The sequence below is a fragment of the Loigolactobacillus binensis genome (assembly GCF_005405165.1).
Lineage (GTDB): Bacteria > Bacillota > Bacilli > Lactobacillales > Lactobacillaceae > Loigolactobacillus > Loigolactobacillus binensis.
Genome location: NZ_BJDN01000024.1, coordinates 1 through 47,640 on the forward strand (window position 1 = coordinate 1; position 47,640 = coordinate 47,640).

The following is a 47,640-nucleotide window of genomic DNA, read 5'->3' on the forward strand; positions in this document are numbered from 1 at the left end:
TGCTTGTCAACAAAAAGTTTTAAAACTTTTCATCAGCGCCAAGGACGGTAACTGACAACAACAAATACTATATCAAGATTTCGCCGCAGCGTCAAGGAAGTTTTGCGATTAAAAGCTTTTTTTTGCAGATCACGAATGCTACTTAATTATTATTAGAAAATGTACGTAATAAAAAAACATAATCACCTTAAAAGGGTAATTATGCATTTACGTCCGTTCGCTTATTATTTCGTGATCTTTTCAACACCACGCATATATGGCACTAGCACTTTAGGAATTGTCACACTACCATCAGCATTTTGATAATTTTCTAGAATTGCGGCAACCGTGCGGCCAACTGCTAAACCTGACCCATTAAGCGTATGAAGCAATTGAACTTTACCGTCACTATTGCGATAACGAATTTGGGCACGTCGCGCCTGGAAATCTAAGCAATTTGAGCAACTAGAAATTTCTCGATAAGTCGCTTGTGCCGGAATCCAAACTTCTAGATCATAAGTTTTAGCGGCAGAAAAACCCATATCCCCAGTTGACAATGTGATCACATGGTAAGGCAATTCCAGCTTTTGTAAAATATTCTCCGCATTGGCCGTCATTTTTTCTAATTCGTTAAATGATTCTTCTGGTTTGACATATTTAACCATTTCTACTTTGTTGAATTGATGTAAACGAATCAAACCCCGAGTATCCCGGCCTGCACTACCTGCTTCCGAACGAAATGAAGGACTGAGTGCCGTAAAATAAATCGGTAATTGGGCTTCATCTAAAATTTCACCACGATAATAGTTAGTCAATGGCACTTCGGCCGTCGGAATCATAGTCATTTCTTTATCGTCAGTTACCGTAGAAAAAACATCCGCACGAAACTTAGGAAATTGGCCGGTACCAAACATTGACTCATCATTGACCATATACGGTGTGATCATTTCGGTATAGCCTTCTTTTTCGTGTTCATCAAGCATAAAATTATAAACTGCACGTTCAAGTTTGGCGCCTAATCCTTTATAGAAGAGAAAACGACTGCCAGCCACTTTAGCACCACGTTCAAAATCAAGAATATCTAGAGCTTCACCAAGCTCCCAATGCGGTTTAGGCGTAAAATCAAATTGCCGCGGTGTGCCAATTTTGCGTTCTTCACGGTTAGCTGCTTCATCTGGTCCGACTGGAATTGAGGCATCTGGTAAATTAGGTAGTCGAACTGCAATGTAGCGAACCTGTTCATTCAGGTCCGCTAATTTTTCATCAACTTGTTTGACCTGGGCACCAACGGTTCGCATTTCTGCGATCATTGCGGTCGCATCCGCTTTGTTGCGTTTTAAAGCCGCAATTTGTTTAGATACTTCATTACGTTTTTGCTTTAGACTTTCTGAAACAGCAATCTGTTCACGCCGCATCTCATCTAGCCTAACCAAACGATCAATTTCGGCTGGATCAACACCACGCGTTGCTAACCGCTGTTTTACTTCCTCCTGGTTCTGCCGAATCATTTTGACATCTAACATAACTAAATCCCCCATTATTTTGATTTTAAACCCGATAAAAAAAGCCGATCCATCCCTAAATTGGGACGAATCAGCTTCGCGGTACCACCCAAGTTTGGCCAGTTAGCCACCCTTAATTCGAGATAACGATCATTGACCGTGCAGGATTAACTGCCCACTATTGCGCTGGAAGCGGTCAGGACGGCTTTGCAGCTATCACCATCTCTCTAAAACTGACCTTAGGCGCATCATCGCGTTTAAATAATGTAGTTAGTGTACTCGAAAACGACTTAAAAGGCAACCGCTAAAAATATTGCGCCACATATTGCAATCGCGGATCATCATGATACAATATATGGTACTGTTTAATTTAAAAACGAAAACGAGGAGCCTATTATTATGATCGTACTTGCAGGAACAATCGGCGCAGGTAAAACTAGTTTAACTACTCTATTAGCCCAACACTTAAATTCAAAAGCTTTTTATGAATCAGTTGACGATAATCCCGTCCTGCCTTATTTTTACCAGGATCCAAAAAAGTACGCCTTCTTACTACAAATTTATTTTCTCAATAAACGAATGGCTCAGTTAAAGGCAGCTGATCGTGTTCCTAACAGTGTAATGGATCGTTCTATCTTTGAGGATTCATTATTATTTCATCTAAACGCTGATTTAGGTCGGGCAACTGAAACTGAGGTTGCAGTGTACGATTCATTATTGAACAATATGTTACAAGAATTGCCCCAACAAGACTACCACAAACGACCAGAGTTATTGATTCACATTAACATTTCATTTGCGACTATGTTAAACCGAATCAAAAAACGGAATCGTCCTTATGAACAGATTACCCAGGACGCCAGTCTATATGATTATTATCAAACTCTGAACCAGCGTTACAGTCAATGGTACGAGAACTACCATGAAAGTCCTAAAATTCAGATCGATGGTGATCAATTAGATTTTGTCACTGATGAGCTCGCCCGTAAGCGCGTGTTGGAATTAGTTGATCAAAAACTCAATACCTTACACCAAACAACTGCGGTAGCTGGTAATCAGCAATAGAAAACGTAAGGCCAAAATCAATTTTTGATTTTGGCCTTTTTATTACCGCTTCTTTGCATTTGTTTATCAGAATAGTAAAATAAGTAGTAAATACCTGTAAGGAGCCTTGCGATGCTGTTTGAAGAACTATTTTTAGAAAAAGCGGATCTACAAAAATTTCAAATGTTTCGCGTTCTGAAATCAATAGGCGCTAATTCAATGACCATCAATGATATTAGTGATCGTTTAAATCTTTCATACCAACAGACATACAATACTTTTCAGGATTTGATTCGGGATATACGTGTCTTGGATCCGCAACTTGCACTTGACCGTCACGACCTTTTATCTCAGCACACCTTTAGGACGTCATTAGAGCGGTACCGGTTATTCTTATTGGAACAATCTTTGGTTTTCCAATTTGTCGATTACTTATTGCAGGCATCATTGCCGACCGTTGGTGATTTTTGTGAACGTCATTTTGTTAGCAAATCAACCTTACTACGAAAATCAGCGCCGCTTAAACACTTGATGGCAAAATATAACTTACGCTTTTCCTATTCCAGTATGCAAATTATCGGTGATGAGGCTAATATTCGCTTCTTTCTTTTTATTGTGTATTGGATCGGCTTTCACGGTATTAAATGGCCTTTTCGTAATTTTACATCTGGGGCAGTGCAACAATCTTTTTTTACGGATAACCCACAAAATGATGCCATTATTAGATTACAACAAACTTTATTGTTAGGCATTATACGCTTGCGGATTGACCATCGGGCTTTGATGCACAATAATCCTATGATCACTAATTTAACGCAGCATAATCCTCGCTTTGAACAATTGACTTTTTCTAAAAAGTTGTTTCCCAATTTAACGGCAAAAAATCGACAATACGAAACACGGTTTTTCTTTTTTGCGCAACTTAGCTTGATTAGTTCAGCAATTGATAATAAACGGCGTATGCGTGAATTGCGCGCTTTTCTAGAGGCTGAAGACAGTGCAACTTGGCATTTCACCCAGAGTCTACTCAATCATATTGCCACTGTCTACCACGTTAAAATCACTTCGACTAATGAGCCAACACTGGTTTACAATATTGTCCGCGTATTAATAACGGCGACTATCTTGCAAACCAGCTATCCTAAAATGCTGGATTTTTATCATGAGGACCTATCTGGATTTAAACAAACCAAACTGTACCAAACTATTCATAGTTACTTTGAACAGCCAATTATTCAACAGAGCTACCCACAACTAATGGCTGACCGTCAACAAACAATTATACATCTTTGCTATTTGTTGCAACCCAGGTTACATCGTTTCGAAGATCAAAAAGTTGTCCAAATTTGGTTGATTGCTGAAAACAATGACCTACTAACTACTGAGTTACAGCGTCTGCTGGAACATCTACAAATTGCGCGGATCATTCAACCACCCGCTAAAATAACCGCTGCTGACTTAATTTTATCAACGATCGATACGGAGTCACCTTTAATGCAAGAATTGGCAACCTACGGCATACCAATGCTTCATTGGAACCTTGAAGCTAATGACAGTGACTTTTTCGACCTATATAGTAAAATTAGGCAATTATACGCCAAAAAAATGATCCCTTAACTGCACAATCTATTCTAATCAAAAAAGTGTTAGTAACCATAATTGGTCACTAACACTTTTTTACGATCAATCATCGTGGATCTTGGTTAGATCAACCTCATCCAATGGAATCACGTGGGTTTTATACCGAATTTTATAGTAACTAAATAAAATAATAAATAACGGAACACTCATATAACTGACACTTAATGCTTGCCAATCAAAAGTTTTCACGGCGTGTAGATCCTGACCAATAATCACCAGGATACCTAACACCATAGCTAAAATTGGTCCAAATGGAAATAGTTTAGCATGATATTTCAGTTCACTTAACTGATGACCCTGCGCAACAAAAGCCTTGCGGAAACGATAATGAGAAATTGCAATGCCTAACCAAGCAATAAAACCCGTTAATCCAGAAGCGGAAACTAAGAATAAATAAATCCGCGATCCCCAGATACTAGTCAAGAAGGTGAATAAACCAACCACCGTCGTCATCAATAAGGCAGCAACTGGCACACCACGACCATTTGTGCGGCCGAAGACTTTCGGTGCGATATGTTGTTTCGACATTGCCCATAACATACGGGTCGAGGCGTACATGCCAGAATTAGCTGCTGAAATAACAGAAGTCAAAATAACTGCGTTAACTACACTGGCAGCACTAGCTAAACCAACACGTCGGAAAACTAAAGTAAAGGGACTAATGGCTACGTCGCTGGCGCCAGCACCTAATAAGTCTTTACTGGTATAAGGTAAAATCGCCGCGATTACAAAAATAGCTAGAATGTAAAACAATAAGATCCGCCAAAAGACTTGTTTGATTGCCTTCGGAATACTTTTTTCTGGTGTTGCTGATTCACCAGCGGTAATACCGATCAATTCTGTTCCTTGAAATGAAAAGCCAGCAACAACGAAAACACTAAGAACTGCCGGAATACCGCCAACAAAGGGTGCTTTACCGATCGTAAAGTTATGTAATCCGATTGCTGGACCATTACCGCCCATGATACCAAAAATGGTTAGAAACCCAACGATCAAGAAAACGATCACAGTAACTACTTTGATGATCGACAACCAGTATTCAGTTTCACCAAAGGCACGTACCGATAAGGCATTGATGATGAAAATAATCAATAAGAAAAACGAACTGAAAATCCACCCGGGCACATTAGGTAACCAGAAATGCATGACGATTGCTGTTGTGGAAACATCTACCGCCAAGGTGATCGCCCAGTTAAACCAATAGTTCCACCCCATAGCAAACCCTAGTGCGGGATCAACAAACCGGCCGGCATAAGTGGCAAACGATCCGGAAACGGGGATATAAGTCGCCATTTCCCCTAAACTAGTCATCAAAAAGTAGACCATAATACCAATCCCGACATAGGCCAGTAAAGCCCCTCCTGGCCCCGCTGTTGAAATAGCAGAACCCGAAGCGACAAATAACCCAGTGCCAATACTGCCACCTAATGCGATCATCGACAAATGCCGCGTTTTCAGCTCACGCTTCACGCCGCCTTGTTCGTGATCAATATGTTGTTGCGCCATCTAAAAATTCCTCCTGTGATCAAGTCTAAATTTAGAGGTCGCGCCTGCTCCAAACACAAAAAACCGCCTTTTTGTGTAGCACCCACTGCTACACAAAAAGACGGTGTCTCTTTCTGTCAGTCGATAGCGCCCCGTGATGACTTGCATCACGACAGTACTTGACCTATTTAGCCAAGCCCCAACACCTAATTGAAAAAGCAATTAGACATTTCGGCAGATCACCCTTTTACTAGTGTTCAGTGACGCTTTTCGTCTTCCACTAGCTACTTTTGATCTCTGCAACCTCAATCTTTTGTTATAGTATACCGAATATTCAATTGTTTAACAAGGTGATAAATTATTTTTCCGCCTGATTGATGGACTGACTCATGCCATCATAGTTAAAATTCTGATTCCGAAAATCAGCGTTACTCAAAGGAAAATGTTGCTCCAAAGTGGCGAAAGGTTGAATGGCAACCTGCCCTTTTGTCAGTCGATAATCTAAAATATGGCCACCAATCGTCTTACGGTCATCACTTAGAAAGTGGACATGATATCCTGAAACTGCAACTCCTTGGAATAGCTCTGGCGCGTAGTAACCGATCAACGTTCCGTGGATATTATCTTGATTAAACTTAGGTTGCGTTTTGGTTGCCTCGGTCAAAGTAGGATAAGGCTTTTGTTGCTCCTCAACGACACGCGTATGCATATGAGCAAATTCACCTGTAATTTTAACGGCAAAAAAAACATTGCGGAAGGGATAGTGTTCAAGTAAATAACGCTCAACCTCAGCCTTATTTAGATTAGTCAATTCGATCTGTGCTACAGGATCATCAAAATGAACGGTTGCAAACGGAACTGATTGCTCCGCAGACAACTCATTAACCGCACCCGATTCAACCACTTGGTAGGCATGACCATCTAAAACGACTAATTCACCATTAAAATCCTGAACCGTCCCAATACCGTAATTACCATGCTGCAATAATTCACCCACAGTCATTGTCCCGGCAAACAACCCCGGCACCAACAAACTTAATGTGCCGTGTTGAAAAAGAACTGACTGCTTTTTTTGCTCTGCCATTAATTTAAGCATCCTTCCATTGTCTTAATAGAATTGATCGGGTAAAATCGTTTGCCCGAGTTTTTTGTTATCAGAATAATCGATCGGAATATCAACAACAACCGGACCTTCAGTTGCAAATGCTTGATCCAATACTTGCTCTAAATCGCCAGCCTGTTCGACCCGTAAGCCTGTAGCCCCATAGCTTTCAGCATATTTAACAAAATCAACCGGCCCAAAATCAGTGCCCGCGCTTTCACCATATTTCATTTCTTCTTGGAATTTGACCATATCGTAATTACCGTCGTTCCAGATTAGTTGCACAATGTTTAGGTGGAGACGAACCGCTGTTTCTAATTCTTGTCCAGTAAATAAAAAGCCACCATCACCGGAAACTGAAACAATTTGCGTATTTGGTCGTAATAATGCTGCCGAGATTGCCCATGGCAAGGCTACACCTAAGGTTTGCATGCCGTTTGAAAACAACAAATGCCGCGGTTCATAACTACGAAAATGGCGCGCCATCCAGATGTAAAAACTGCCCACGTCAACCGCAACTGTCATATCATCGGTGACTCGTTTTTGTAAAGCCGAAATCACGGACAACGGATGGGTCAGTTTAGTTGTTGGGGCAACAACTGGTGGTAGGTCACGCTGCTCAAATTGTTCATGTAAACCGGCTAAATAAGCGCGCGATTCAGTTTTAGTTACATAGCCGCGCATATAAGGCAACAAGAAATCTAAAGTCTGGGCAATATCACCGATCAGCTCAGTTTCCGGTTGGAAATTCTGATCAATTTCTGCCGTCATATCGTCGATCACAATGATCCGCGCATCATTTTCCGCGTTCCAATTACGGGGTTCATATTCAATCGGATCATAACCAATCGTCAATACTAAGTCGCTTTGTTTCAGTAACATATCGCCTGGTTGATTCCGGAATAAACCAACGCGGCCGAAAAAGTTCTTCTCCAAATCACGCGAAATAACACCAGCTGCCTGGAAAGTTTCCACTACCGGAATATCAGAAACAGTTAATAAATTACGTAAGGCTTGCGTAACTTCCGCCGAAGAAGCCCGCATACCAACTAAAATAACTGGTAATTTAGCTTCCTTAATCTTTCGTGCTAGAATCGTGATATCCGCAGGACTGGCCGGACCTAACTTAGGTGTCTGTAGTGGCATCACTGCCGGTCGTTGAATTTTAGAATCAGTCACATCTTGGGGTACACTAACAAAACTAGCCCCTTGTTTAGCTGATGATGCCGCCCGGTAAGCATTAGCAATCACTTCCGAAGCGTTTTCCGGTTCCTGGATTTCAGCACTGTACTTTGTGATCGGCGCCATCAACGCAGTATTGGCCATACTTTGATGTGTCAACCGCAGTAGATCGGCCCGTTGCACCTGGCCGGAAATTGCCAAAACGGGATCACCCTCTGCCGTAGCTGTAACCATTCCTGTAGCCAAATTACTGACCCCTGGGCCAGAAGTCGTCATAACGACCCCTGGCTTGCCAGTGATCCGTCCAATTCCAGAAGCCATGAAAGCAGCACCTTGTTCGTGGCGCGCAACGATCAATTCAGGTCGTTTGGGATTGTCAGCATGAGCTAACAATTCAAATAATCGATCAATTTTTGCACCGGGAATTCCGAAAACGTACTTGACGTCATGATTGATCAAACTTTCTAGTATGGCGTCAGCACCGTAGCGTTGTTTTTCCGTCATTAATAAAACCTCCAAAATAAAATGGGTTATTCGTTAGACAAGTAAGTCATTTTTTCAAAGTCGGTTCTTATCATAGCATATTCTTAGCTAAAATTCTTAGGAATACGTTTAAGTGAAATGGACTACAAGCACAGCAATCGAAGAAAACCACTGTTTATAATTTTTTATAAACCATAACCCATTAAAATTTTTGTGTTTTGTGAAATTACCTAAAAATTTACTAATTAACAAAAAAGATGTGTGCTTTCTGGATTCAACAGAAAACACACATCCCGTACCTTAATTCGTTTTAATGTTGGCCGCTAAGTTTCTTGGCTTCCTCGTCAATCGTTTCAAAGCCAGAAAGGCCTGTCTTAGCTTTAGGATGCTTAGCCCGGGCTTCTTCGGCTTTTTGAACCATTGCCTTTTTTTCAGCTTTAGAGAGTTTCTTTGCCATTGTTACCGCCTCTTTTAATATGAAGTAACGGGCCACTACTCGTTACTTCATATTATAACGCTTTTCTTGGTTCATAGTATGGCTTAATTTTACTAATTAATGTCGTTACGGATATTACGCAACAACTTCTTGATCAATAATTCGCGTTTCTCATCCGATTCATTCCAATTAACCAACGGAATTTCACTTCCACCTAGGGTATCTCTGATCAATTGATAAACTGTCTGCTGCTTTAGTGCCTGTTCCCATAACTGATCAGCCTGATGGAAGGCCTGGTTGATCACCGAAGTGCCTTGCTTGGCCACCGGTTGAAAATCTTTAAAAACGATATCGATCAAGCCAGAATCCGGATAAGTCTGGATCTGTCCTTCAGTTGCCAATACAATATCGTATAAATTAATTTTCTTAGGTGAACGGGCAATCGTAAACCCACCGTTATTACCCGAAACTGATTTGATCAGGCCGCCTACCACTAATTTACGCATAATTTTTCGCAAATAAGTTTGCGAGCCATTCAAACGGTGATGAATAACTTCAGACGAAATCGGAAATTCCGGATCTTGCGTTGCCAACAATGTAATAATACAAGCAGCCTGTTCAAAACCACGGGTTAATTGCATACCAGACACCTCTCTGTATATTAAGCCAAGTTTCTAATTGCTTTGTTATAGATATATCATATCACAAATATAACTAAGGTGCAAAAAGAAAAAGGACGCCTAAACCGTGTGTTAGCACCGCTTAAACGTCCTTCCCCTGCCAAGGGTGTAAATTAAGTATACCGCAAATTATAACGAACTTAAGCTTTTATTCAGCTAATATTAGACTGAAGCTAGCAAGCCCTTGTTGGCCATTTTGGATCTTAAATTTAAAATCAAATTTTTCAAACAAGGTCATCACTTGTTTCAGGCTTTCACCATCGAAGGAACTAACGTTGCCAGTGATTTTATGCACGTTATTTTTCCGAGCAATTTTTAACAAATAAGTTAAAGCCAACTGTGCTAACCCATGATTTTGGAAATCATAAAAGGCCAATTGACTTTCGGCACCTAACGTTTCTAACACTGTAATGTGAATTGCTTTAGCCCAAGCATCGTATTCAAACAACAGTTCATTTTGATAATCAGTTTTGGAGTGACCATACTTATCAACATTTTCATACGCGGTATAAACAAAAATCGAGCTACTTTTTTCATTGATTTGGGCTCGATCAAAATCGGTATAAACAATGTATGGTGTAACCGGCTGCGAATCTTTACGATAATCGACTACTTTATCCAAAATTGTTAATTTAGAATTAGCTTCGATCGCAGTTAAGCGCTCTTGATAAGCTTTCCCCATGATCTTTTCTTGCTCCTGTGACACGTCCATCATTTCTACCTCCAATATCTCTATCTCGGCTCATTATACCATAATCAGCGACTAGCCCAAGTTAATTTTTAGCTTAGTAGCAATATTTTCATGATATTTTCATTTTCAGTTAAGATTGTCGAAAATCAGCCAAAGTCATTTTATAGTAGATTTCGTCCACTGGCGTTTCATCACTAAATAAGTGTGGCCGTTCTAACTCATATTCAAAGTGAAAACCGGTTTTTTCGATCACTCGTTGTGATTGCTGATTATCCGCAAAATGCCCGACCCAAATTTCCTGCAAACGCAAATGGTTAAAACCAAAGGCGATAATTGCCTGTACGGCTTCTGGCATTAGGCCTTGACCCCAAAAAGTTTCATTCAACATAAAACTCAGTTCTCGACTATCATCTTTGGGAGCTGTCCCACTAGGCGCACGCCGATGTAAACCAATAGTACCAATTAATTTTTGGTTGGCCTTACACGCTACAGCAAAAACTTCATCACTTCGTAAAAACATGGCTAACACAGCTTCGCTTTCGGCCTTTGAATGATGGGGTTGCCAACCAGCCATTGCGCCTAGCTTGGGATTTTGCATTAGTTCATGTAAATTAGTTAAATCCGCCGCCGCAAAAGGGAGAATCACTAAACGTGTCGTTTCCAAACGCAAATTTTAGCGCTCCTTTATCTTTATTTTGCCACCTGCACAAATTTAGCAAAACCGCTACAATGGTCTTGAACAGCATTGTTTTATGAAAGGTAGGTTTTAATTTTGCAAATTACAACAATTCCGTTGACAGCACCCGCTTATTTACGCGGCTACCTCCGCCAACCCGATGATAATACACCACAAACCACGTTCCCAGCTGTGATCATTGTACCTGGCGGTGGCTATACACATATTCCTGAGGCCCAAGCCGAAACACTGGCACTGGCTTTTGTTGCACGCGGTTTCCAAGCATTTTATCTGCGTTATCATTTTAGCACGGAAGTCAGTCCATTGTTACCACAACCGATACTTGATTTGGCGGCAGCCATCAGTCAATTACGTCATAACGCCGCTAAATGGCATTTAGATCCCGATAAAATCACCGCTGCTGGTTTCTCAGTTGGTGGGCACGTCGTCAGTGTTTACAATGGTAGCTGGCAACAACCTTGGTTGCAACAAGTTGCCCCCGCCACAGACCTGAAACTTAATGCTGCTATTCTAGGTTACCCTGTCATTCGTTTAGATGCAGGTTGGCCACCGACAGCGGAAAAATTAGCCAGTTTAACCACACAACCAACGACATTGGCCGCAGATCAGCTAGTAAATACTGCCTGCGCGCCAACTTTTGTTTGGCACACTGCTGATGATCCGCTGGTACCAACGCAAAACAGCTTACTTTACCTTAGTGCCTTAGCCAAAAACAAAGTTGCTTACGAAGCCCATATTTTTCATCATGGCCCCCATGGTTTAGCCCTGGCTAATGCGCAAACTGCTTGGAAAGCCGATGCTGACCAACCGCACGTTGCTCGCTGGCTAGATCTAGCAGTCGAATGGCTTCATGAAACTTTGTAACGACAAACATACCACGTAATCACTAATGACCAGGCAAGCAAAAATGCCTACGGAACCTAAGCCGTAACATTAGGAAAAATAAACGGAGTTGTGACCTAGGCCCATTCAAGTCGCAACTCCGTTTTTATGCTTCCGAATAATCTAGACAAAGCGTGTTCCACAAGAATGGTTAACAGCCGTACCCACTAAAGTTTGCGGTACGAAAATTATCCACTATTACAAGATAGTAGCCAAATGGCTTATGCCACACTCGCTTTTTATAAATTAATTTTTTCTAAGCAAAAACTTAATTACTTGTACTTTTTTCGTTAACCACGTATACTTTTTAGTAAGGTTACCGTTACTTTTGTCACCTGTGAGAAAGAGGGAACGCTTATGAATTATCACTATTTTCAACCCCGTCCTGCTTTTAGTGATGACGCTGCCGACTACGTGTTACATTTTATCAATATAACGCGACCAGATTTAGCCAAATATCCTCAGATCGGTAAATTAGGTGATTGGATGCGTTACGGCGAAAATGACTACCGTATTTGGAGTCATATCAGTAAAACTGATTTGTCCGCGGTCATTAGTCAAACACTACAGTTAACTCCAGAACAATTTACGATCATTGACAGTGACGATTATACTGGATATTCGTATTTTTAAGTAACCGCTGCAGATCTTGCGGAATTGGTGCATTTATCCTAGTCGTCTTTTGGGTAAACGGATCTCTAAAGATCAGTTGCCAAGCATGAAGTGCTTGCCGCGAAATCCCGCTTTTCATTGGGCCACCATATAAGTCATCCCCAAGTAAAGGGTGCCCAACTGCCTGTAGGTGCACCCGAATTTGATGACGTCTTCCTGAGTGTAATTTGACCTGTAAAATAGTTGCATCAAGCGCTGGCAAATAAGCCTGCGTCCAAAATTCTGTTTGCGCAGGTCGACCTTTGAGATCGATCACTCCGGCAATCTGTGTTGGACAACGCCCTAGCGGCAATGTGATCAAGCCATGGGGACTGCTGATTCTCCCTGCAACCACGGCTAAATAAATTTTTGCTTGAACAACAGGTACCGGCGCCAGATCAACACGACTTTGAGCAAAAGCGTGTTTAGCCACTAATAAAACGCCACTGGTGGCATAATCTAGCCGGCTAAGCAAGTGCGGCACAATATTTTCACTGCCTTGTTGTAATAAATACCCTCGAACACGACTAACGATTGTGTCCACACCAGTTTGTGGTCCGGGGACAGAGGCCACATTGGCAGGCTTATTGATCACTAACCAATGGGCTGTTTCATACAAAATACTTAACGGTTGTAAACTTATAGCTGCTTGCGGAAGTCCTCTTTCTGCTGGTAGCTTTATTTTTATCACCGCGTTTACCGGTAATCGGTCGTTTAACCGCGCTGGTTGCTCAGCAACCCAGACTTTCCCCTGCCATTTTAATTGCCGGCATAAATGCTTACTTAAGCCTTGTTGCTGCAAAAAATGGGCTACTGTCACTTCCGCGCCACGATTCTGCCAGCTAAACTCCATGTTGTTCACCTGTATCCGCCAAAAGCTTGAGGAAAGCGGCCCCATATTGGCTTGCTTTGTGTTCACCCACCCCTTTGACGGTCAAAAACTCGCTTGTATTTTGGGGCAAACGTGTGCACATATCATGTAAAGTACGATCAGAGAAAATAACAAATGGTGGTACCTGTTGTGCTTGCGCCAATTGTGAACGTAATTGACGTAGTTGTTCAAACAAAGCTTCGTCTTCCGGCTGCAACGCTTGCATTGCCACTGCCGTTTTGCGTAAAACTTGCTGTTTCCCTCGTAAAACAGCGGCGCCACTGGTCGTCACCGTCAGAGTGGGATATTGGCCGCCTGTTGCTTGCAAATAGCCTTCTGCCGTCAAAAAATCAATCAATTCACCTACCGCTTTTTGCGTCTGCCCTTTTAACAGACCATACGTTGATAGTTTTGTAAAATTTAATTCTCGCACGCGTTGATTATTAGCGCCAGTCAGCACTTGTGTCACCAACGTTTTACCAAAATTCTCATGCATCCGATAAACACAAGACAATACTTTTTGGGCCGTGACCGTGATATCCGTAGCTTCACGCTGATCGAGACAATTACCACAACGTCCACAAGGTTCTGCCGTTTCACCAAAATACTGCAAAATAGCTTGCTGCAAACAACCTTGTGTGTTTGCGTATTGCATCAATGCTTGTAGCTTCAAATATTCTTGTTGTCGTGGCGCCTCTGCCATATCTGAGCGTTCAATAAAGAAACGCTGCAACTGCACATCCGAAGGTCGATATAACAAAATAGCCTCGCTGGGCAAACCATCCCGGCCGGCACGCCCCGCTTCTTGATAATAAGCTTCTAAACTACCAGGTGCCTGCGCATGAATGACAAAACGAACATTACTTTTATCAATCCCCATTCCAAAGGCGTTAGTTGCCACCATGACTAATTTGCGATCGTACAAAAAGTCTTCTTGATTTTGGCGCCGCACAGCTTCGGCCAAACCAGCATGATACAGCGTGACACTTAAATCATGCTGTTGAAATAAGCTTGTCAAACGTTCAACTTCCTTGCGGGTACTGGCATAGATAATTCCTGATTCATGAGCATTCAGCTTGAGATAATCCAGCATATACTGATCCCGGTCCTGACCCTTGACGACTTGTAGGGCCAAATTATCGCGCGCAAATCCAGTTTTCACTTCATTCGCGGCCGCAATTCCCAATCGTTGCCGAATGTCGGTAGCAACTCGCTCAGTGGCCGTTGCGGTCAGCGCCACCAGCACAGGTTTAGTACGTAATTCCTGTAACCGTGCAGTGACTTGCAAATAACTAGGTCGGAAATCATGACCCCATTGAGAAATACAATGGGCTTCATCAATGGCCACTAGATCAATTTGTAACTGATTTAAAGCGGCCATAAAAGCGGCCATTTCTAAACGTTCTGGTGATAAATATAATAACTTAACCTCCCCACGACCGGCCATTTCTAAACGCTGATTGATTTCTGTATACGTTAATGAGCTATTGATGAACGTCGCGGGAATTGCATTTTCATTCAAAGCATCAACTTGATCCTTCATCAAGGAGATCAATGGTGAGATCACTAAGGTTAACCCTGAAAACAACAGTGCTGGGATCTGATAGCACAGCGACTTCCCGCCACCAGTTGGCATTAATGCGAGCACATTTTCTCCAGCTAGTAATTTATCGATCACTATTTTTTGACCATGGCGAAAATGCGTATACCCAAATTTAGTTTTCAAGATCGTCGCTGCATCCATCACTTTCGCACTCCATTCTTATCTGTTCTTATCTATAAGTTTCGCTTTTTTGCGGCGATTACTTGGCCGAATTCCAAACACCTATTCTAACGAATAACTAACAACGACGCAACTACGGTTAAAATAAAGACGTGTGCCAAAAGTCGGTTAGGCCCCTTAAGCAGCGGCGCGTAACCAAAATCCATTAACCAGCACTCTGCGTACGATTTATTAAAACCAATAAAAAAGAGCGCGACTTAAATTATATAGGTCACGCTCCATTTGTTTACTTTTTCAAAAACTACCACCAAATAATCACACCCTCATCGATCCTGCAAAAGGTAACTTAGTTTAAATTAACGGTTAAAGTTTTAGTAGCGCCACGTTCCGGTGTAATACTGATCCTTAACGGTTGTGTTTGGCTACTCAAGCGATAAGTCAATTCAAAATCCTCATTTGCTTGTGCACCCACCGAATCAGCAAAGTCATCATCACGCTCAATTACTGCTAATTGAGTCTGCCCTTGATGAACATTTATTTCCGCAATATTCGCAAATTGCTGATTAGCGGTCGTCAAATTCTGCCATTCAATTTCTAACTCCAAGTGCTGGCTATCCTCTAGTTCACCTTTAAGCGCTATAAGCGCAAACTGTTCAAAGTGCCAAGTCTGCTTCAACAAAGCCTGCTTATCATCAGCATTGTGCGTTAAGGTCACACCACTTTGCACAGAGCTTGATAAAGCGGCGTGGCTTGAACTGACTTGACTACTTGACTGCTGACTGGATGAACTGCTAGCCGTTTCAGGTTCTGAATTAGATTGGCGGCAAGCGGTCAGTAAACCTGCGCTACTTAACAAAACAAGTATACGTAATAGTTTGATCATCAAAAGCACCCTTTCCGTTATCTGATTATAGTTAAGCATAACCAAGTACCGAAACCAGCGTCAATAAATAAACTTGAGCATTAAGCCGCCTTTCACTTAGGCCGCACCACAAGTATCGCTGATGAATTGAATTAACAGTATGAATTTGATCATAAACGAAGTATATAACATCATAATTACACTAGCACTTCAATTTTTGCTATGCCGATTGTTAATCATCAGAACACACAAAAACCGCGCCATATCTTATATACGCCGCAGCTTCTTATTTTAACTATTATGTTTAAATGCGCCAGCCCTTAAACCTTTTATGCGGCCTAATACAGCGCCGCAACCTGTTTTTGAATGTCTTCATGGGCCAAAAATTCATCGTAATGGGTGGCAAAACGTTCAACCACACCCTTAGCACTGACCTCAACGATATGGTCAGCGATCGTCTGAATAAATTCATAATCATGTGAAGTAAAGATCAATGCTCCGTTAAAATCAACTAAAGCGTCATTTAAAGCAGTGATCGATTCCAAATCTAAATGATTGGTTGGATCATCCAATAAAAGTACGTTAGCTTGGCTCAACATGATCTTAGCCAATAAACAACGCACCTTCTCGCCACCCGATAACATGGCCAACTTTTTCAATACTTCATCGCCGGAGAAAAGCATTCGGCCTAAGAAGCCACGTAAGAAGGTGTTATCACTTTCTTCTTTAGCAGCGAATTGGCGCAACCAATCAAGAATCGTCAAATCAGCAGCAAATTCAGTCGAACTATCCCGCGGTAAATAAGCGCGCGTCGTAGTGACACCCCAAGTAACACTACCCGTATCTGGCGTCAGTTCACCAGCCAGAATCTGCATCAACGTGGTGGTCGCCACATCGCTGCGACTGATCAACGCCGTTTTTTCACCTGGCTTCAAAGTAAACGTGATTTTATCAAGGATCTTAACCCCAGCGATTGTTTTACTAATATTATCCACCCGCAATAAATCACTGCCGATTTCTCGTGCAGCAACAAATTTAATAAACGGATATTGCCGACTGGAAGGCTTAATGTCCTCTAAGGTGATTTTATCCAATTGCTTCTTTCGTGAAGTCGCCTGCTTGGACTTTGAAGCGTTAGCACTGAAACGCGCAATAAACTCCTGCAACTCCTTGATCTGATCTTCCTTTTTAGCGTTGGCCTGACTTTTTAACTGTGCTGCCAACTGGCTAGATTGTAGCCAGAAATCATAGTTGCCGACAAAAAGCTGGATCTTACCAAAATCAACATCGCACATGTGGGTGCAAACGGTATTCAAAAAATGCCGATCATGGGAAACAACAATAACGGTATTCGGAAAATTTAGCAGGAAGTTTTCCAGCCATTGAATCGTTGGTGCATCAAGCCCGTTAGTAGGTTCGTCCAATAGTAAAATATCTGGCTTACCAAATAAGGCCTGGCCTAATAGAACCTTTACCTTTTGATTTTCCGTCAATTCACTCATTTTCTGTTGTTGCATGGTTTCATCAATACCTAATTCTTGCAACAATTGAGCCGCTTCTGCTTCAGCGTTCCACCCGTCCATCTCCGCAAACTCGCCTTCAAGCTCCGCGACCTTAATACCGTCCTCATCGTTAAAATCCGGTTTAGCGTACAGTGCGTCTTTGGCCTGCATCACCTGATAAAGTTTTTCGTGACCTTGGATCACGGTGTCTAATACCTTACACTCTTCAAACGCATAGTGATCCTGCTTTAAACTCGTCATCCGCTCATTTGGTGAAATAGTCACTTGCCCAGTCGTTGGCGGTAACTGACCAGAAAGGATCTTTAAAAAAGTCGATTTGCCGGCACCATTTGCGCCAATAATACCGTAACAGTTGCCGGGGGTAAATTTCAAATTAACGTCAGAATACAATTGCCGATCGGGGAAACGCAAACTAACATCACTTACAGTTATCATTTAATAGCCTCACTTATTCATAATAAATACTCACTTTAGCACAGAAATCACTTAACAACAATCAAAAAAGCGTGCCAACTGAATCAACTCAGTCAGCACGCTGCAAGATCATGCGCCCATCCGGCGATCGAGAATACGGGAAAGCCACGATAAAGCGTAACAAACAATAAAGTACAAGACCGCTAACGCTAGGAACATCGGCAAAACAAAATTCGTATTTTGCCCATAAATGATCTGGGCGTGATACATTAATTCTGGCAACATAATGATCGTCGCCAACGAAGTATCCTTGATCAGCGAAACAAACTGACTGACCAGCGGTGGAATCATTTTCTTGATCGCTTGCGGTAAAATAATGTGTTGCATGGCTTGCCGATAGGTCATGCCGTTACTGCGCGCCGCTTCCATTTGACCAGGATCGACCGCCTGGATCCCACTACGAATAATCTCTGCCACCATGGCCGATTCAAAAACGGTCATCGCTAGAATAGCGGCCATGATTGCATCTGGTTTGATGCCGATATTCGGCAATCCGAAAAACGTAAAGAATAAAATCAACAATAACGGTAGGTTACGGATAATATCAATTACGAAGCCAACCAATGCCGATAAATATTTGATTTTAACGTAACGCAACAAGCCTAACAAACCGCCAATAATAAAACTAAATACGATCGAAACCGCAGAAATTTCTACGGTGATCCATAGCCCTTCCAGGAGATAACGAATGTTGAGCCATGAATATGCTTGAATAAAATTAGCCATTAGTTATTCCCCCTTCTAAGCCCATTTCTTTTCCAGATAGCGCATAAAGTAACTTAGTGGTAACGTCAAAATCAAATACAACAGCCCAACCGCTAAATAAGTATTAGATGTGTCGAAAGTCGTTGAAGCAATCAAATTACCTTGATACATCAAATCAAACCCCGCCACAAAGGCTAAAACTGAAGAATTCTTCACTAAGTTAATAAATTGATTCCCCAGTGGTGGAATCGTAATTTTAATGGCTTGCGGAAAGACAATATGGGTCATCGCCTGTAGATAGGTCAAGCCGTTGGAACGAGCAGCTTCCATTTGACCAGGATCAACTGCTTCAATCCCAGCACGAACGGTTTCAGCAATAAAAGCTGACGTATAGATCGTCAAACCGATCGTACCGGCAGTAAAACCATTAACATTGGTGATAAACATGGGGATCACCACGTAGAAAAACATCGTAATAACCAGCAACGGAATATTCCGGAAAATTTCCACATAAACCCGGCCAACAATACGCTCCCACTTGTGTTCGCTAATTTCTAATAATGCAAAAATTGTACCAACAATTAAACTACCAATTAACGCCAAAATACTGGAACCAAGGGTGAATAAGAAACCTGACCAAAATTCTGGCCAATGATTGACTAAAATCGAAATCATGCTTAGTTCCCCCCTTCATTAAACCCAGGCACTTTACCAAACCATTTGTTCAACAGCCGTTGGTATTCACCTGATTTTTTCATCGCGCTGACCGCTTTATCAATGGCGTTGGTCATCGGTTTTTGGCCTTTATTAACGGCGATCCCATAAGGTTCCTTGGTGAAAGTCCCCCCGACAACGACATAGCCTGGATTTTCCAACGACATCCCGTAGAGAATCCCATTGTCCGTTGTCAGTGCATCACCTTGACCAGACTGCAGGGCGGTAAAAGCCTGCGCGTAATCAGATAGTTCTAAAACACTGGCTTTAGGCGCAAACTTTTTAACATTGATTGCTGAAGTTGAACCTTGGACAGCCAAAACTTTGGCCCCTTTATAATTTAAATCACGAATATTAGTGATCTTGCTGCCCTTTTTAACCAAAATCGCCTGGCCTGCGTTGAAGTACGGTTTAGAAAAATCAACTTGTTTAGCCCGTTCTGGTGAAATTGTCATCGTAGCAATGATCGCATCAATATTGCCATTTTTTAACATCGGGATCCGGGTATTGCTGGTAACCTGAATAAACTTTGCCTTACCATCTTTACCTAAAATTTGCTTAGTAATTGCCTTAGCCATGTCAATATCAAAGCCCTGAATCTGACTAGTTTTAATATTCATCAACCCGAACAAACGAGTATCAGCCTTTACGCCCCAAGTAATCGTATTACTAGCGCGATCCGTCTGTAACACATCTTGTTTTGATAAACTTTGTTTACCGCAGCCACTCATCAATAAAACCAAACTCAATAAGAAGGCAAGCGGTAGCACGCGTTGGACAAATTTTTTCATCGTCCAGGCCTCCCTTTATTAATGATTAATGATTTTACTTAAGAATTGCCGCGCCCGTTCTTCCTTTGGATGAGCGAAAAATGATTTTGTGTCATCATCTTCCAAAACTTCACCATCCGCCATGAAGATCAGCCGGTTAGCAACTTCTTGGGCAAAGCCCATTTCATGCGTTACTACGATCATTGTCATTCCATCAGCAGCAACCTTTTTCATAACATCCAAAACATCGCCGATCATTTCCGGATCTAATGCACTGGTCGGTTCATCAAAAAGTAATGCCTTAGGTTTCATCGCTAAACTACGGGCAATGGCCACTCGTTGTTCTTGGCCACCAGACAGCATACTAGGATAAGAATGCGCCTTGTCCGCCAAACCCACTAAGTCCAGCAGTGCCATTGCTTCCTTCTCGCTTTGTGCTTTATCTTCCTTTAAAACTAATTGTGGCGCTAGCGTGACGTTTTGTAATACCGTTTTATTCGCATATAAATTGAAATGTTGAAAAACCATGCCAACATCGCGTCGAATTTTGTTAATATCCGTTTTTTTATCCGCTAAATCAAAATTATTAACAATTAATTTACCTGCTGAAACTGTGTTTAAGCCATTCATCGTTCGTAGTAAGGTACTTTTACCAGAACCAGATGGTCCGATAATAACAACGACTTCACCTTTATCGATCGTTAAGTTGATTTTCTTTAAGGCATGAAAATCGCCGTAATATTTTTCAACATCGTGAAACTCGATCATTGACATAACTTTCCCTCCAAACTTAGGTACACCACAATGATGATCAGCTGATTTCCAATCACCAACTTGATCCGTAAATAATTCGTGTGGGCAAAAGCCACCTTTTTAATTTTAATGTATTTTTAATCTCTACGCAAATAAATGTCGTTGATTTCTGGATATTATTTTCATTTAGACTATTTTTATGAGAAAAATCTTAGTTTTGAAATGACAGATTGTCATTCTGTAACGGGATGTTGGGCATTACCGGTTTCAATAATGCCTTTTGTGTCGTCTAAACTAATATCTACCATATTCTGAACAGACATATTGGTATAAAACGCAATATGGGGGGTAAAAATAACATTAGGCATTGCTTGTAAAGCCAACACATTTGGGTTAGTGATTTTAGCCTTGGTCAGATCCCGGTTATTAAATTCTTGTTCATCTTCAATGACATCGATCGCAGCACCAGCAATTTCTTTGGCCTTTAACGCAGCTACTAACGCCGGTGTATCCACCACTGGGCCGCGCGAAGCGTTGATCAAAAAGGCAGTAGGTTTCATTTGTTTAAATTGCGCGGCACCCATTAAATGAGTGGTCGTTGGTAATAATTGCGTGTGCAAAGTCACAACATCCGCGGCCTTTAACACACTTGCTTGATCCATGTAGGTCACAAACTCAGCCAATTCAGGATTCTGAACAGGATCACTGGCGATCACCTTGGCACCTAAGGCATGGAATAAACGAGCCGCAGTTCCGCCAATACGGCCAGCACCAATAATACCAATAGTTAAGGTATGTATTTCATGGGCCATTAAACCACCCCAGCGAAAATCATGTTGGGCAGTTCGTTGATCAAATAATTCCAAGTTGCGGATCAGACGCATCGTCTGGCTCAAAGCGTATTCGGCCACCGAACGCGGTGAATATGCTGGTACATTCGTAATCAATAAATCATTGGCCTTAGCTGCTGCCAGATCGACAACATCATAACCTGCGCTGCGCAAACTAATTTGTTTAATACCATATTCATGTAACTTCACATAAACCTGATCACTATCGATCTTTGCGTGTTGAACAATGACCACACCATCATAACCACGGGCCCGCTCGACGGTTGCTAAACTAAGATCCTGATCAAAGGTATCTACGGTTGCCTGATTTCGTTGTGCCCAAGCCTTAATGGCTGGTTGTTCATCATCACGTACGCTGTACATTAGAATTTTCATTTTTAATTTCCTCCACTCAAATAATTATTCCGATAAGCCGTTTGGTGCGGCGCCAACATAAAAACTCACAGCATAAGCGCCGTGAGTTTAAAATCCGATCACACTTTTGATTACATTTAACCCTCTAAAAACAGTCCCACATTCTTTAATGACCATAAAAATAACATTTAATTGCAGAATGTTTTGCCGCTTATTAGCCTTTCAGGCAGTTAAATACAATTGTTTATTAGCTTATTTTAATTTAAGTTTAACCTTGTTGTTAGAAATCGTCAATCTTTTTTGGGAGGACCTAAACTTAACAAATCACCTTTTTGACCATAAAAAAAGTCTCCCCGGAAATCAGGGAAGACTAAAGCCTAAATCAAAAATCTTTTGCGGTATAGGCCGTTAACTCTGCTAGAAAATATTAATGTAAGTAGCTGGGAGAAATCGGTCTTTGATCTAACTACCGATTACGGCGCGACATCCGGGTTGGCTCCGGTGCCGGCTCTGCTTGCCGCGTATTTAAGGTTGCGGTAGACGTTGGTGTGACTGCTGCATTAGGATCCTTATATGCCGCTTGAATAACTAACTTAAACGGATCATTACCAGCAACAACCCCAGAACGTCCCGCCATTTTATACGGACCTCCAGTTAATTGAGCGCTAGCTAAAACAATCCGGTATTTAGCTGCAGCATCCTGAGTTGGCATTAAACCAACTTCAGTCACTTCCCCTACTGGTAAACTGTCAATAGCATTGCGGCCAGCATAAACAAAATAACGACCATTTTGTTCCCGCAGTTCATAAAATGGCAACTGGACCGTATCGCCCAAGGCGTAAACGGGCTGACCTGATTTTTGCGCATGTTCATAGATCTGTTCATCAGAACGATCCGCATAATTTAATTGCAAATAATTATTAGCCACTAATTGATCCACTAATTGATCAAGATTAGCCTGTTGTGTAGTATCAACCAGCATTTTAGCCGGTAATAAACTCTGCTCATGGAATAGGCCAGCGGCAGGAATCACTTTAGTCGTTTGTGCCGCATGCTTGCCACCCATCATTGGATCATCCGCGGCACCAGCCGGGCGACCACCTAATAATTTTTCAATTTTAGGCGAAATATCAAATTTGGCCGTTTTAGTTGTAAAATAATAGATCACATTCAGACTAACAAAATAAACCAAAACTAAAAAGATCAATAAAAATAAAATACCGCGCGTCCACGCACCTAAGCGAATAAAGTTGATTGCCAAGTACCCAAGATAAAGAACTCCAGCAATTCCAATCGCTGTATAGACACGATTTTTTAATTTAACGTTCATGTTGAAATAACCTAAATAGTGATTCAACATATCTAGCAATGATAACACACAATCACCTCCATTTATTCAGCCGTAGTGGTGTTATCCGTCGTGGTTGTGTTTCCAGTGGTCGTACCAGTTGTTGTGCTGCCGGTAGTTGTGTTGTCGGAAGCACTGGCAGCTGATGAAGAATCAGCTGCTGAACTGGAATTAGCCGTTGCCGCACTAGACGAATCTGCCGCAGCACTTTGACTGTTTTGTGTTGGGGTGGTTGTAGATGCTGCCGTTGAACTTGATCCTGCTGTTTGGGAGCTTTCAGCTGCAGCCGAATCAGTGCTATTATCACTTTCACGCACCGAACTACTACTTTCTGGGCGCGATGAACTACTTTGTCGTGCACTGCTAGAACTAATGGTTACTGCGGAACTGCTAACTGAACTTGTCTGTTCAGTTTTACTCTTGACTGGGGCAACTTTATCCGCCACCACATTAGTTGCAGCCAAGCCTAGTACGATTGAAACAATCGCAAATGGGGTGATAAATGGCGGTGTCCGATAAGCCATTCAAAAGCCTCCTCTTTCCTTGAAAATACTATCTGTCTAAATCCATATTAAACCATATTTAACTAAATTTTGCGCTGAATATTAGTAAAGAATTATTAAAATTTCTTTTGCCGTACCCATCCAATCAACGCCCCAATACTTTTTATCCTAACAAACCCAACTTAACGTTAACTTAAATTAAACCAGATCCTGAAACCAATTTAATAGTGCCATCCCGATCACAGTAGAACGATCAAACACTCTGTCCAATTTTCAGACTAAAACGCGCGGGAAAATTAGTTTGCCACTACTTTTCCTGCGTGGATCTGGAACGTTTGTTCTCAAATTCATTCTAGCATACCTAGCTTAAGTTGCAAGTTAGCGAATTGAAAGTTTCAATTGAAAATAAGGGCTGAATATCGTTTCTTTTTCAAACGTTTTCATGAATAAAAACTTAGTGAAAACATTAAGGACTAGCACTTTAGGATAAACTTAGGGTTTGCCTAATATGATTATTTAAATTTGTGTTGCATTTCACTTGATAATCTAAAAAAGATACTGTAAACTATAATGTAAGCTGTTTCGTTAACCGTTTACATTGATTGATTGCGTTAAGCCGCTTCAAAAAATAATTTGAGCCAGATGCTTGCGTTAAATTAATTTTGGTTGTAGACTAGGCAAACGTGCTGGGCGTTACAAAAAAGTTAACGTAACAATGCAGTCACCGGCGGCTTTTTTGAATTAGCCGTTGGGACTAACTCACAAGGACATTTTCCTTGATACAAGGAGGTATACACCATGAAATTTGGTAATTTTAGTAATAGTTGGTATCGAATCTCGTTAGACACCGACAAACAAATTTTTTATGCAACTTCAAAACAACATCCAGAGCAAGTTGCGAGCGGTGTCACCATTGATGAGGCAGTACGTAAATTAGCGTTACAAGCACATCAACCTGTGACCCTTAATCATGCCGATCAAACGGCCTAACCCAAATAATATAGAAAAAGCGTTGTGTTTGAAGTGAAATTCACTTTAACACAACGCTTTTTTTATACCGTAATTTCCCATGATCGCATCAATTTGGGCTCTTGCCGTGGCCCATTCATCATTGACGATCACTTCAGCCTGTCTGGCCAATTGCACAGGTAACTGTAGATCACGTTTATACTCAGCACTAGCTAGCCGCCGTCTGATCATTTCCTGTTGATCACCGCGTTTAGCTAAGCGTGTCACTAATGCTGTGGTGTGTTTAACCGTCAAGAAAAGGGGGATCACCTGATCACCTAACGCTTCAACATACGTGATCGCACCTTTGGTATCCAGTACAATACTGGCATATTCACACTTGTGCCATGCGGCAGCTAGCGCCTCACGGGAAGAACCGTAATAATAATCCGCATATTTAACGTATTCAATATAATGTTTAGTAAAAAAACTAGTTGGTGTTTCAAAATAATACGCGCGGCCATTCTTTTCATTCGGTCGTGGTGGCCTTGTCGTGTGGGTGATCACCCGGGGAATCTGATAATACTTGGTTAAATAATGGCTAACAGTTGTTTTCCCGGTTCCAGTCGCTCCTGTGATCACAAATAAACGCTGCGGCAACAACGCCACCTCCTTCAAAAAATATTAAGCGCGGCGCACCGCCTTTAAACTACCTCGTAAGGCAAAGTATAGAATTGGTACGATAATTGCTGTGGAAATCGAATTGATCACAGTGGCCGGCAAGCTTAAAAAGGAATTGATCAAGGCTACCTTAAAGGAAGTCCCTACCATTAACGCCTCCACAATGGAAACAAAATAAGTCGTGACAATCTTGGTCAATCCAGCAATAATGCCCAAGCTGATAATATGGCTAGCCCGATCGTTATAGTTAAAAAGCTTAAATCCAGTGTTGACCACCAAAGCCACCACGATAACTTCCAGCATGGTCAACCATGATGTTGCAGCATAACCATTCAACAGATCAAATCCACCTAATCCAATAATACCAGCTAATGCCCCATTCCGGCCACCTAAAAATAAAATTGCTAATACAGTTAGCGCATTGCCAAAATGAATAAAGGGCCGCCCAACTAACGCTGGGATCGGAATCCGCAGAATTGAAATTCCAATAAAAATAATTGCTGCAAATAAACCAGTGAAAATAACTGCTTGTAAGGTGTTCTTTTCTTGACGCATATCAATCTCTCCCCAAAATAAGGGGCTGTAGCATTATTTTACCACAGCCCCTTTTCATCATAATTAAACTGACCTACAAACTAGCCAGCAATTGGTTAAAACCAGCCGCATAATCCACACCAAAGCGGATATCCGTCGCTGCAGTTGCCGTTCGTTTGATCGCTTGCTGAACAAAACGGATCGCTTGCTGGCTGGCAGTAGCTAAACTCAAGCCACGCAACCACAAGCCAAAACAAACACTAGCAAAAATATCGCCAGTCCCAAAATAATGACCCGGTAATTGTGGTGTTTGCCAATTCCAGGTCTGACCAACAGTGACACCCACCACCCCGTTTTGACCATCTACTAAAGGGATGCCAGTTAAAATAACGTTGGCTACCCCGAATTTAACGCTAACAGCAGTGGCCAATTCAAGCGCTGTAGCCAAAGTCAGTGGCCGTGAATCTTGTGGTTGTGCTAATAATAATCGGGCCTCAGTGACGTTAGGTGTGATCACAGTGGCATGGGGCACTAATTGCCGCATTGCTTCAACATAAGTGTGGTCAAAACCGTGATAAAGCTGACCGTTATCCCCCATTACAGGATCAATCAGAATCTTAGCATCCTTGGTTGCCAAATGAGCTAAATTCTGGGTCACAACTGGTAACGCCGCTGTACCCAAATAACCAAAATATAAGGCAGTAAACTTCAACTTAAGTGTCCGCCAATGAGCAATGATCGCCTGCATTTCCTGACTTAGATCAAGGTAAGTATTCGCCCCGAAACCACCTGTATGAGTCGACAATAACGCTGTTGGCAATATTGCCGGCTGTAAGCCCAACGCAGCGACGATCGGCAAGGCCACTCCTAAAGACACTTGACCAACACAGGATAGATCCTGACTGATCAAGACCTGATTAGGCAGAGTCATGTTAGACGATACCTTGGGCGTACATTGCGTCAGCAACCTTTAGGAAGCCAGCAATGTTAGCCCCAGCAACATAATCATCACCTAAGTTATATTGTTTAGCGGCGGCGGCTGATTCTTGGAAGATATCCTGCATGATCTTTTGCAAACGTTGATCGACATCGGCAAATGACCAAGCAAGTCGTTGACTGTTTTGGCTCATTTCCAAAGCAGAAACCGCAACTCCGCCAGCATTAGCTGCTTTAGCTGGTCCATAAAGTAGTCCAGCCTGCCGGTAAACCTTGATTGCTTCTGGCGTGCTTGGCATATTTGCACCTTCGGCCACTAATTGTGCCCCACCGGCGATCAATAACTTAGCCCCACTGGCGTCAATTTCATTTTGTGTTGCACATGGTAAGGCAATTTCACAATCAATCGGTGCTTCCCAAACAGAGCCAGTTGAATATTCGGCTGTTGATACCCGTTTAGCGTATTCACTGATCCGACCACGCTCAACTTCCTTGATCTGTTGGACGATCTTGTAGTCGATCCCTTGCTCATCATAAATATAGCCGTCAGAATCAGAAACCGTCACAACTTTGGCACCTAGTTCAGTCGCCTTTTGAATCGCATAAATAGCAACATTGCCGGCACCAGAAAGTTTGACTTTTTTACCACTTAAATCATCACGGTGCGCTTTTAACATGGCATCAACATAATAAAGTAAGCCAAAACCAGTTGCTTCGGTCCGGGCTAAGCTACCGCCATAACTGAGACCTTTACCGGTTAAAATACCACCGCTAAAGCCGTTTAAACGTTTATATTGACCAAATAGATAGCCAATCTCGCGACCACCAACACCAATATCACCGGCTGGCACATCAATGTCAGGCCCAATATGCCGTTGTAATTCAGTCATAAAGCTTTGGGCAAAGCGCATCACTTCACCATCAGTTTTACCTTTAGGATCAAAGTCACTACCACCTTTACCCCCGCCGATCGGTAAGCCAGTTAGACTGTTTTTAAGAATTTGTTCAAAACCTAAAAACTTAATTACGGAAAGATTAACACTAGGATGGAAGCGCAAACCACCTTTGTACGGGCCAATCGCCGAGTTAAATTGAACTCTAAACCCACGATTAACTTGTACTTTACCGGCATCATCAACCCACGGTACCCGGAATTGAATTGCTCGTTCTGGTTCAGTAAGTCGCCCTAATATATTGGCTTTAATATATTCAGGATGTGCTTCAAAAACTGGCGTAATGGTGGCCAGGAAATTATCTACTGCTTCAAGAAATTCGGTTTGGTTGCCATCACGCTGTGCAAGGGCCGCACGGACTTCTTTGATATATTCAGTTGCTTGTGACATATTTTGCCTCCTAATTTTGACTAACCGACAGGGTAGCGTTGAATTTATCAGTACTGTAATAAATTCATGCTAACATTATAGCACAGTTAAAACACTCATTGAATTATAATTTTGGATTCACAAAAAAACAAGACCAGTTAGCCAGTCTTGCTCAGAATTAGATTTCAGAATAACACAACTAAAAAATAAAAACGTAAAAAAAAAACAGATTATTAAAATAATCTGCTTTTTCAAATAGTTTAGTCAAAATCAACGTTGTGTGGGAAATGTGCAACGTGAGCTTGGCCACCAAGTTCTTCTTCAATGCGTAATAATTGGTTATATTTCGCAACACGTTCTGAACGAGCCATGGCACCAGTCTTCAATTCACCACCAGAAACGGCAACGGCAAAGTCAGCAACAAATGTATCTTCTGTTTCACCTGAACGATGTGAGATCATTGTTGTATAACCGTTCTTCTTAGCTAAGCGAATTGCTTCAACAGTTTCAGAAACAGTTCCAATCTGGTTCAATTTGATCAAGATCGAGTTAGCAACACCAGCCTTGATCCCCTTACGGAAGATTGATGGGTTAGTAACAAAAATATCATCACCAACTAATTGGACATGGTCGCCAACTTCTTCAGTGAATTTAGCAAAGTTATCCCAGTCATTTTCAGAGAAAGGATCTTCAATCGAAATGATTGCTGGGAATTTCTTCAATAAATCATTGACGTAGTAATCGCGTAATTGATCAGCATTGAATTTATGGCCTTCAAATGTATAAATGCCGGAATCTTGATCATAAAATTCTGATGAAGCAGCATCAAGTGCGATACCGATATCTTCACCAGGTACATAACCAGCTTGTTCAATCGCTTTGTAAAGCATTGTAACTGCTTCGTCAGTAGACTTCAAATCAGGAGCAAAGCCACCTTCGTCACCTAAGCCAGTTTGGAAGCCAGCTTCTTCCAAGACTTTTTTCAAAGTATGGTAAGTGTCAGCAATTTTTTCAATACCATCACGGAAGCTAGTCTTCTTGATCGGTGTGATCATGAATTCTTGGAAGTCGATACCGTTGTCAGCATGAGCACCACCATTGATAACATTATGGAATGTTTGTGGTAATTCAATGTTGACCCCACCTAAGTAACGATAAAGTGGTGTATCTAAAGAAAGTGCAGCAGCGCGTGCAGTAGCCATTGAAACGCCTAAAATAGCGTTGGCACCTAAACGTGCTTTGTTAGGTGTGCCATCCAAGTCGATCATAATTTGATCAATTGCAGCTTGGTTGTATGGTGAAACACCCTTCAACGCATCATTGATTTCTGTGTTAACGTTGTTAACGGCTTTGCTAACGCCTTTACCTAAAAGACGTTTGCCACCATCGCGCAATTCAGTAGCTTCTAATTCACCTGTAGAAGCGCCTGATGGAACGGATGCACGGCCCAAAGTACCGTCAGTTAAAACAACGTCAGCTTCAACGGTTGGATTACCGCGGGAATCAAAGACTTCGCGTGCTTTAACACTTTCAATTACTACTGATTTAGACATTAAATATGTCCCTCCTTAGTGATTATCGGTGTGATTAATTGGGCGACACCGGTGCCCATAATTCATCTAAAATGATATCATCTTATATTTCAAATAACAACAAAATATAATCAGTTTTTTTGAAAATAGAGTGAAGAAAACGTTTACTTTACGGTATTTATTTCAAATCACCTGAATAACGGCAACAACATGAGCTTAATCTAAAACGGTTTTTAAATCGGCAAAAAAATTCGGGTAGGAAACGTCGATCGCTGCGGCATCAGTCAACGTTAACTGACTGTCACTTAATAAGGCAGCAACAGCTAACATCAAACCGATTCGATGGTCGCCGTGAGAATCAACATAAGCATTAGTGACTGCGTGTAACGGTGTTGGTCCATGAACAATCATTCCGTCCGCTTTGGTTTCGATCTTAGCACCTAACTTGCGCAATTCAGTAGCAACGGTCTCGATCCGATCAGTCTCTTTGACCCGTAACTCCGCAGCATCACTAATCTCAGTGATGCCCGTAGCTTGGGTTGCCGCTAATGCGATCAACGGAATTTCGTCGATCACATTGGCAATTTCCGCACCATTTACTGTGGTTGCATGTAAGTGGCTTGATGTAATGATCAGATCACCGCTAGCTTCATCAGTTTGCGACACCACATTTTCCACCCGCAGATCTGCACCCATTCGGCTTAAAACATCTAAAAAACCAGTCCGCGTTTTGTTCAAACCAACTTGGGCCAACCGCAGTTCGCTGTTCGGGACCAGTGTCGCCGCTAAAGCGAAAAATGCTGCTGATGACATATCACCTGGAACCCGAAAATGTTGCGCAACGAAGTGATCCTGCGGATTGATCGTTAAGGTCAACCCTGTTTTTTGAATTTTTCCACCAAATTGTTGTAGCATACGCTCCGTATGATCGCGGGTCTGTGCGCTTTCAGTTAACTTAGAAGGACCATCTGCCTGTAAAGCCGCGAAAATCAACGCGCTTTTGACTTGAGCACTGGCTACCGAGATCGTCATTTCAACCGCATTTAAGTTTTGATTGGCCGCAATAGTCAAGGGTAAAAAATCATTATCAGTTGCGGTGATCTGCGCACCCATTTTGCTTAAAGGACCGATCACCCGCTGCATTGGTCGCTTACTTAAGGAAGCATCCCCAAAAAATTCGATGGGAAACGGCTGTTTACTGAACAACCCCATTAGTAAACGCGTTGAGGTTCCGGAATTACCAAGATCAAGCGGTGCTGCCGGCGCTTTTAAGCCCTTAAACCCAACACCCGTGATCATCACCTGATCACCTTCGCTGGTGATTGGTACTCCTAAAGCTTGAAAAGCCGCTAAAGTTCGTCGACAATCAGCAGAGAAGAGAAAATGATCGATCACCGTCGTTCCTTCAGCTAAAGCGCCAAACATAATACTACGGTGAGAAATACTTTTATCGCCTGGTACGATCAAGGTACCATGTAGACCTTGAGCGCTCCCAACTAGTGCTTTATCCATACTAATAGGCCCCCTAATACGCCGCTAATTCTTTACGATACGCCGTCACTTGTGCTTGTAGCCGCGGTAAAGCATCTGCATCAAATTTAGCTAAAACTGCTTTAGCCAAAGTGATCGCTACCATAGCTTCGGCAACCGCTGCCGCTGCCGGCACTGCCGTGGTGTCTGAGCGTTCCACATTAGCTTTATAAGCTTGTTTAGTGGCGATATCAACACTATTTAACGGTTTATATAACGTTGGGATCGGCTTCATTACCCCCTTAACAATCACCGGCTCACCATTGGTCATTCCACCTTCAAAACCACCTAAATGGTTGCTACCACGATAAAAGCCTTGTGCCGGCGTATATAAAATTTCATCCATATCCTCACTACCTGGATGCTCTGCTAAGCCAAAACCATCACCGAATTCAACGCCTTTAAAAGCATTAATGCTGATGATTGCTTGGGCCAGTTGTGCATCTAACTTGGTATCAGCACTAACAAAACTGCCTAATCCCGCGGGCAAATTAGTGGCAACCACTTCAACTACACCACCTAAGGTATCCCCGGCTTTTTTAGTCGCGTCGATCAAAGCACGAATTTTTGTCGCCGCAACCTCATCGTAAGTTCGCACATCACTAGCTTCCGTGACGGTCCGTAAAGTCGTCAGATCACCTAATTCTGGTAACTTAGCCGGATCAGCCTGAATGCCGCCTAATTGTTGGACAAACCCTAACACTTCCACGTCAATTGCCGCCAGCAACTGTTGGCAAACGCTACCTACTGCCACGCGCATTGTTGTTTCACGTGCACTAGAACGTTCCAACACATTGCGCAGATCATGTTGCTGATATTTTTGACCACCAACTAAATCTGCGTGCCCTGGCCGCGGTTTGGTCACTTGGCGAACTGTATTTTCTGCTGTTGCTACTGCAGTAGGACTCATAATGTCGTCCCAGTGCGCGTAGTCCCGGTTAGTGACCTGTAAAGTGATCGGTGACCCTAACGTTTTTTGATGACGCACACCTGACACGATTTCAACCTGATCGTGTTCAATCTTCATCCGGTTCCCACGACCGTAACCTTGTTGGCGGCGAGATAGCGCAGCATTGATCACATCCGCGGATAAAGTCACCCCCGCCGGAATTCCTTCAATCACTGCAGTTAATTTAGGACCGTGTGATTCTCCTGCTGTTGTATAGCGCATACTAACTCCTCATTTCTTTTTAAGCGATATGTTTACCTAAAATAATTAAATCACGTAATTGATCATCTAATTGTGCAACTTGGGGTAGCTTTCCCCACTGCTGGTAACCATTTTTACTAAACAAATTTAAACTGGGTAGATTCTGACCGAAAATAAAACCTAAAATATTATGAATGCCTAGGGCCGGTGCTTGCCGCTCAACAAAAGCCAAGCTTTGTTGTCCAACATGCTGACCGCGAAATTTCTCATCTAAATATAAACTAATTTCCACAGTCGCTTGATATGCGGCCCGACCATAAAAATCCGATAGGCTTAACCAGCCTGCCGGTTGGCCAGCAACTGTGATCAGCCATAAAGGTCGACGCCGTTGCTGGTGTTCCGTAAACCACGGCTCACGCTGAGCTACAGTAACCGGAACTAAATCTGCCGTCACCATTCGCCCGGCTATTGTTTGATTATAGACCTGTACGATAAAGGGAAGGTCAGTATGAACTGCCCGCCGAAATTCTACTTGCATTCAGATGCCCCCATACACAAAGTGTAGCCAATAATTATTTTAATTTGCCAACAATTTTAACGGAATAGGCCCGTAAAGTGTACCCCCACTCATCCTAAAAAATGCGCCTAATTTAGGGAATAAGAATACGACCTAGATCCTGACTAGACACGTTTTTAATTACTGGCTTAGCAAATAAAAGCCTAACATTGTTTAAAACGTGTGCTGACTAATTATTAAATATTTAACCATCTTTACGGCTAAATTGCTAATCTAACTTTAATTTAAATAAACAAATAATATACTGGAAACTGAATAAACTTAAAAATCAGTAACTTCAGTAATCGTTTTCTTTAGGATTCTGTTAGGCTTTATTCACACAAAATTCATACCTAGCTGTTATAGTATTAAGTGTTGGGAAAAGTGGTAACACAAAATTGCTAAGCGCCGTTAATTGGCTTGAAGGCCACTTGACGTATAAAAATTTTATGACCCACATTTAAAGTAAATCAGAAAAAACAGGTCAACCTAAAGATAGGAGCACCTACTACAATTAGTATACACAAATAAAGCGTAGCCAAAACAATGATTGCTGTGGCAGTCATTGTTTTGGCTACGCTTCTTTATCTGCTTATTTTACGCTTAAATGAGATGCTAATGTGATTTATCATTTTCTTTTCATTGTTACCTAGCTATGATATGATAAAAAGCAGCAACGACACGAGTTCTGCTAGGTAGTCACCCGTGACTTACCGCCGAATTCAACCATTTTATGGAGGGGGAAATGATTTGTCGATTAAAGATAAGATTTGGCAAAAACAAAGTTTGGAAAAGTACTTAGCTAAGGACAACCAGTTTATCAAGTCAATGAATGCATTTGACTTGATGGCACTGGGAATTGGGGCAGTTATTGGAACGGGGATCTTTATTTTGCCTGGTACCGTAGCGGCGTTAAAGGCGGGTCCCGGGATCATGTTATCCTTTGTGGTCGCCGCAATTGTCTGTTCACTGGCAGCAATGTGTTACGCCGAGTTTTCGTCGGCTATGCCGATCGCAGGCTCGGCCTATTCCTATGGTAATGTTATTTTCGGTGAATTAATTGGCTGGATTCTTGGCTGGGCCTTGATCCTTGAATACATGTTGGCTGTGGCCGCAGTGTCCACTGGCTTTTCTGCTTACTTCAGTTCATTACTTCAAGGTTTCGGCTTGGCTATTCCTAAGATATTCAGTGGTCCATTTGATCCAGCTCACGGCACTTATATCAATCTTGTCGCTATTATTATTGTTTGGTTGATCACTTGGTTGTTAAGTCAAGGGATGCAACAATCAGTGCGGGTCAATAATTTAATGGTCATCGTTAAAATTAGTATTATTATTATTTTTCTGGTCGTTGGGGTTTTCTATGTCAAGCCTGCTAACTGGCATCCATTCTTACCTTTTGGTAAAATCGGTATTCTGCAAGGAGCTTCTACTGTTTTCTTTGCCTACTTAGGTTTTGATGCGGTTTCTTCTTCCGCAGCTGAAGTTAAAAATCCGCAGCGTAACATGCCGATCGGGATCATTGGCACTTTATTAGTTGCCACAGCCTTGTACATTTTAGTTGCCGTTGTTTTAACCGGAATGGTTTCCTTCCGTGAATTAGATGTGGCTAATCCAGTTGCCTTCGCTTTACAAAAGGTTGGCCAAAATTGGACGGCCGGAATTATTTCATTAGGTGCCTTGGCTGGTATGTTCACGATGATGGTCACTATGATCTACAGTAGCTCACGTCTAATTTATTCTATTGGACGTGATGGCCTATTACCAAAATTTTTAGGCCAATTGCAGGGTAAACACCACTTACCTCAACATAGCTTGTTAGTCGTGACCGTGATCATTTCATTTTTAGGTGGTTTAGTGCCCCTAGATCAGTTGACTAGTTTAGTTAATATTGGTACATTGGTTGCTTTCACCTTTGTCTCAATCGGTATTATTCCCTTACGCAAACACACCGAAATTCAGCATGATGGTTTCCATGTGCCTTGGTCACCAGTTTTACCGATTATTTCCGCAATTGCGTGCATCGGTTTAATGTTGACTCTATCCTTAGAAACCTGGATTGCTTCTCTGATTTGGTTTGTTATTGGTTTAGGAATTTACTTTTCTTATGGTATTCGCCACGAAAATATTTCGTGATCTACTCCCTAAAAAAACACTACGACTTATTCGTCGTAGTGTTTTTTATATTTTGAACTGACAACCATACTCCTTTTTATAATTTTGTTTGGCAAGCTTATCTATTTGACCTGCGCACCCATTAAAGATTTTTTGTCGCCAATACCCGGTACATAGCGGTAATACTGGACTCCCTATCCTCATATTAATTGCCCCTCCCTACGGAACATATTTAGCATACCATGAAACCCTTTACATATTGTTAAGCATTAGCATTTTCTAACAAAAATAATTAGGCTTACTATAAAATATTATCTTTTAAGACTTTAAATATCGTTAAAGCCCGTATACATCGTTCTTTCCAGAAACAAATTCTTTACTTTAATATACGCAGTTTCTCAGTGTTTTCTTTCTATAAAGAATCAAAAAACAGGTGATCCAATTGGTCACCTGTTTTTTTAAAATTATTCTGAACGTAAAGCAATTGCTGCATCCTTTTTAGAAGCCATTCGTGCTGGTAAATGACCACCAATAATCGTTAACACCGTACTTAAGGCAATTAAAATCAGTGCATGTACTGGGTTAAGTTGCGCAACATTGGCCAGATCCGTCATGCGGTACAAAATACTATTGATTGGGAAGGTTGCTAGATAAGCAATCACCACGCCAAGAATTCCAGAGGCTACACCAAGGATTCCCGTTTCGGCATCAAAAACACGTGTAATATCCTTTTTACGCGCACCTAATGCTTTCAATACGCCAATTTCCTTGGTTCGTTCTAGAACTGAGGTATAAGTTAAAATACCGATCATGATCATACTGGTTACCAATGAAATACCAGCAAAAGCCACCAAAACATAAGTGATCGCATCCATTAGGCCACCAGTTAAATCAGTCATTGTGCCGGCCAAATCAGTATAAACGATTTTATCGGCCTTAGACTTGCCTTTATTGTATTGATTTAAATAGTGTAAGACATGATCTTTATCTTTGAAATTATTAGGATAAATTAAAATACTGGCCGGTACGCTACTACCACCAAGGGTTGCTATTAGTTGTTGTTTGGTTTCTGCAGTAAGCGTTTCACCAGTCAACACACTTTGATTGGTTTGTTTTTGAGCCTGGACGATTGCAGAATCGCGATTATCTTGGATCACTTGCCGAACTAATTTATCGGAATAAGCGATACCTGGCGCTAACAAGCTCATATTGGTACTCTTTTTAGCCCGGATCACCCCAACGATTTTTAATTGGCGCTGACTATTATTATAAGCAGTAGTTAAATTTTGTTGCGGCACAAAATTTCCTGTTGGTAATTTTTGATAATAAGCATTATTGTTGGCCACCTTGATAGTTGTGCCAATAATCTGGCTATAATTTACTTTCTGACCATTTTTAACGGTAAAACCAAGATTAGTTAATGCGTTGATATTGGTATGATTTTTACTATCCACTACTAAAACAATATCCGTTGCCTTCTGCGGATAACTTCCTTGCAACACCTTATAATTTGCTTTAAGAAAGTTATTTTGACCAGATTTTAGCGGTTCCGGAAAGACTGAGACCCCAACTCCGGAACTGGAAGAAAGACTTTGCTGAAGATTTTGACCACTACCATCCGCATTGGAGAATTTAACTGTGCTAACTTTACCATTAATTTGCCGCAATAAATTCATACCGGTTAAGCGGGTATAGCCAATATTATTGCTGTATTTAGGATCAATATTTTTAATATACTTGAGAAACTTAGGCGTAAATTTATTAGTATGTTGAGCACTTTCACTTTGATCTTTTGCGGCCACTAAGTAACCTTTATTTTTGGCGACCTTATCAGAACTATCTGCAGCAGTCTGGGCCTTAGATTGATCCGTTGCCACTTGAGAAATCGTGATCGGAAATTTAGCCAAGGTTTTGGTTTGGGTTGCGTCGATCTGCTTCTGAAACCCATTAGATAAACTTAAAACAATGGCAACACCAATGATTCCGATACTGGAAGCAAACGCAGTAAGAAACGTGCGCCCTTTTTTTGTTCGAATATTATTAAAGGATAATTTGATGGCTGTCGCAAAGGTCATTTTGGTGCGCTTTAATTTAAAATCACTGTTAGTCGTTTTTTCTTGATATGGATTAGAATCTTCCTTGACTTGGCCATCCGCAAATTCAACGATCCGATCAGCGTATTCGTGGGCCAAATCAGGATTATGTGTGACCATTACGACCAGGCGCTCCTGGGCTAGTTCACGGATCAGCTCCATGATCTGAACACTGGTTACTGTATCTAAAGCACCAGTTGGTTCGTCACAAAGGAGAATGTCTGGATCATTGACAATTGCTCGAGCAATCGCCACACGTTGCATCTGGCCCCCAGATAATTGATTGATCGCCTTATTAATATGTTCACCTAAGCCAACACGCTCCAGAGCAGCAACCGCTTTCTTTTTACGTTCAACTTTACCTACTCCGCTTAAGGTCATCCCCATCTCAACATTATCGATAAGGCTTAAATGGCCGATCAAATTATAGCTTTGAAAAATAAACCCAACTGTATTATTACGGTAAGCATCCCAATCCGTTTCTTTAAATTCCTTAGTCGAAGTGCCATTGACGATCATATCTCCAGAATCGTAGCGATCAAGACCGCCTAGCGCATTTAACATTGTCGTCTTACCAGAACCACTAGGACCTAAAATAGCAACAAATTCTTGGCGGCGAAAAGCAATCGATACATCATCTAACGCCTTAGTCACTGTATCGCCAACTTGGTAATATTTTTTAACGTGCTGAAGCTCGAGCATACTATCCCTCTTTTCTTCTAAACTGCTTCCGATTCTATCAAAAGGCTTTACAATCGTCAAATATTCATTATCATTAATAGTTGATATAAAGTTGGCACTGATTACGCTATTGCGTAAAAGCGCGGCTAAGTTTTTTTATACTACTTTTCCATCATGTTAAGAAGGAGCTGCCACAACCTATGCAGGAAAATGAGAACGCAACCGCGTTATTTGAATTAATGACTATGTTGAATCAAATCATGTTTGATCCAAAAATGATTCAAAATGTTAAGCTTTCCAAAAACGAGCTTTTAATTTTATCCTTAGTCAGAAACACTGACAAGATCATGATGTCGGCTTTGGCAACTGCCATTGGAACTTCACCTGCCCAAATTACCCGTTCTGTGACCAGCCTAGAAAATAAAAAATTAGTGCAGCGAAGGATCAACCCCAAAAATCGACGCGTGATCAACGTTACTTTAACCGTCCAAGGTGCCGCACTATTTGCACAACATGAACAGGCGGTCCAACTAAAGTTGCAGCAGCGCTTAGCACACATTTCAACTATGGATTATAAGGAACTCAATCACGCACTACAACAAGCTGTTTCCATTTTAAAGCATTCAAACTTAACGACCAATACTGCTGACCGCAACAATGTCAAATAACACACAACTAGGTAATTACCATTAGTGATACCCGCCAACGATATATCGTTTAAATAGCTTTGGTCCACGCAAAAAAGCGGCAACTAAGCTGATAGTTCCCAATTAAGGACGATCATCTAGTTGCCACTTTTTATTTACATTGCCATCCAGCTGGCAGACAAAACATTACCATCAGGATCTTTAACTTCTAGCTCATACATTTGGTCCTCCGGAATACCGAGTTCAACATGATAATATGAACCCCCATTTGCCGCCGCTGTAGCCGCAAATTCTTTGACAGCTGCCACACTATCAAAACTCAAAGCGGTCATACTTCCACTGACGCTTTGCGTAGCGGCAACCGTTTGTTCCTGCAGAAATTGGGCATAAAAGTCATGTGTCAGCAACATGAGCCAGATTGTTTCACTCCACATCATGCCGACACCATTTTCATCAGAAAAATCTTTATTCTGCTTAAATCCTAGAGCCGTATAAAACGCAATTGAACGCTGCATATCTGTCACAGGCAAGTTCACAAAAACCATTTTTGCCATCATGCACCTCCTGAGTTATTTTTGTTACACCATTATTATGGCAAGGATAACTGACGCTGGCAATCAATTGGCCTGTTTCTACGTATTTAGAATAACGACTCATTTTTTTATCTCCATACAAAAAAGCCTCCAAGTTGGGAGACTTGGAGGAACTTTTCTATGGTTGATAGATCTATCTTCTATATAGTAACCATTGTTGCCTGCAGAACGCAAGTAAAAGTTGCTTTTTATATGAATTTCGCTTGACACCGACTTACACCGCCAAAACTGGCTAAAAATAATTTAAACTAGTTAACCTTGGACCAAAAGATGAGCAAATTATTAAAATTAGTTTATTTTTTTCTCATAATCCTTTATACTTTTACCTAATACAAAAAAGATTGTGAGTTGAAAGTTATGTGGGCACGAATTACACGGATCTCTTTGATCAAGCGGATCCTGATCGGTATTATTGTTGGGGCAATTTTAGGGATAACAATTCCTAGCTGGACTTGGCTGGAAATTTTGGGTGATTTATTTGTTAATTCCTTAAAAGCTATCGCCCCATTGCTAGTTTTCATGTTGATCATGTCTTCAATGTCAAAGCATGAAAAAGGCGCACAAACGCATATGCGTTCGATCGTTGTCTTATATTTAATGGCAACGTTCATTGCTGCATTAGTCGCAGTTGGCGCCAGTTACTTGTTCCCCGTTGATGTGGTTTTGCCAAAGGGCGCAACCAGCGCTGCGGCTAACGCACCAAAGGGAATCTCGACCGTGATCAATAGTCTATTCAATAACGCCATTGAAAATCCCGTCAAAGCCTTAACCGAAGGTAATTACTTGGCCCTGCTAGTCTGGGCTAGCCTGATCGGTATCGGTTTGCGACCATTTGGCGGCACCACCAAAAAACTGGTTAGCGACTTTTCCAACGCGATCACCAACGTTGTCCAATTTATTATCCAATTAGCACCAATCGGTATTGTCGGTTTAGTTTTTCGTTCTGTAGCACAAACTGGTTTAAGTGGTTTAGCGCGTTATGGACAACTTATCCTATTAGTCGTTGGGACCATGGCCTTTGTCGCTTTAATCGTTTACCCAGCAATGGTTTGGATCATGACCCATCAAAACCCATATCCATTGACCTTGTTTACACTGCGCGAAAGCGGCATTCCTGCATTCTTCACCCGAAGTTCGGCGGTTAACATCCCCATCAATATGGATCTTAGTCGGCGGTTAGGTTTAAATGAAAAAACTTATGCCATCTCCATTCCTTTAGGCGCGTCGGCCAATAGTGGTGGCGCTGCTATGACCATCTCGATCATGACGTTGGCCACCGCACATACACTAGGTATCAGTGTTTCTTTCCCGATGGCTTTCTTACTTTGTCTATTATCCGCCATTTCGGCCACCGGCGCCTCTGGTATTGCTGGCGGCTCACTGTTATTGATTCCACTGGCTTGTAGCCTATTTGGTATTTCCAACGATATCGCCATGCAAGTGGTTGGTGTCGGTTTTATTATTGGCGTGATTCAAGACTCAGTTGAAACGGCAGTTAACGCCGCCAGTGACATTCTTTTCACCGCTACCGCAGAATTTGCGGATCTACGGCGAGCAGGAACACCCGTCAATATTAGTGAACGTGTCCGGCAAGCACGGGCAACCGAAGCTGGTGACGTCACTACCATTATTGAAGAACATACGGACTAGATCCATTAATGCTGACTGCTTTTACAGTCAGCATTTTTTATGTTCTCCACTAAAAAAACGTAGACAAAGCGGTTGATTTCGTTATAATGAGAACGGTATCATTGCTAGTGTCCGACAATTAACTAACGCAAAGGAGTGTTACGCAATGCAATCACGTCTCTACCCTTATCTTGCCTTTACCAACGCTAAAGAAGCCTTGGCCTATTACGAAACCGTTTTTGGAGCCACTAATATTTATCGGCTCGCACCATCACCAGAACAAGCACAACAATTTGGCCTACCTGCTGATGCTGACCTTAACAATATGACTATGCACGCTGGCTTTACTATTCTAGGCGTAGATTTGCAATGTGCCGATGCCTTCAATGGCGCCGTTACTGCTAATAAACAGATCACTTTAATGCTGGACATCAATAATGAAGATCCTGCCAGTGTAGCTGCTGCCGACGCTTTCTATGCTAAAATTGCCGCATCTGACCAAGTCGAAATTTCAATGCCCTTCGCCGAACAGTTCTGGGGCGGTAAAATGGGCCATTTCACTGATAAATACGGCGTCAATTGGATGTTACACACACAACCTTGGTCCCAAAACTTAGGCCAAAAATAATAATGCACAGTAGTCAATACGAGAAGTTGGTACTAGGTCAAGTCATACTTGATTTAGTGTCAACTTTTTTTACATCAATGTAACGTGCTTAATCGCCGCTAGTACTAACCAAACAATTTTCTGTTGGTCAGTCTGAATCCCGATCTCATTATCCGCCATACCGACAACTGTTCCAGTCAATGCAACCACCCGCTCGCCATCCTCTAATTGATTAAGTTGCAGATGAACAGGACGCTGAGTTTGCCACGCTGCAAAAAGGCTTTGACTGATCATAGCCAGCGGTTGTGCTGCTAATTGAGCTTCTGGCACTTCAGCGGCGTGCATTTTCTGTAAGGCGCTAGTGTGATCAGATAAATAAAAGCCCCCCCACTTCAACATACCGCGATCATGATAGTGATATTTAAAAAAATCAGCGGCGACCTGTCTATCCTTAGCCTGATGTAAAATCATTTCAATCCCCCTACTGAATCAAAGTTTGTTTTTGGGGCCAACGTAATGTTGCAAAGTCGACAAAATTAAAAGTTAACTGTGTCGTTGACCGCAATAAAACAATCACTGCTTCTAAATAATCTAATTGATACACTTGTAAACGATGTAATGGCAGTGAACGTTCACGTTGATGTGGTGCTTGACTGTTTAAAAAGAAATTATAAGTTGGACCATAAATATTATTCACTATCTCTATCTGGTAACGATGCCGTGCTTGCGGCTTGAAATAAATAGCTAACCGTTGCTGAATGAGCTTAGCTGCTTGCTGTGGTGTCTCAATCATAACTATTCCCCCCATTATGACCGCCAACTAAACCTGCACGCGCCAACATGGTGCCACCAGGCAATAAACTACTAGCCGGGAATAATGCTGTAGTCCCAAAACGACGGCGAACCTGATCCAGCACCCGCTCAAAGCGCATGTTTTTTAACTGTCGTTCCGGGTCCTGAAATAAATTGAGCTGTAAGCCAGTATCCGGCACTAAGTGAGAAACAGAGACGGCAATATGCCGAATAGCCTGACCAGCCCAAGCACCACGAAATAGCGTTAACAAATGATTGATCAATTCATAACTGCTGGCGGTAGGCTCAATCCGCAATGAATGACTAAACCCACTACGACCATCTGTTTGCGCGGCAGCATGCGCAAAGCCAATTCCTAAACTAACGCAACCAGCCTTTTGATAGTGCCGCCGCATTCGCGCAGTAACTTGCGTGGCAATTTCGCGTAAAACTAACTCAATTTCACCTTGTTTTAAATAATCGCGCGGCAAAACTTGCGAGTTACCCCAGCTTTTGTCCTGAGGCGTTACAACCTCATGCAGTTGACTGCGATCAATGCCCCACGCCAACGCAAATAATTGAGTTCCAATTATTCCCATTGCCTGCTGTAATTCGTACGGATCGATCAACGCCAGATCCTGCATACTATGAATACCCAGATGTTGTAAATGAATGGCAGTCCGGCGACCAATACTCCAAATCTTAGTTAAATCTGTCAGCGGCCAAACTTTAGTAGCCATTGTGGTGTAAGTCAATTGGCCGATCAAGTCGTGATCGTGCTTAGCAAATAAATCTAGTGCCAACTTAGCCTGAATTGGATTCTCACCAATGCCCACCGTTGTGTATAAACCAAGTTTATGCCGAACCGTTCGCTGGATGGTTCGTGCTACTGCTAGTGGCGTTGGGCCAAATAGATGCCACGAATGCGTCATATCTAAAATTGATTCATCAATTGAATATGGGTAACAGTCTTCATCGGCCACAAAAGAACGAAAAATTTGGTTGATCGCAATATTCTTCTCAATATATAAATTCATTCGCGGCGGTACCACCATTAATGCTGGCGTAACCGGCACTTCATATTGACGAGAAACATTACTGATACCAAAACGTTTTTTGGCCTGCGGTGAAGCGGCTAGCACCAGCCCACTACCAGTATTATCGGCTTCCGACATCACCACTAAAACGGAGCGCAGTGGATTCAAACCACGCTCAACACTTTCAACACTGGCATAAAAGGATTTATTATCGATCATAAAAAAAACACCATGGGGTTCATTTGTATAATCCATTTGGCCCACCTCGATCTAACTTAATTCCATTATAGGAACATATGTTCGATTAAGCAAGTCATTTTCCCCAAAAAATAAGCCAAGTTAAAACTGACTATAAACAGTTTTAACTTGGCTTATTAAATAGTTAGACTTCTGGCCAAACACTTTCTGCTACTTGCTTGACTAGTTTTAATTTTGCCCATTGGTCGGCAGCCGTTAGCTTATTACCTTCTTGGGTAGACGAAAAACCACATTGCGGGCTTAAACAAATTTGATCCAAGGGCACGTATTTAGTTGCTTCTTGGATTCGCTGCTGCAGAGCAGCCGGTGTTTCTAATGCTGGTGTTTTTGACGTCACTAGACCTAAAACGATGCGCTGATCATGTAAATTAGCCAATGGCGCAAAACTACCAGAACGTTCATCATCAAATTCTAGGAAAAAGCCGTCAAAGGCCGTGATCGCCAACAAACGTTGCGCAATTTTAGCATAAGAACCGTTGTACAACCATTGTGATTGAAAATTACCCTTGCACAAATGAAAAGTGATCGCCATATCAGCAGGCTTAACCGTCAAAGCAGCCTCAGTAATATCGCCGAATTCCTGCACTAATTCATCTGGATCATAACCATTTTGTTTGATCAATTCCCGAAAATGCTGGTCAAATAACGCCCCCCAACTAGTATCATCTAACTGCAAATAACGGCAACCAGCCGCATAAAACGCCAAAATTGCGGCTTGATAAGTAGCGACCAGATCCGCTTTAAATTCATTCTTTGACGCATAAACGGGATGATCATGGTACTTGCGGGACAAAATAAACGAGTCGAGGAAGATCATATTCGGTCCAGGAATCGTCTGCTTAGCCGTTGTAGTTCCGGCATGAGCTTGGGTAAAGCGAAAATGATCAAGGAAAGGATGATCGGCGGCAAAAGATAATTTACCACTAACGTAAGTGCCCTGTGCTTCAGCCTTAATGCCGAAAGCAGTGGTTTCAAAATTATAAACAGTGATCCCGTTTAAAGCAGCGATAAAATCTAGATGCCACCACCGCCGCCGAAATTCGCCATCCGTCACTGCTTGCAAACCGATCTCCTTTTGCTTGGCGATCACTTTAATGATCTCGGCGTCTTCGACTTGGGTCAATTCAGCCTTACTGATTTCGCCAGCGGCAAATTTTGCCCGAGCATTCTTCAAAGCTTGCGGCCGCAATAAGCTGCCAACTTGATCATAACGATAAGGAACTGTCATTTAATTTATACCTCCAAATTAAGCTTCCGGCCAAACTTTTTTCGCCGTCGCGATCACTAATTGTAACTTAGCCCATTGTTGCGCTGCAGTTAACTGATTACCTTCTTCAGTAGAGGCAAAACCACATTGTGTTGACAACGCTAAATTAGCTAACGGCACGTGCGCGGCCGCTTCGTGAATCCGTTTAATCAACGTGGCTTGGTCTTCTAATTCAGGAAACTTAGAGGTCACCAAACCAAGCACGATTCGTTTATTGGTATCATTGTGCCAAATCTTTGCTAATGGGGCAAAATCGCCGGCACGGTCGTTGTCATATTCCAAAAATAAACCATTATAGTTTAATTGACCTAAATAATCTGCGACCACGTCATAGCCACCAGAAAACAGGAAGGTGGAGCGGAAATTACCACGACAAATATGGGTAGTGACCGTTAAATCATCTGGTAAGTCAGCTAATAACTGATTGACAACATAAACTGTATCTTCAGCGATCTGCTGATATTGTTTTTGAGCAGCCGGATCATTTTTGCTGGCATTCAAGCGGTCGATCAAAAAAGCCCAAGTCGTATCATCTAACTGAATATAACGACAACCAAGCTCATAAAAACGCAACAGTGTTTTATGATAAGCGGTTGCTAAATCATCTAAATAAGCTTGATGATTGTTGTAGAACTGCGGTGCATTATCGCTACGATTATCCCGAAATAACATACTCGGTGACGGAATCGTCTGTTTAGCAACTACTCCTGCTGGGACTAAGGACTGTAAATAAGTAAACGCCGCAAAGAACGGATGATCAGGATTATAAGCAACTTTACCGGTTAACGTAACGTTGTCAGTCCGGGTTTTGCTGCCATGAAATTTATAGCTCTTTTCATAATCATACTTGTCAACGCCATTGAGCCCCCATAAAAAGTCTAAATGCCACCACGAACGACTAAATTCGCCGTCGGTCACAGCATGTAAACCTAGTTCAACCTGTTTGGCAACGATTTTTTTAATTTCCGCTTGTTGAACATTCTTTAAAGCCGCGGCGTCGATCCCACCAGCTGCCAATTGTTGGTGTGCTTGCTTTAATGCTGGTGTCCGCAATAAACTACCAACTTGATCGTAACGATAAGGTGCTGTTGTCATTATAAATTCCTCCTAAAAATTCAATTTCATTAAAAAAAGCCCTTGACTAAACGTCAAGGGCGACAAAAAATCGCGGTACCACCTTAAATATGAAATAATTGAATATTTCCTCAGTGAGCAGAAAAGCTCAGCGCGATAACGAGCGCTTAATCGTCTGCAGTTCACCTACGCTTACCACAAATCTCACCAAAGACCATCTTCAACTGCTTGACCGACTTCTTTTCACTAACCAGAAGCTCGCTGACGGTGCCACAATTTACTCATCTTTTTCTAATCAATATTTAATTACTAGAGTACCGCGGAAGAAGCGACTTGTCAACGGCGAACTTTTTTCTATTTTGGTTGCTCCGTTTGCCCATAATATTGCGGTGCTGAAGCTGTCACCGGCTGTTGTTGTAACCACAACTTTATTTGTTGCCCTAAAACACGTGCCATTGGCGCTGCAGCGTTGATCTGTTGCTGACTGATCTGATCAATATGCACACCAGCCGTGATCGTACAGCTACCAGCGACCTGAGAACGAATTTGTTGCATTAAAGTTGTCGCCAACACATCATCTTTATGCAGACGGCCGTCATGACTTGGAAAACGTACGGTTGCTAACTCGGTAGCTACCCCAAACGTGGTCACCGTGCCAATATGCGGATGATCACCGCCAGTGATTGTGATCAATAGATCAGGCCCAATTTGCTGAACGTCAGCCGTTATCGTATAACCGGCTTGCGTAACCTTAAAAGTCATTATCTTCATTTGGTCACGCCATCTCCTTGCCAACGTGGTGCAGCATGATTAGGAATCGCCAATGCATCGAGTAACTTCATTGTTTGATGATTAACTAAAGCTTGAATCGTTTGCGGATGATCATAAAAAGCTGGAATTGGTGGAATAATTTGTACCCCTAAACGAGCTAACTTAGTTAAGTTTTCCAAATGGATCACACTTAAAGGTGTCTCATGCGGTACGATCACTAATTTACGCTGTTCCTTCAACGCCACATCAGCTGCCCGCGAAATTAAGTTTTCACCATAACCACTAGCAATACCCGCTACCGTTTTCATACTGGCTGGCACAATGATCATCCCATCATTGAGAAACGAGCCACTAGCAATTGCTGCGCCTTGATCATTAATATTGTAAGCAACGTCAGCCAATGCCTGAACTTGCTTTAACGTAAAACCGGTTTCCAATGCCAAATTTTGCTTAGCCCACTGACTTAACACCAAATGCGTCTCCACCTCAGGAATTTGTGCCAACTTTTGTAATAGATCGATGGCATAAATCGTTCCTGAAGCGCCAGTAACACCAATAATAATACGCCGCATGTTAAAGCCTCCATTTTTTTATTGTTTCGTTTAGTATGATCGTGTTGAAAATAGTTTGGTGCTTAATTTTTTATTGTCTGCTATAACCGAACTTGCGCAAACGTGTTAAAAAAAGCAACTTATTACGTGTAGCTACGCAAGCCAAACGCATCACTGCGTGCTGCTTATTGTCCTGCTAGGCTAAGACACTCCCAACTGAGCTTGCGCAAACGTGTTAAAAAAAGCATGATTGGCGGCCTTAGCTACGCTAGTCGAACGAGTCACTGCGTGTCTCTTATCGCCCAGCTAGGCTAAGGCACCAATCATAAACTGAACTGAACCCCCAGAATTGGAGAAATCCAAATCTGGGGGTTTTATCATGTTTTCAAAAGAAACAAAAATTAAGGCTGTATTTGAATTAATTCAAGGA

The 47,640-nt window shown here is 42.0% G+C and carries 45 protein-coding genes and 1 riboswitch; of the genes, 9 read left to right on the forward strand and 36 right to left on the reverse strand.

Annotation, left to right across the window (positions count from 1 at the left end):
• Positions 1–224: 224 nt before the first annotated feature.
• Positions 225–1,502, reverse strand: a complete 1,278-nt coding sequence (gene serS, locus FFM78_RS10565; protein ID WP_137638386.1) for a serine--tRNA ligase — start codon at positions 1,500–1,502, stop codon at positions 225–227.
• Positions 1,503–1,880: 378 nt separating this feature from the next.
• Between serS and FFM78_RS10570 the strand changes: the two genes are divergently transcribed.
• Both FFM78_RS10570 and FFM78_RS10575 read left to right on the forward strand, forming a co-directional pair.
• On the forward strand, positions 1,881–2,546 hold the full coding sequence (locus FFM78_RS10570; protein ID WP_137638387.1) for a deoxynucleoside kinase: 666 nt from the start codon (positions 1,881–1,883) through the stop codon (positions 2,544–2,546).
• A gap of 111 nt (positions 2,547–2,657) precedes the next feature.
• Complete coding sequence (locus FFM78_RS10575; protein ID WP_137638388.1) at positions 2,658–4,142, forward strand: helix-turn-helix domain-containing protein; 1,485 nt, start codon at positions 2,658–2,660, stop codon at positions 4,140–4,142.
• Positions 4,143–4,208: 66 nt separating this feature from the next.
• On the opposite strand, the gene FFM78_RS10580 is transcribed toward FFM78_RS10575, so the two are convergent.
• From FFM78_RS10580 to FFM78_RS10605, 7 genes are all read right to left on the reverse strand, one after another.
• Positions 4,209–5,672, reverse strand: coding sequence for an amino acid permease (locus FFM78_RS10580; RefSeq protein WP_137638389.1), 1,464 nt, complete (start codon positions 5,670–5,672; stop codon positions 4,209–4,211).
• A gap of 116 nt (positions 5,673–5,788) precedes the next feature.
• Positions 5,789–5,968, reverse strand: a riboswitch (Lysine riboswitch).
• 41 nt (positions 5,969–6,009) lie between these two features.
• Entirely contained in the window at positions 6,010–6,735 is a 726-nt protein-coding gene (gene budA, locus FFM78_RS10585; protein WP_137638390.1) for an acetolactate decarboxylase, read from the reverse strand.
• A gap of 24 nt (positions 6,736–6,759) precedes the next feature.
• Positions 6,760–8,439 (reverse strand): acetolactate synthase AlsS, encoded by a 1,680-nt coding sequence (gene alsS / locus FFM78_RS10590; protein WP_137638391.1) that lies wholly within the window; start codon positions 8,437–8,439, stop codon positions 6,760–6,762.
• Between the two features lie 289 nt (positions 8,440–8,728).
• Positions 8,729–8,875, reverse strand: coding sequence for a hypothetical protein (locus FFM78_RS13885; protein WP_171001880.1), 147 nt, complete (start codon positions 8,873–8,875; stop codon positions 8,729–8,731).
• A 92-nt stretch (positions 8,876–8,967) separates the two neighbouring features.
• Positions 8,968–9,495 carry an Rrf2 family transcriptional regulator gene (locus FFM78_RS10595; RefSeq protein WP_137638392.1) on the reverse strand — a complete coding sequence of 176 codons (528 nt, stop codon included), beginning with the start codon at positions 9,493–9,495 and terminating at the stop codon, positions 8,968–8,970.
• Between the two features lie 187 nt (positions 9,496–9,682).
• Entirely contained in the window at positions 9,683–10,246 is a 564-nt protein-coding gene (locus FFM78_RS10600) for a hypothetical protein (RefSeq protein ID WP_137638393.1), read from the reverse strand.
• Between the two features lie 109 nt (positions 10,247–10,355).
• A complete protein-coding gene (locus FFM78_RS10605; RefSeq protein WP_137638394.1) occupies positions 10,356–10,895 on the reverse strand; it encodes a GNAT family N-acetyltransferase in 540 nt (179 codons plus the stop codon).
• A gap of 102 nt (positions 10,896–10,997) precedes the next feature.
• Here FFM78_RS10605 and FFM78_RS10610 point away from each other — a divergent pair, with 102 nt between their 5' ends.
• Complete coding sequence (locus FFM78_RS10610; protein ID WP_137638395.1) at positions 10,998–11,786, forward strand: lp_1002 family arylesterase; 789 nt, start codon at positions 10,998–11,000, stop codon at positions 11,784–11,786.
• Positions 11,787–12,161: 375 nt separating this feature from the next.
• Positions 12,162–12,437, forward strand: a complete 276-nt coding sequence (locus tag FFM78_RS10615; protein ID WP_137638396.1) for a hypothetical protein — start codon at positions 12,162–12,164, stop codon at positions 12,435–12,437.
• Here the strand turns inward: FFM78_RS10615 and FFM78_RS10620 are convergent.
• From FFM78_RS10620 to FFM78_RS13890, 11 genes are all read right to left on the reverse strand, one after another.
• On the reverse strand, positions 12,397–13,308 hold the full coding sequence (locus FFM78_RS10620) for an RluA family pseudouridine synthase (RefSeq protein WP_137638397.1): 912 nt from the start codon (positions 13,306–13,308) through the stop codon (positions 12,397–12,399). The two genes, FFM78_RS10615 and FFM78_RS10620, sit on opposite strands and share 41 nt — an antisense overlap.
• Positions 13,298–15,070, reverse strand: coding sequence for a DNA helicase RecQ (recQ, locus tag FFM78_RS10625; protein ID WP_137638398.1), 1,773 nt, complete (start codon positions 15,068–15,070; stop codon positions 13,298–13,300). Before recQ ends, FFM78_RS10620 begins: the two co-directional genes overlap by 11 nt.
• A gap of 325 nt (positions 15,071–15,395) precedes the next feature.
• Positions 15,396–15,932, reverse strand: coding sequence for a hypothetical protein (locus FFM78_RS10630; protein WP_137638399.1), 537 nt, complete (start codon positions 15,930–15,932; stop codon positions 15,396–15,398).
• Between the two features lie 317 nt (positions 15,933–16,249).
• Positions 16,250–17,869, reverse strand: coding sequence for an ABC-F family ATP-binding cassette domain-containing protein (locus FFM78_RS10635; RefSeq protein ID WP_137638400.1), 1,620 nt, complete (start codon positions 17,867–17,869; stop codon positions 16,250–16,252).
• A gap of 108 nt (positions 17,870–17,977) precedes the next feature.
• Positions 17,978–18,634 carry an amino acid ABC transporter permease gene (locus tag FFM78_RS10640; RefSeq protein ID WP_137638401.1) on the reverse strand — a complete coding sequence of 219 codons (657 nt, stop codon included), beginning with the start codon at positions 18,632–18,634 and terminating at the stop codon, positions 17,978–17,980.
• A 15-nt stretch (positions 18,635–18,649) separates the two neighbouring features.
• Complete coding sequence (locus FFM78_RS10645) at positions 18,650–19,288, reverse strand: amino acid ABC transporter permease (RefSeq protein ID WP_137638402.1); 639 nt, start codon at positions 19,286–19,288, stop codon at positions 18,650–18,652.
• 2 nt (positions 19,289–19,290) lie between these two features.
• Entirely contained in the window at positions 19,291–20,118 is an 828-nt protein-coding gene (locus FFM78_RS10650; RefSeq protein WP_137638403.1) for a transporter substrate-binding domain-containing protein, read from the reverse strand.
• Positions 20,119–20,136: 18 nt separating this feature from the next.
• Positions 20,137–20,871 carry an amino acid ABC transporter ATP-binding protein gene (locus FFM78_RS10655; protein ID WP_137638404.1) on the reverse strand — a complete coding sequence of 245 codons (735 nt, stop codon included), beginning with the start codon at positions 20,869–20,871 and terminating at the stop codon, positions 20,137–20,139.
• A 212-nt stretch (positions 20,872–21,083) separates the two neighbouring features.
• On the reverse strand, positions 21,084–22,076 hold the full coding sequence (locus tag FFM78_RS10660) for a D-2-hydroxyacid dehydrogenase (RefSeq protein ID WP_137638405.1): 993 nt from the start codon (positions 22,074–22,076) through the stop codon (positions 21,084–21,086).
• 445 nt (positions 22,077–22,521) lie between these two features.
• Positions 22,522–23,433 (reverse strand): DUF6681 family protein, encoded by a 912-nt coding sequence (locus FFM78_RS10665; protein ID WP_223877058.1) that lies wholly within the window; start codon positions 23,431–23,433, stop codon positions 22,522–22,524.
• 14 nt (positions 23,434–23,447) lie between these two features.
• Positions 23,448–23,927, reverse strand: a complete 480-nt coding sequence (locus tag FFM78_RS13890) for a hypothetical protein (RefSeq protein WP_171001881.1) — start codon at positions 23,925–23,927, stop codon at positions 23,448–23,450.
• Between the two features lie 777 nt (positions 23,928–24,704).
• Between FFM78_RS13890 and FFM78_RS10670 the strand changes: the two genes are divergently transcribed.
• The gene (locus tag FFM78_RS10670) at positions 24,705–24,896 is read left to right on the forward strand and encodes a hypothetical protein (protein WP_137638406.1); all 192 of its coding nucleotides are present in this window, start codon (positions 24,705–24,707) and stop codon (positions 24,894–24,896) included.
• A 45-nt stretch (positions 24,897–24,941) separates the two neighbouring features.
• On the opposite strand, the gene FFM78_RS10675 is transcribed toward FFM78_RS10670, so the two are convergent.
• The 8 genes from FFM78_RS10675 to FFM78_RS10710 form a co-directional block, all read right to left on the reverse strand.
• Positions 24,942–25,517, reverse strand: a complete 576-nt coding sequence (locus FFM78_RS10675; protein WP_171001882.1) for a nucleoside/nucleotide kinase family protein — start codon at positions 25,515–25,517, stop codon at positions 24,942–24,944.
• Positions 25,518–25,538: 21 nt separating this feature from the next.
• Positions 25,539–26,090, reverse strand: a complete 552-nt coding sequence (locus FFM78_RS10680) for an ECF transporter S component (protein WP_137638408.1) — start codon at positions 26,088–26,090, stop codon at positions 25,539–25,541.
• A 73-nt stretch (positions 26,091–26,163) separates the two neighbouring features.
• Positions 26,164–27,000 carry a pyridoxamine kinase gene (locus FFM78_RS10685; protein WP_137638409.1) on the reverse strand — a complete coding sequence of 279 codons (837 nt, stop codon included), beginning with the start codon at positions 26,998–27,000 and terminating at the stop codon, positions 26,164–26,166.
• Position 27,001: 1 nt separating this feature from the next.
• On the reverse strand, positions 27,002–28,348 hold the full coding sequence (gdhA, locus tag FFM78_RS10690; RefSeq protein WP_137638410.1) for an NADP-specific glutamate dehydrogenase: 1,347 nt from the start codon (positions 28,346–28,348) through the stop codon (positions 27,002–27,004).
• A 239-nt stretch (positions 28,349–28,587) separates the two neighbouring features.
• Positions 28,588–29,880 (reverse strand): phosphopyruvate hydratase, encoded by a 1,293-nt coding sequence (gene eno, locus FFM78_RS10695; protein WP_137638411.1) that lies wholly within the window; start codon positions 29,878–29,880, stop codon positions 28,588–28,590.
• Between the two features lie 195 nt (positions 29,881–30,075).
• Positions 30,076–31,371 carry a 3-phosphoshikimate 1-carboxyvinyltransferase gene (gene aroA / locus FFM78_RS10700; RefSeq protein WP_137638412.1) on the reverse strand — a complete coding sequence of 432 codons (1,296 nt, stop codon included), beginning with the start codon at positions 31,369–31,371 and terminating at the stop codon, positions 30,076–30,078.
• A 13-nt stretch (positions 31,372–31,384) separates the two neighbouring features.
• On the reverse strand, positions 31,385–32,560 hold the full coding sequence (aroC, locus tag FFM78_RS10705; RefSeq protein WP_137638413.1) for a chorismate synthase: 1,176 nt from the start codon (positions 32,558–32,560) through the stop codon (positions 31,385–31,387).
• Between the two features lie 19 nt (positions 32,561–32,579).
• Positions 32,580–33,077 (reverse strand): GNAT family N-acetyltransferase, encoded by a 498-nt coding sequence (locus FFM78_RS10710; protein WP_137638414.1) that lies wholly within the window; start codon positions 33,075–33,077, stop codon positions 32,580–32,582.
• Positions 33,078–33,845: 768 nt separating this feature from the next.
• On the opposite strand from FFM78_RS10710, the gene FFM78_RS10715 reads away from it, so the two are divergent.
• Positions 33,846–35,231, forward strand: coding sequence for an APC family permease (locus tag FFM78_RS10715; RefSeq protein WP_137638415.1), 1,386 nt, complete (start codon positions 33,846–33,848; stop codon positions 35,229–35,231).
• Positions 35,232–35,674: 443 nt separating this feature from the next.
• Here the strand turns inward: FFM78_RS10715 and FFM78_RS10720 are convergent, their stop codons facing one another.
• Positions 35,675–38,005, reverse strand: coding sequence for an ABC transporter ATP-binding protein/permease (locus FFM78_RS10720; protein WP_137638416.1), 2,331 nt, complete (start codon positions 38,003–38,005; stop codon positions 35,675–35,677).
• A gap of 179 nt (positions 38,006–38,184) precedes the next feature.
• Between FFM78_RS10720 and FFM78_RS10725 the strand changes: the two genes are divergently transcribed.
• A complete protein-coding gene (locus FFM78_RS10725; protein WP_137638417.1) occupies positions 38,185–38,652 on the forward strand; it encodes a MarR family winged helix-turn-helix transcriptional regulator in 468 nt (155 codons plus the stop codon).
• A 134-nt stretch (positions 38,653–38,786) separates the two neighbouring features.
• Here the strand turns inward: FFM78_RS10725 and FFM78_RS10730 are convergent, their stop codons facing one another.
• Positions 38,787–39,185 (reverse strand): VOC family protein, encoded by a 399-nt coding sequence (locus FFM78_RS10730; protein ID WP_137638418.1) that lies wholly within the window; start codon positions 39,183–39,185, stop codon positions 38,787–38,789.
• Between the two features lie 396 nt (positions 39,186–39,581).
• On the opposite strand from FFM78_RS10730, the gene sstT reads away from it, so the two are divergent.
• Both sstT and FFM78_RS10740 read left to right on the forward strand, forming a co-directional pair.
• Positions 39,582–40,874, forward strand: a complete 1,293-nt coding sequence (gene sstT / locus FFM78_RS10735) for a serine/threonine transporter SstT (RefSeq protein ID WP_137638419.1) — start codon at positions 39,582–39,584, stop codon at positions 40,872–40,874.
• 145 nt (positions 40,875–41,019) lie between these two features.
• Complete coding sequence (locus FFM78_RS10740) at positions 41,020–41,481, forward strand: VOC family protein (protein WP_137638420.1); 462 nt, start codon at positions 41,020–41,022, stop codon at positions 41,479–41,481.
• Between the two features lie 69 nt (positions 41,482–41,550).
• Here FFM78_RS10740 and FFM78_RS10745 read toward each other — a convergent pair whose 3' ends face one another.
• From FFM78_RS10745 to FFM78_RS10775, 7 genes are all read right to left on the reverse strand, one after another.
• Positions 41,551–41,931, reverse strand: a complete 381-nt coding sequence (locus FFM78_RS10745) for a hypothetical protein (protein ID WP_137638421.1) — start codon at positions 41,929–41,931, stop codon at positions 41,551–41,553.
• Between the two features lie 10 nt (positions 41,932–41,941).
• Complete coding sequence (locus FFM78_RS10750; protein WP_137638422.1) at positions 41,942–42,253, reverse strand: acetyl-CoA carboxylase; 312 nt, start codon at positions 42,251–42,253, stop codon at positions 41,942–41,944.
• Positions 42,246–43,544, reverse strand: a complete 1,299-nt coding sequence (locus FFM78_RS10755; protein ID WP_137638423.1) for a Y-family DNA polymerase — start codon at positions 43,542–43,544, stop codon at positions 42,246–42,248. The genes FFM78_RS10750 and FFM78_RS10755 overlap by 8 nt, the downstream gene beginning before the upstream one ends.
• 127 nt (positions 43,545–43,671) lie before the next feature.
• Complete coding sequence (locus FFM78_RS10760; RefSeq protein ID WP_137638424.1) at positions 43,672–44,775, reverse strand: 5-methyltetrahydropteroyltriglutamate--homocysteine S-methyltransferase; 1,104 nt, start codon at positions 44,773–44,775, stop codon at positions 43,672–43,674.
• An 18-nt stretch (positions 44,776–44,793) separates the two neighbouring features.
• Positions 44,794–45,909, reverse strand: coding sequence for a vitamin B12 independent methionine synthase (locus FFM78_RS10765; protein WP_137638425.1), 1,116 nt, complete (start codon positions 45,907–45,909; stop codon positions 44,794–44,796).
• Positions 45,910–46,242: 333 nt separating this feature from the next.
• The gene (gene lpdD / locus FFM78_RS10770; protein ID WP_373280667.1) at positions 46,243–46,653 is read right to left on the reverse strand and encodes a prenylated flavin chaperone LpdD; all 411 of its coding nucleotides are present in this window, start codon (positions 46,651–46,653) and stop codon (positions 46,243–46,245) included.
• Positions 46,654–46,655: 2 nt separating this feature from the next.
• Positions 46,656–47,231: a UbiX family flavin prenyltransferase gene (locus FFM78_RS10775; protein ID WP_137638427.1), complete on the reverse strand. Its 576-nt coding sequence runs from the start codon at positions 47,229–47,231 to the stop codon at positions 46,656–46,658.
• Between the last annotated feature and the right edge of the window lie 409 nt (positions 47,232–47,640).

Coding starts and splice junctions, on each gene's coding strand:
- serS (WP_137638386.1), bottom strand. CDS start 1,502: ATGTTAGATGTCAAAATGATTCGGCAGAACCAGGAGGAAGTAAAACAG.
- FFM78_RS10570 (WP_137638387.1), top strand. CDS start 1,881: ATGATCGTACTTGCAGGAACAATCGGCGCAGGTAAAACTAGTTTAACT.
- FFM78_RS10575 (WP_137638388.1), top strand. CDS start 2,658: ATGCTGTTTGAAGAACTATTTTTAGAAAAAGCGGATCTACAAAAATTT.
- FFM78_RS10580 (WP_137638389.1), bottom strand. CDS start 5,672: ATGGCGCAACAACATATTGATCACGAACAAGGCGGCGTGAAGCGTGAG.
- budA (WP_137638390.1), bottom strand. CDS start 6,735: ATGGCAGAGCAAAAAAAGCAGTCAGTTCTTTTTCAACACGGCACATTA.
- alsS (WP_137638391.1), bottom strand. CDS start 8,439: ATGACGGAAAAACAACGCTACGGTGCTGACGCCATACTAGAAAGTTTG.
- FFM78_RS13885 (WP_171001880.1), bottom strand. CDS start 8,875: ATGGCAAAGAAACTCTCTAAAGCTGAAAAAAAGGCAATGGTTCAAAAA.
- FFM78_RS10595 (WP_137638392.1), bottom strand. CDS start 9,495: ATGCAATTAACCCGTGGTTTTGAACAGGCTGCTTGTATTATTACATTG.
- FFM78_RS10600 (WP_137638393.1), bottom strand. CDS start 10,246: ATGGACGTGTCACAGGAGCAAGAAAAGATCATGGGGAAAGCTTATCAA.
- FFM78_RS10615 (WP_137638396.1), top strand. CDS start 12,162: ATGAATTATCACTATTTTCAACCCCGTCCTGCTTTTAGTGATGACGCT.
- FFM78_RS10620 (WP_137638397.1), bottom strand. CDS start 13,308: ATGGAGTTTAGCTGGCAGAATCGTGGCGCGGAAGTGACAGTAGCCCAT.
- recQ (WP_137638398.1), bottom strand. CDS start 15,070: ATGGATGCAGCGACGATCTTGAAAACTAAATTTGGGTATACGCATTTT.
- FFM78_RS10630 (WP_137638399.1), bottom strand. CDS start 15,932: ATGATCAAACTATTACGTATACTTGTTTTGTTAAGTAGCGCAGGTTTA.
- FFM78_RS10635 (WP_137638400.1), bottom strand. CDS start 17,869: ATGATAACTGTAAGTGATGTTAGTTTGCGTTTCCCCGATCGGCAATTG.
- FFM78_RS10640 (WP_137638401.1), bottom strand. CDS start 18,634: ATGGCTAATTTTATTCAAGCATATTCATGGCTCAACATTCGTTATCTC.
- FFM78_RS10645 (WP_137638402.1), bottom strand. CDS start 19,288: ATGATTTCGATTTTAGTCAATCATTGGCCAGAATTTTGGTCAGGTTTC.
- FFM78_RS10650 (WP_137638403.1), bottom strand. CDS start 20,118: ATGAAAAAATTTGTCCAACGCGTGCTACCGCTTGCCTTCTTATTGAGT.
- FFM78_RS10655 (WP_137638404.1), bottom strand. CDS start 20,871: ATGTCAATGATCGAGTTTCACGATGTTGAAAAATATTACGGCGATTTT.
- FFM78_RS10660 (WP_137638405.1), bottom strand. CDS start 22,076: ATGAAAATTCTAATGTACAGCGTACGTGATGATGAACAACCAGCCATT.
- FFM78_RS13890 (WP_171001881.1), bottom strand. CDS start 23,927: ATGGCTTATCGGACACCGCCATTTATCACCCCATTTGCGATTGTTTCA.
- FFM78_RS10670 (WP_137638406.1), top strand. CDS start 24,705: ATGAAATTTGGTAATTTTAGTAATAGTTGGTATCGAATCTCGTTAGAC.
- FFM78_RS10680 (WP_137638408.1), bottom strand. CDS start 26,090: ATGCGTCAAGAAAAGAACACCTTACAAGCAGTTATTTTCACTGGTTTA.
- FFM78_RS10685 (WP_137638409.1), bottom strand. CDS start 27,000: ATGACTCTGCCTAATCAGGTCTTGATCAGTCAGGATCTATCCTGTGTT.
- gdhA (WP_137638410.1), bottom strand. CDS start 28,348: ATGTCACAAGCAACTGAATATATCAAAGAAGTCCGTGCGGCCCTTGCA.
- eno (WP_137638411.1), bottom strand. CDS start 29,880: ATGTCTAAATCAGTAGTAATTGAAAGTGTTAAAGCACGCGAAGTCTTT.
- aroA (WP_137638412.1), bottom strand. CDS start 31,371: ATGGATAAAGCACTAGTTGGGAGCGCTCAAGGTCTACATGGTACCTTG.
- aroC (WP_137638413.1), bottom strand. CDS start 32,560: ATGCGCTATACAACAGCAGGAGAATCACACGGTCCTAAATTAACTGCA.
- FFM78_RS10710 (WP_137638414.1), bottom strand. CDS start 33,077: ATGCAAGTAGAATTTCGGCGGGCAGTTCATACTGACCTTCCCTTTATC.
- FFM78_RS10720 (WP_137638416.1), bottom strand. CDS start 38,005: ATGCTCGAGCTTCAGCACGTTAAAAAATATTACCAAGTTGGCGATACA.
- FFM78_RS10725 (WP_137638417.1), top strand. CDS start 38,185: ATGCAGGAAAATGAGAACGCAACCGCGTTATTTGAATTAATGACTATG.
- FFM78_RS10730 (WP_137638418.1), bottom strand. CDS start 39,185: ATGGCAAAAATGGTTTTTGTGAACTTGCCTGTGACAGATATGCAGCGT.
- sstT (WP_137638419.1), top strand. CDS start 39,582: ATGTGGGCACGAATTACACGGATCTCTTTGATCAAGCGGATCCTGATC.
- FFM78_RS10740 (WP_137638420.1), top strand. CDS start 41,020: ATGCAATCACGTCTCTACCCTTATCTTGCCTTTACCAACGCTAAAGAA.
- FFM78_RS10745 (WP_137638421.1), bottom strand. CDS start 41,931: ATGATTTTACATCAGGCTAAGGATAGACAGGTCGCCGCTGATTTTTTT.
- FFM78_RS10750 (WP_137638422.1), bottom strand. CDS start 42,253: ATGATTGAGACACCACAGCAAGCAGCTAAGCTCATTCAGCAACGGTTA.
- FFM78_RS10755 (WP_137638423.1), bottom strand. CDS start 43,544: ATGGATTATACAAATGAACCCCATGGTGTTTTTTTTATGATCGATAAT.
- FFM78_RS10760 (WP_137638424.1), bottom strand. CDS start 44,775: ATGACAGTTCCTTATCGTTATGATCAAGTTGGCAGCTTATTGCGGCCG.
- FFM78_RS10765 (WP_137638425.1), bottom strand. CDS start 45,909: ATGACAACAGCACCTTATCGTTACGATCAAGTTGGTAGTTTATTGCGG.
- FFM78_RS10775 (WP_137638427.1), bottom strand. CDS start 47,231: ATGCGGCGTATTATTATTGGTGTTACTGGCGCTTCAGGAACGATTTAT.